Genomic DNA, 55,101 nt, shown 5'->3' with positions numbered 1-55,101 from the left:
GCCAGGCCGTGGCGATGGAAGGATCGGGCGGATTCGGAGGAACGGCGGACATGCGCGGCAAGGGGCTGGATGGGGCTGGATGGGGCTGGATGGGGCGGGATCGCGGTCGGCACACGCAGGATCCGGGTCGGAACCCGGGCCTGCGGCAGATGCCGCATTGTAGCCGCGCCGCGCCGCCGGGCATGCTCCCGGGCACGGCGCGGTCGCGCCAGCGGGGCGCGTGGCTTAGAATCGAGACTCGGCCATCACATCGCTAGCCCTTGGAACGCCAGACGACGCCAGATTTCCAGATCACGCGCGGGGACGGAACCGTCAGCGTACAGCTGCGTGGCGACTGGACCGCGCTCGCGCTGGCCGGCTGCCGCCAGGCGCGGCAGCTGCGCGCGCAGCTGCACGAACTGGCGCAGGCTCCCGACCACGCGCAATGGTCGCTGGCCGGCGTCGAGCGGCTCGACCATATCGGCGGACAGCTGCTGTGGCAGGCCTGGAACGGCGCGCTGCCGCAACGGCTGGAGGCCAGCGAGGGCCAGCGCCGCGTGTTCGAGCGCATTGCCGCGGTGCAGAACGAGGGCTGGAAAAAGCACATGGTAGACCGCTTCAACCCGGTCACGCTGTTCGGCGCCAACGTGCTGTCGTTCGGCGCGCAACTGGGCAACGGCGTCACCATGCTGGGCCAGCTGGCGTTCGACCTGCTGCGCTTCGCGCGCATGCCGCAGCGCGGCCCGTGGCGCGAGATCTCGGCCAACATCTACAACGTCGGCTACAAGGCGCTGGGGATCACGGCGCTGGTCGGCTTCCTGATCGGCATCGTGCTGTCGTACCTGTCGGCCAACCAGCTGCGCACCTTCGGCGCCAGCACCTTCATCGTCAATATCCTGGGCATGGCGGTGATCCGCGAACTGGGGCCGGTGCTCGCCGCGATCCTGATCGCGGGGCGCTCGGGCTCGGCCATCACCGCGCAGATCGGCGTGATGCGCGTGACCGAAGAGCTGGACGCGATGCGCGTGATGGGCATCTCGCACGGCTTCCGGCTGATCATGCCGCGCGTGATCGCGCTGGCCATCGCCATGCCGCTGCTGGTGGCGTGGACCGACGTGATGGCGCTGGCAGGCGGCATGCTGGCCGCGCGCATGCAGCTGGGCATCAGCGCCACCTTCTTCCTGCGCGAGCTGCCCGATGCGGTGCCGGTGGCCAACCTGTGGCTGGGGCTGGGCAAGGGCGTGGTGTTCGGCATCCTGATCGCGCTGACCGCCTGCCACTTCGGCCTGCGCATCAAGCCCAACACCCAGAGCCTGGGCGAAGGCACCACCGCCTCGGTGGTCACCGCGATCACCATCGTGATCCTGGCCGACGCGGTCTTCGCCATCCTGTTCAAGGACGTGGGCCTGTGAGCGCGGAACAAGCGAACGCGACCCAGCCAGGCGCGCCGCAGCCCGCGCCGGAGCGCATCCCGGTGATCGAGGTGCGCGACCTGGTCAAGCGCTTCGGCAAGGCGGTGGTGCACGACCATGTGGACCTCGACGTCTACCGCGGCGAGGTGCTGTCGATCGTCGGCGGCTCGGGCAGCGGCAAGACCGTGCTGCTGCGCCAGATCGTCGGGCTGGAGCGCCCCACCTCGGGCACCATCAAGGTGTTCGGCGAGGATCCGGCGCGACTGAGCCCGGCCCAGCTGCAGGCGCTGCGCAGCCGCTGGGGCCTGCAGTTCCAGCGCGGCGCGCTGTTCTCGGCGCTGTCGGTGATCGACAATATCGCGCTGCCGCTGCGCGAGCTGCGCGCGCTGCCCGACAACCTGATCTGCCAGGCGGCGCTGCTCAAGCTGCAGCTGGTGGGGCTGTCGGCGCGCGATGCCGACAAGATGCCGTCGGACCTGTCCGGCGGCATGATCAAGCGCGTGGCGCTGGCGCGCGCGCTGTCGCTGGAACCCGAGCTGCTGTTCCTGGACGAACCCACTGCCGGCCTGGACCCGATGGCGTCCGACGACTACGTCGCGCTGATCCGCGAGCTGCGCCGCGAGCTGGGCCTGACCGTGGTGATGATCACGCACGACCTCGACACGCTGGTGGCGCTGTCCGACCGCGTCGCGGTGCTGGCCGACCACAAGGTGATCGCGGCCGCGCCGATTGCGCAAGTGGTGGAGGTGGACCATCCCTTCATCCGCGAGTATTTCCTGGGCGAGCGCGCCCAGCGCGCCCTGCAGGCGCTGCCCCAGCCCGGGCAGCCCGCGGCGCCGCCCCCTGGAGAAGCATGATGGAAAACAAGTCCCACGCCTTCCTCGCCGGCGTGTTCACCATCGGCCTGGCCGTGCTGGTGCTGTTCGCGATCTTCTGGTTCAGCAGCGACCATGCGGTGCGCGTGCCCTATGACCTGATCACCCGCTCCACCGTCAACGGCCTCGGACCGCAGGCCGACGTCAAGTACCGCGGGCTGGCGGTGGGCAAGGTCGAGTCGATCAAGTTCGATCCGCAGGTGCCGGGCCAGATCATCGTGCGCGTCAACGTCAACCGCGAAACGCCGATCACGCGCACCACCTACGCCACCCTGGGCTTCCAGGGCGTGACCGGGATCGCCTACGTGCAGCTCGACGACTCCGCCGCGCACGACGGTACCGCCGCCTCGCCGCCGCTGCCGACCTCGCCGCGGGCGGTGGCGCGCATCGCCATGCGGCCCGGCTTCTTCGAGGAACTGGAAAAGCGCGGCGATTCGCTGCTGACCCAGGCCGAGACCCTGATGGGCTCGCTCAACGACATGTTCCGCGGCGCCAACCGCGACGAGCTGATGGCGGCGATCCGCTCGGTGCGCAAGACCGCCGAAGACTATTCGCGCCTGTCCGATTCGCTCGCGCCGGCGGCGCAGCGCCTGCCGAAAGTGGCCGAGAACCTGAACGCGACGCTGGAATCGACGCGGCGCCTGACGCAGGAACTGGCTAACCCCAACGGCACCGTGATGCGCACCGTCGACAGCGTCGGGCGCGACCTGCAGGGCGCGGCCGCGTCGGTGCAGTCGGCCGCGGGCACCTTCAGCGAAGAGACCCTGCCGCAGCTCAATGGCCTGGCCCGCGATGCGCGCCAGACCGCGCGCAGCTTCGAACGCGCCGCCGGCCAGTTCAACGAGAGCCCGAGCAGCGTGCTGTTCGGCGCGCCCGCGCCCACGCCAGGGCCGGGCGAGCCGGGCTTCAGCGCGGCCCCGTAGCGCGGCCGGCCTGCTGCACCGCCCGCGCCCGACCCTGTTCCCATCGATCACGCCAAACGCCAACCGCGAGAATCCGCCGTGAACCCTGCGACCGAGATGCCACGCTTGCTGCGCTCCGCGCCCGCCCGCCTGCGCGCGGCCCTGCTGATTTTCTCCGCCGGGCTGGCGCTGTCGGGCTGCGCGCTGACGCGCGGCGAACCGACCATCACCTATGACCTCGGCCCGGCCGTCGCCGGCAACACGGCCGCCGGCACCGGGAACCCTGCGCCCGCGGCGCTGCCCAAACTGCGCGTGGCGCAGACCGACGGGCCCAACTGGCTGGAAGGCAATGCGCTGTTCTACCGGCTCCAGTACGCCCAGGCGCAGCGCCTGCAGGCCTACGCCACGCAGCGCTGGGTGATGTCGCCCACGCGCCTGTTCGACGAGCGCCTGCGCGAGGCCGTGGCCGCGCGCGGCACGCTGGGCTGGTCCGGCGACAGCAGCGCGCCGGCGCTGAAGGTGGACCTGCTCGAGTTCGACCAGGTGTTCGACAGCGCCACCAGCAGCGAGGGCGTGGTGCGGCTGCGCGCCACGGTGTACCGGCACGGCATGCTCGGCCAGCAGACCTTCGAGGCGCGCCGGCCCGCGCCCAGCGCCGACGGCGCCGGCGGCGTCAAGGCGCTGGCCGAAGCCAGCGACGCCGTGATTGCCGCGCTGCTCGACTGGATCGGCACGCTGCAGCTAAAGTAAAGCAACAGGAGATTTGCCATGGAGCCGGCTCCCCCGCCGCTCTCCGCGCCGCCGCCGGCGGCTGTGCCAGCATCATCGGCCACCGCGCCGCAGCACTCGCCGCTGGCGCGCGTGGGGCTGCTCTGCTTCACGCTGCTGGTGATCTATGCCAGCCTGTACCCGTTCTCCGGCTGGATCGACAACGGCATCTCGCCCTTTGCCTTTGTCAGCGCGCCCAAGCCGCGCTACATCACCGACTTCGACCTGCTGACCAACGTGCTGGGGTATTTCCCGTTCGGCGCGCTGGTGGTGCTGTCGCTGCATCCGCGCGTGTCGGGCGGGCGCGCCACGCTGGTGGCGCTGGTGGCCGGCGCCCTGTTGTCGGCGTGCATGGAGGCCTTCCAGACCTGGCTGCCCAGCCGGATCTCGTCCAACATCGACCTGATCACCAATGCCCTGGGGGCGCTGCTCGGCGGCGCCGTGGTGGCGCCGTTCACGCGCGCGCTGATCGACGACGGCCGGCTGACGCGGCTGCGCCATGCGTGGTTCGAGCCGCACGCCAGCTTTGCCATCATCCTGCTGCTGCTGTGGCCGTTCGCGCAGGTGTTTCCGCAGGAGCACCTGTTCGGCATGGGCGGCATCGTGCGCGAATGGCTGACCGATCCGGAATCCTGGCCGATGCAGGTGCTGCAGATGGTGTTCCCGCAGCTGGAGGCGTGGCAGGACCATATCGGCCTGCGGCCCGAGGACATGCAGAGCCAGCAATTGCTCGAATCGCTGGTGACCGCCAGCAGCTGGGTCGGCACCGGCCTGTTCGCCTCGGTGGCGATGCGCCGCAGCGCGCCGATGCTGCGCATCCTGGCCGGGCTGCTGGCGGCGGCGCTGCTGCTCAAGGCGACCGCGGCCGAGCTTCAGTTCCCCACCGAAAGCGCCTTCGTCTGGCTGTCCGAAGGCGGGCGCTTCGCGCTGCTGACCAGCTCGCTGGTGCTGGCGCTGCTGCTGTACCTGCCACGCTGGCTGCGCGCGGTGCTGGCGATGGCGGCGCTGATCGTGCTGGTGGCGCTGACCAACGTGCTGCCGTCCAATCCCTACGCGTGGATCTCGGAGCAGGGCTGGCGCATGGGCCGCTTCATCCACTTCAACAGCCTGGCGCAGTGGCTCGGCTGGCTGTGGCCGTTCCTGGCGTTCTGCTATGTGATCTGGCGCTTCGAGCAGGTCAGCCTGCGCCGCCATGCGATGAAGAAGGCCGCGGCACGCCGCGAGGCGGCCGCGGCCAACCTGCACGAGTAAGCCGGCGCGGACATGCGCGCCGACCCTCAGTGCAGTTGCCCGCCCTGCTCGCGCACGTCGGCGCGGGTTGACAGCGCCGTCGCCACCGCGGTGCGCAGGCCCCTCACCAGCGTCTCGTGCGCCAGGCTGGGCTGGCCCGGATGGCGCGCGGCCTGCTCGGGCAAATACGGAATGTGGATAAAGCCGCCGCGCACCGCGCCGTCGGGCTGCCGCGCCAGCCGGTGCATCAGCCCGTAGAACACATGGTTGCAGACGAAGGTGCCGGCGGTCTGCGACACCGACGCCGGCACGCCGGCCGCGCGCATGTCGCGCACCATCGCCTTGATCGGCAGCGTGGCAAAGTAGGCGGCCGGGCCGTCGGCGACGATGGCGGTGTCGATCGGCTGGGCGCCGGCGTTGTCGGCGATGCGCGCATCGTCGACATTGATCGCCACCCGCTCGACCGACATCTCGGCGCGGCCGCCAGCCTGGCCGACGGCGATCACCAGGGTCGGTCGCATCGCGTCGAGCAATTCTCCGATCGCGGCGATCGCCGCGCCGAATACGCACGGCAGCTGGCGCGCAACGATCACCGCGTCGCCGACACGCTCGCCGTCGAGCGCGCGCACGGCTTCCCACGACGGGTTGACCGGTTCATCCTCGAACGGCTCGAAGCCGGTCAGCAGCACGGTAGTCATGGCGGGGCTCCTGTCGCTTACATCAGCCAGTACAGCAGCACGATATTGGCCGCCAGGATCGCCAGCGCGGTCGGCACCTGCGCGCGGATCACGGCGTTCTTGTCGTCGAGTTCCAGCAGCGCCGCCGGCACGATATTGAAGTTGGCCGCCATCGGCGTCATCAGCGTACCGCAATAGCCCGAGAACATGCCGATCGCCGCCATCACCGCGGGATTGCCGCCGAACATGCCGACCAGGATGGGCACGCCGACACCGCCGGTCATCACCGGGAAGGCGGCGAAGCCATTGCCCATGATCACCGTGAACAGCGCCATGCCAACGCAGTAGACCGCCACCGCCACCAGCTTGTAGTCGAGGTTGATATAGGCGGTGGTCAGGTGCGCCACGGCCTTGCCTACGCCCGCGTCGGCAAACACCAGCCCGAGCATCGCCAGCATCTGCGGCAGCACCAGCGCCCAGCCCAGCGACTCGGTCAGCCGGCGCGATTCGCGCAGGCCCTGCGCCACGGTGTCGCGCGTGAGCCAGCACACCACCGCCAGCGAGATCAGGCAGCCGATCCCCAGCGAGACGAAGGTCACGTTCTTGGGATCGAGCAGGGGCACGCCGGCGATCCGGACATCCTTGAACAGCATGGTGCCGATCACGGTGACCAGCGGGATCAGCAGCGCCGGGATGAACAGCTTGTTGCCGAGGCGGCTCGCACTGGCGCGGCGCTCGGTCTCGGGCAGGCTGTCGTGCTTGCCGTGGCCGACGCCGCCGAAGCCCGCGATCAGCGCCATCACCACCGCGCCGATGCCGACCGCTGCGGGCGGCAGCCGGTCGCCGGCCAGGAACACGATCGCGTACAGCAGCCAGAACAGGCCGGTGCTGAGGCGGCGCGGGTGCGCGCGGTCGGTGAAGGTCATCAGCGCGGTGATGGCCAGCACCAGGCCGGCGAGCCAGTAGAGGTATTCGATCGAGATGATCATGGCGCGCTCCTTACTCGGCGCTCGGCGCAGGCATGGCGGCGCGGGCAGCGTTACCGCCCAGCTCGCGCTCGAGCCAGCCGTCCAGGCGCTTGAGGCGCACGGCGTGGATCAGGAAGGCGCAGATCGCGGTGGGGATGCCCCACACGGCGATATGCAGCGGCTCGACCTCGATGTTCGACGACAGCAGGAAGGTATGCATCAGCGCGATTGCCCCGAACGCGACGAAGATGTCCTCGCCGAAGAACAGGCCGACGTTGTCGGTGGCGGCGCAGAAGGCCAGCACGCGCTGGCGCACCGGCTCCGGCAGGTGGCCGAAGCGGTTCTCGGCCGCGCCCTCGGCCATCGGCGCCAGCAGCGGGCGCACCATTTGCGGATGGCCGCCGAGGCTGGTCAGGCCGATCGCCGCGGTCAGCTCGCGCACGCCCAGGTAGACGATCAGCAGGCGCCCGACCGTGGCCGAGGCAATGCGCGCGATCCATGCCTGCGCGTGCTCGCGCAGCCCGTGGCGCTCCAGCAGGCCGATCACGGCCAGCGGCAGCAGGATGATCAGCGGCAGGTTGCGCGCCTTGACGAAGGCGGTGCCGATCGCGGAGAAGATCTGCATCAGCGGCATCGGCGCGGCCAGGCCGGTGGCCAGAGCGGCGAGCACCACCACCAGCATGGGATTGAAGCGCAGCACGAAGCCGACGATGATGACGCCGACCCCGACAAGGGGCCAGAGATTGACTGCCTGTTCCATGGAAACACCAAACGAAGCTAACGAAGGCGCGCGGACAGCAGCCGTCGTGACGCGTGACGGGGCAGGCCGCGTGGGGGGAAATGCCGGCGTGAAGGCGCAGGAACGCGCTCAGTCGCCGGCGCGGATCGCGATGCCTTCTGCGCCCAGCCGTTCCCGGATGCGGCGCGCGAAGGCCAGCGCGTGAGCGCCGTCGCCGTGCAGACACACGGTTTCGGCCTGAATCGGTACCCAGGTGCCGTCGATGGCGCGCACGCGCTGCTCGCGCACCATGGTCAGGGTCTGGTCCAGGGCGACTTCCTCGTCCTCATGCAGCGCGCCCGGCGTGCCGCGTTTGACCAGCGTGCCATCGGGGTTGTAGCCGCGGTCGGCAAAGACCTCCTGCTTGACGCGCAGGCCGGCCTCCTTCGCCACGTCGATCATCTGGCTGCCGGCCAGGCCGAAGAACACCAGGTCGGGGTCGAAGTCGCGCACCGCGCGCACGATCGCGCGCGCCAGCGCCGGGTCGCGCACGGCCTGGTTGTACAGCGCGCCATGCGGCTTGACGTGGTGCAGCACCCCGCCCTGCGCGCGCACGATCGCGTCGAGCGCGCCGATCTGGTACAGCACGTCGGCGTAGACGTGTTCCGGGTCGCGCTGCATCTCGGTGCGGCCGAAGTTCTCGCGGTCCGGGTAGCTCGGGTGCGCGCCGATCGCCACGCCATGCGCCAGCGCCCACTTCACCGTCTGCACCATGGTGGCGGCATCGCCCGCGTGCCAGCCGCAGGCGATATTGGCCGAGCTGATCAGCGCCAGCAGCGCCTCGTCATTGCCACAGCCTTCGCCAAGATCCGCGTTCAGATCGATCTGCATTGCCATTCTCCTGTGCGGCGCCCGGGCGCCTTCTCTTATGCTGCCGCTCGCGTGCGGGTACGCCGGCGCGCGGCAATGGGCATGCCATCGCCCTGCCATTGCAGCGCCTGCCCGATCTGCCGCAGGTAGCGTGCCAGCTCTTCCTGCGCCGCTTCGGCCTGCGCCAGCGTGACCTGCACGAAGCGCACCGGCGCGCCCAGCGGCACCTGCGCCAGCCGCCACAAATCCGCTTCGATCACCACGCCAATCTTGGGATAGCCACCGGTGGTCTGCGCATCGGCCATCAGCGCGATCGGCTGGCCCCCCGGCGGCACCTGCATCACGCCCGGCATCACGCCGTGCGAGAGCAGGTCGGCGCTGCGCTCGGGGCGCCGCGCCAGCGCGGGGCCGGCGAGGCGCAGGCCCATGCGGTTGCTGTTGGGCGTGACGGTCCAGTCGGCCTGCCACAGCGCGGCCTGCGCGGCCGCGTCGAAATCCTCGTATTCCGGCCCCGGCAGCATGCGGATCGCCGTGGCCTTGCCTTCGACCGCCGCGGGCAGCGCCCACGCCGGCGCCTGCACGCCGATCCAGTCGGTCTCGGCTTCCAGTCCCGGCCGCCCCGCGGGCAGGCGGTCACCTTCCTGCAGCGCGCGGCCGCCCAGCCCGCCGAATCCGGACTTCAGGTCGGTGCTGCGCGAACCCATCACCGGCTCGACCGCGATGCCGCCCGCCACGCACAGGTACACGCGCGTGCCGCCGCGCGTCGACGGCAGCGTCAGGGTCTCGCCCTTGTGCGCGTCGAACGCGTGCCATGACCACACCGGCATGCCGTCGAGATTGGCGCCGCATTCGGCGCCGGCGAGGGCCACGCGCATATCGGCATGGAAGCGCACCGCGGCACGTCCCAGCGTGAATTCAATGGCGGCGCAGCCGGGCGCATTGCCAAGCAGGCGGTTGCCGACTTCCACCGCCAGCATGTCCATGGCACCGCAGCGGCCCACGCCAAAACGGCGAAAGCCGGTACGGCCCAGGTCCTGCACCGAGGCGAGCGCGCCCGGACGAAGGATCTCGATCACGCGATGATTTCCTCGGCGACAAAGCGCACGGTATCGCCGGGCGCGAACAGGGACGGCGGATCGCGGTCCGCCACGAAGAGTTCGGCGTCGGTGCGCCCGATCAGCTGCCAGCCGCCCGGCAGCACCGCCGGATAAATGCCGGTCTGCTCGCCGCCGATGCCGACCGACCCGGCCGGCACCGCCACCCGCGGCTCGCGCCGGCGCGGCGTGGCCAGTTCCGGCGCGAGCCCGCCCATATAGGCAAAGCCGGGCTGGAAGCCGAGGAAGTACACCACGTACTCGCCCGCTGCATGACGGCGCACCACTTCCTGCGGCGTCAGGCCGGTATGCGCGGCGACGTCGCCCAGGTCCGGGCCATGCTCGCCGCCGTAGCGCACCGGGATCTCGACCAGCTTGCCGGTGGCATTGCGCGCCTCGCCCGAGGCCCACGCCAGCTTCAGGTTGCGCTCGAGCGCGTCGACGTCGGCACTGCCGTCGAAGATCACGGTCAGGTTGTTCATGCCCGGCACCACGTCGACCACGCCGCGCCAGTCCGCGGCACGCGCCGCCATGGCCCAGATGCGGCGCTGGACTGCCAGCGATGCGGGCGGCGCGACGCTGTACAGCAGCGCGTGCTCGGCAAGTCGGTGGACGGTGCAGTTCATGAGATTCCCGGTAGCGCACTTGCTACCCAGTTTAGGCAGACAAGCCGGAATGTGACGTCTTTGTATTTCATCGATAATTTATCGATGAATTCATCATATCGAAATGGACGGGGCGCGCACAGTCGGGGTTGACCCTAGGCTGGGGAGGGGCGCGCCCAAATGCAAAACGGCCGGGGAAAGCCCCGGCCGTTTCTTGTTCCATCCGCTGACGAGCCCGCTCAGGCAAATCCCGCCTGATGCGCCTGCTGGTCGGCGTGGTACGAACTGCGCACCATCGCCCCCACCGCAGCGTGGGTGAAGCCCATCTTGTAGGCCTCGTCCTCGAACATCTTGAAGGTGTCGGGGTGCACGTAGCGCAGTACCGGCAGGTGGTGGTTCGACGGCGCCAGGTACTGGCCGATGGTGAGCATGTCGATGTCGTGCGCGCGCATGTCGCGCATGACTTCCAGGATTTCCTCGTCGGTCTCGCCCAGGCCGACCATCAGGCCGGACTTGGTCGGGACGTTGGGATTGCGGCGCTTGAACTCCTGCAGCAGCTTGAGCGAGTGCGCGTAGTCGGCACCCGGCCGGGCCTGCTTGTACAGGCGCGGCACGGTTTCCATGTTGTGGTTCATCACGTCGGGCGGGCACGACTGCAGGATGTCCAGCGCCTTGTCCAGGCGGCCGCGGAAGTCAGGCACCAGCACTTCGATGCGGGTGTCGGGCGACAGCTCGCGCGTCTGCGAGATGCAGTCGACATAGTGCTGAGCGCCGCCGTCGCGCAGGTCGTCGCGGTCGACGCTGGTGATCACCACGTAGTTCAGCTTGAGCTGGGCGATGGTGCGGGCCAGGTTGCCGGGTTCGTTCACATCGAGCGGGTCCGGACGGCCGTGGCCGACGTCGCAGAACGGGCAGCGGCGGGTGCACTTGTCGCCCATGATCATGAAGGTGGCGGTGCCCTTGCCGAAGCACTCGCCGATATTCGGGCAGCTGGCTTCCTCGCACACCGTCACGAGGTTGTTGGCGCGCAGGATGTCCTTGATCTCATAGAAACGCGAATTGCCGGTGGCGGCCTTCACGCGGATCCAGTCCGGCTTCTTGAGCTTTTCGGCCGGCACGATCTTGATGGGGATGCGCGCGGTCTTGTCGGCCGACTTCTGCTTGCGGGTCGGGTCGTACTGCTCCGCGGGGGACTGCGGGGCTTCGCTGGAAGATGCGATCGGGGCGATCAGTGCGTCGCTCATACATTTCTCCGCACGCACTCGGCGTGCATTTCGCTTTTGACTAGGAGGCCAGGGCCGGGGCGGCAGGTTCTTCAGCCGCCAGCACGCGAGCCTCGTGCGCTGCCAGCACCTCGCACAATGCAGCCGCCAGGCGTTGTGCGATTTCGGGTTGTCTTGCCGCAGTCACGGGCACCGGCGCGCCATCGGCATCCGCCACCGGACAGGTGGCTCCCGCGGTGGCCATGTCGACCGTTTCCAGTCCGGCATAGCCGCAGGGATTGATGCGCAGGAACGGCGACAGGTCCATCTGCACGTTGAGGCTGACGCCGTGGTAGCTGCAGCCGTTGCGGATCTTGAGGCCGAGCGCCGCAATCTTGGCGCCCTGGTGCGGCCCGCCGGACAGGTAGATGCCGGGGGCGCCGGGCTTGCGTTCGGCTGCGAGATTATACGCCGCGAGCGTGTGCAGCACGGCCTGCTCGATGCCGTGGACCAGCTCCCGCACCATCAGATGGCGGCGGCGCAGGTCAAGCAGCAGGTAGGCGACGACCTGCCCCGGGCCGTGGTAAGTGATCTGTCCGCCACGATCGATCTGCACCACCGGAATCCGCTCGTCCGGGGCCAGCAGGTGCGCGGGGTCGCCCGCCTGGCCCAGCGTGTAGACCGGCGGGTGCTCGACCAGCCAGACCTGGTCGGGCGTCTCGGGAGTGCGTGCGGCGGTAAAGGCGCGCATCGCGTCGAAACACGGCTGATAGTCCTCGCGGCCGCGTTCGATGACTTGAATCGGATGCATGGCGAGAGTGTAACGAAAAGGGCCGGCTTGCGCCGGCCCTGCCTGCCCCCGTTCACGAGGTGGGAGGCGCGGAACCGTCCGCTGCGTCACGCGACCAGACCAGGCGCAGATGCGCCCGGTGCCGGGGCGACGCGGACGGTGCTCCGCCCTCCCCGGCTTCAGGAGGCGGTGACCCGGTCCTGGTTCGGCGTCCATTCGGTGCCTCGAACCAGCCGGCGCAGGCTGCGGTACACCAGGTGCGGCAGATCGGCCAGCGTCAGCGCCGGGCGGCGCGCCTCGGCAATCAGCGCCAGGCGCACCGGCTGCAAGGCGCGCGGGTCGATGCTGAGCACCACCTCGTCCCCGGCACGCAGCAGCAGGCTGCCGCCACAACGCAGCCAGTAGTCCTCCGAATCGTTCTCGCGGGTCAGCCATACATCGGTACCGCGGGCGTCCGCAATGTGCAGGCGCTGCGCCGCATGCACCGACAGCGTGGTGACTTCGCCAGGATTCAGGGTGAACTCGGTCGTTGTGAGCACGGTTTTCATGGTGGTTCTCCGTTCAGCCGGCCCTGGCGGGGATACGCCAGACGCAGTACGGATTCGCGGCGGGTCACAGGAACTGGCCCGGCAAGGGGACCAGGCCAGTTAAATCCTGCGAATATCGCCGTGAAGAAGTGTGCAACTGCGGGGGCCGGTGATCGAATATTAGTGATTGCCCGACCACTATCAAAACGATATATTTTCTTTGTTCTTGTTAGCCAATCTCACATAACCCCGATCATCTGGAGACGGCCATGGCCTGGAAAAGCGCCTGGGAGAAGGACATGCCGCGCGGCTGGCACCGCGAGTTGCCGCGCCTGCCGGCGCTGACCGCGTTGCGCGCGTTCGAAGCCGCCGCGCGGCACGAAAGCTTTTCGCGCGCGGCCACGGAGCTGTTTGTCACCCATGGAGCGGTCAGCCACCAGATCCGCGCGCTGGAAGAGGAACTGGGCATGCCGCTGTTCGAACGCCACGGCAAGCGCGTGGCACTGACGCCGGCGGGCCGCCTGTATGCCGAGCGCGTGCGCGATGCCCTGCTGCAGATCGCCGATGCCACGCGCGCGCTGCAGGCGGGCAATCGAGACAAGCGCCTGACCATCAGCACCATGCCGTCGTTTGCCGCACGCTGGCTGACGCCGCGCATCGGCAGCTTTATCGAGCGCCATCCGGAACTGGATGTCGAGCTGCTGTCGTCGAACACGCTGGTCAACTTTGCGCACGAAGAAGTCGATATCGCGCTGCGCATGGGCAGCGGCGACTATCCCGGCCTGTATGTGGAACGGCTGCTCGACGACGTCTTCTTCCCGGTCTGCAGCCCCGCCTTCAACGGCGGCCGGCTGCCGGCACGGCCGCAGGACATGGCAGGCATGCCGCTGCTGCGTGGCGAGGGCGATCCGTGGAAGCCGTGGTTCGACGCCGCCGGGCTGGACTGGCCGGAGCCGCGCAAGGGCCTGCTGCTGGAAGATTCTTCGCTGCTGCTGCAGGCCGCCTCGGAAGGCCAGGGCATCGCCCTGATCCGCTCGTCGCTGGCGTGCAATGACCTGCTGTCGGGGCGCGTGGTGCGGCTGTTCGATGTCAGCATCCCGTGCCCGTGGCTGCTGTACTTCGTGTGCGCGCCCGGCTCGCTGAACCTGCCCAAGGTGCAGGCGTTCCGCGGCTGGCTGCTGCCCGAGATCGAGCGCTTCCGCGAGGTGCTGGCGCAGTGGGAGTGAATCAGTCTTCCGGCGTTTCGCCGCTATTCGCCGCGCCGCCGGCGCTATCGGCCGCCGGCTTCGCGCGCGCGCGCCCGGCGCGCGGATGGGCCTTGTCGTAGACCTTCGCCAGGTGCTGGAAATCCAGCGCGGTGTACACCTGCGTGGTCGAGATGCTGGCATGGCCCAGCATCTCCTGCACCGCGCGCAGGTCGCCGGAAGACTGCAGCATGTGGGTGGCGAACGAATGCCGCAGCATATGCGGATGCACATCGGCCGGCACGCCGGCGCGCAGTGCCTGCTGCTTGAGCCGCAACTGCACCGTGCGCATCGACAGGCGCCGGCCGCGCGGACCGAGGAACAAGGCATTGGCGTCCTCGGCCGCGGCGCCCGGCCGCAGCAAGGCGTCGCGCACCGCCAGCCACGCCTGCAGCGCCGCGACGGCCTTGCTGCCGACCGGCACCGAGCGCCGGCGCGAGCCCTTGCCGGTCACGGTCACCTCGGCGCCGGCCAGGTCGAGCCAGCCGCTGGAGCGGTAGCCGTCGGCGTCGGCATAGCGCAGGTCCAGCTGCACCAGTTCGGACAGCCGCAGCCCGCTCGAGTAGAACAGTTCATAGACGGCCTGGTCGCGCAGCGCCTCGGCGTCGGTGCCGGCAGGATGCGCGACCAGCGCTACCGCGTGCTCGACCGACAGCGCCTTGGGCAGCGCGTGCCCGGAGCGCGGCGCGCGCACGCCGTCGACCGGATTCACGGTCACGCCATGGCCATGGCGCGCCGCCCAGAGATAGAAGCCGCGCCATGCCGACAGCGCGCGCCCGATGCTGGTGCCGACCAGCCCGGCGGCATGCAGCCGCGCGGCGAAATGACGGATATGGTGGGTCTGCAGCGCCAGCAGCGCGATCCCCGGCGCATGCTGCGCCGCGTGCGCCTGCAACACGCGCAGTTCGCGCGCATAGCCCGACAGCGTGTGCTCGGCCAGCTTGCGGCTGCCGCGCAGCCAGTCGAGGTAGCGCGTGACCAGCGGGTCCGGCGGCGGCGCTGCGCCGCCGGCGGGAGCAGCTGGCGCGACCGCGTCGCGCGGCGGCCGGCGTGCAGTCATGGCGTCACGGCGTCGGGCCCGGAGCGCGGCTTCAGTCGCGCAGCCGGTTCAGCGCGGCGCCGGCGACTTCACCGATCTGCGACAGGTAGGCGGTGCCCATGCCGTCGTGGAAGCGGCGCGGGTCGGGCGAGCCCATCACCAGCAGCCCAAAGGCCGCGCCACGCACGTCGGCGCCGGCTTCGGCCTCGCCGGCGCGCACCGGCACGCGCAGCGTCACCATCGCCAGCGAGGTGACATCGTCGCGCTCCAGCAGGCTGGCCGCCTCGAAGCCGCTGTTGCTGCCGCAGTACGGCGCGCGCAGGCCTTCGGCAAAGATGCGCAGGTCTTCGCTGGCGCCCTGTGCCACTTCCATGTGCGCGTACTGTTCGGCGACATCCCACAGCCGCAGCGCCACCGCCGGCACGTCGAACACCTGCTGCAGGCCGTCCTGCACCGCATACGGCAGCGCATGCGAATCGGCCTCGGCCAGCAGGCGCAGTTGCCAGTCATGCAGGCGCTGCTGGGTGCGGTCGTTCTCGTGGCCATGGCGGACCAGGTCGGCCAGGCGCAGCTCCAGGCCCTTGTTCTTCTCGCGCAGGATTTCCATCTGGCGCTCCTGCAGCGACACGGCACGATGGCTGTGCGGGCTGGTCAGCTGCACCGCGGCCAGCAACTCGGCATGCTCTTCGAAGAATTCAGGATGGCTCTGCAGGTAGGCGGCAACGTCTTGGGCGTTCATGGGGCGTGGACCGGTAGAGGTAAAGTGGGTGGCAGTTTAGCAAAGCGGCCATGACGGGCGCTGCGGAAGCGGTCAAACCCGCGCTGACAGACTCCCTCTCCCGCTTGCGGGAGAGGGGGCAACCCTCACTACGTCTGGATCAGCCGCTTCTGCCGCGAAATGCTCATCAGGATGCCGATGCCCGCGCCCAGCGTCACCAGCGCGGTGCCGCCGTAGCTCAGCAGCGGCAGCGGCACGCCCACCACCGGCAGGATGCCGCTGACCATGCCCATGTTGACGAAGGCATAGGTGAAGAAGATCAGCGTGATCGACCCCGCCAGCAGCCGCGAGAACAGCGTCGGCGCATTGGCCGCGATAAAGAGTCCGCGGAAGATCAGCAACAGGTACAGCAACAGCAGCACCGCGTTGCCGATCAGGCCGAACTCTTCCGAGTACACGGCGAAGATAAAGTCGGTGTGCTTTTCCGGGATGAATTCCAGGTGGGTCTGCGTCCCCTTGAGCCAGCCCTTGCCCTCGACTCCGCCCGAGCCGATCGCGATGATCGACTGGATCGTGTGGAAGCCCTTGCCCAGCGGATCGCTGGTCGGATCCAGCAGCGTGCAGACGCGGTGCTGCTGGTAGTCGTGCAGCACCGGCCAGTTCACGCCCGGCGCGCACATGTCGTTCTGGAACGTGAGCAGCAGCGTGATGGCGACCACCAGGATGCCCATCAGCGGCAGGATCAGCTTCCACGACAGCCCGGCGAAGTAGATCACGTACAGGCCCGCGGCCATCACCAGCAGCGCCGTGCCCAGGTCGGGCTGCTTGGCGATCAGGCCCACCGGGATCAGCAGCAGTCCCAGCGCGACGATGAAGTCGAACCAGCGGATCACGCCCTCGCGCTTCTGGAAGTACCACGCCAGCATCAGCGGCATCGAGATCTTCATGATCTCGGACGGCTGGATCACCATGCCGACATAGAGCCAGCGGCGCGCGCCCTTGCGGATCAGGCCGAACATGGCCACCGCGATCAGCAGCGCCACCCCCACCGTATAGATCGGCACCGCCACCCGCATCAGCGTCTGCGTCGGCAGGTAGGCGATCACGAACATCACCACGTACGACAGCAGGATATTGCGCAGCTGGTCCTCGACCCGGCCCGGCATGTCGATGGCGGCGGAGTACAGCGCCACGATCCCGGTGGCGAACAGCAGGAACACGATCAGCGAGAGCGGCTTGTCAAAACCGGTCAGCGCGCTCTTGACCAGGGACATGACGCGGCGTCGATCCATGCGCGTCTCCTTCAGCGAGTGGCGTCGGCACCGCTGGCTGCCTTGGCAGCCACGGGCCTGACGCGTGGTTTGGGCGCGGGCGCCTTGGCCGGCACGGCCGCCGCCGAGGCCGGCGCGGGAGTCTGCGGCTTGCTGTGGCCCAGCGCCTGCAGCATGCGCTGGTCCAGCGTCTGCACCGCCGAGGCCGGGGCGATGGCGTCGGGGTCGAGCATCGCGGCGATCGCCTCGGGCGTCGGCAACTGCGCGGCCGAGGCCGCCGCCACCGCGCTGGCGTCGGCGCCGCTGGACATCACGGTGGCGCTGGCAATGCTGGCGGTCTGGCCGGTGGTGAACACGCTCGGGGTATCCACCGGCGCGCGGCCGGCCACGCGCTCGCCGGCGGGCGGGGCAATCGCCTCCAGGTCGGCGGGCCACTTGCCGGTCAGGTAGTAGTCCATCACCTTGCGCGCGATCGGCGCCGCCACCGCGGCGCCGAAGCCGGCGTTCTCGACGATCAGCGCGATCGCGATCTTTGGCTGGTCCGCCGGCGCGAACGCGGTGTACAGCGAATGGTCGCGCTTGTGCTCGGCCAGCGCGTGGTGGTTGTACTTCTCGCCCTTGGCCAGGCTGTAGGTCTGCGCCGTGCCGGTCTTGCCCGCGGACTCGTAGGCCGCGCCGGCAAACACGCGCGCGGCCGTGCCCGAATGCGTCACCGCCACCATGGCACGCTTGATCACGTTGATGTCGGACTGCTTGAACGGGATGGTGTAGCTTTCCTTGGGCACGGTCAGCGTGCGCTTGCGCGTGACCGCGTCTTCGATGGCCTTGACCAGGTGCGGCTTCATCACCTTGCCGTCGTTGACGATGACCGAGGTCGCCTGCGCCAGCTGCAGGATGGTGAAGCTGTTGTAGCCCTGGCCGATGCCCAGCGAGATGGTCTCGCCCTCATACCACCTCTGCTGCTCGGGCTTGCGGTAGGCCTTGCGCTTCCAGTCGGTCGACGGCAGGATGCCGCGGCTTTCGCCCTCGATGTCGATGCCGGTGATCTGGCCGAATCCCAGCGGCTTCATGAAGTCATGGATGCCGTTGACGCCCATGTCGCGCGCCAGCGCGTAGTAATAGGTGTCGCACGAATGCACGATCGAGCTGTGCATGTCGACCCAGCCGTGGCCGCCCGGCTTGTCGTCGCGGAAGGTGTGGTTGCCCAGCGTGAAATAGCCCGGGTCAGACATGCCCCACGCCGCGGTGCGCTTGCCGGTGGTCAGCGCCGCCAGCGCCATGAACGGCTTGTAGGTCGAGCCCGGCGGATAGGTGCCCCGCAGCGGCCGGTTCAGCAGCGGCTTGTCGGGCGAGCCGTTGAGCTCGTTCCAGGTATTGGTGTCGATGCCCTCGACGAACAGGTTGGGGTCGAAGGTCGGCTTGGAGACGAAGGCCAGGATGTCGCCGGTGGACGGCTCGATCGCCACCAGCGCGCCACGGCGGTTGCCATAGAGCGCCTCGGCCAGCTGCTGCAGGCGGATGTCGAGCGACAGGATCAGGTTGTTGCCGGGGGTGGCGGGCGAGGTCGACAGCGTGCGGATCGGGCGCCCGCCCGCGCTGACTTCCACTTCCTCGAAGCCGGTCAGGCCGTGCAGCTCGCTCTCGTAGCTCTGCTCCAGGCCGATCTTGCCGATGTAGTTGGTGCCCTTGTAGTTGTCGGCATCCTTGCGCGGGTCATACTTGGCGCCGTCGGCATCGTTGGCCACGTCCATGGCCTCGATGCGCTCCTGGTCGCGCTGCGAGATCCGGCCCAGGTAGCCGATCACGTGCGAGGCCGACTCGCCCAGCGGGTACTGGCGGAACAGCCGCGCGCGCACGTCCACGCCGGGGAAGCGGAAGCGCTGCGCGGAGAAGCGCGCCACCTCCGCGTCGGTCAGCTGGCTGCGGATCGGCAGGCTTTCGAAGCTGCGCGACTCCTCCATCAGCCGCTTGAAGCGGCGCCGGTCGCGCGGCTGGATCTCGACCAGGCCGGACAGGCCCTCGATGGTGTTGTCGAGCGTATCGGTCAGCTTGGACGGGGTGATCTCCAGCGTGTACGCCGAATAGTTGCGCGCCAGCACGATGCCGTTGCGGTCCATGATGATGCCGCGGTTGGGCTCGATCGGCGCAACCGAAATGCGGTTGTCCTCGGCCTTGGCCGAGTACTGGTCATGCTTGTACCACTGCAGCCACAGGAAGCGCGAGAACAGCAGGCCGAAGCAGACCACCGTAAACAGCGCCGCGGCCGCCACGCGGATGCGGAAGCGGCCGATTTCCAGTTCGACGTTGCGGATTTCGGTCATGGTACTGCGTGGCCTGGAGAAATCGGTGGTGGACGGTGGCGGGCGATGGCGATGACGATGGCGGCGTCAGATCGGCCGGGTCTCGTCGACATCGGTCGAGCGGCGCTGCGGCGCCAGCAGCAGGCTGGTGGCGAGCGGCCACAGCAGCGCCTCGATCGCCGGTGCCAGCAGCAGCGGCCAGCCGGGCAGCGGCGCGCCCATCGCCAGCCGGATCAGCACCGGCACCGCGTGCGCGATGAACAGCAGCGGCAGCACGTGCAGCGCCTGGGTATAGACCGTGAACCACAGCACGCGGCGGTGGATGGTGATGGCGAAGTAGGCCAGCAGCGTGTACGCCAGCGCGTGCTCGCCCAGCAGCCGGGCATCGTGCACGTCCATCAGCAGGCCCAGCAGGAAGGCCACGCCCATGCCCACCTTGCGCGGCTGGTGGATGTTCCAGAACACCAGCACCAGCGCCACCATGTCCGGGATCCACAACGTGGTGCCCCACGGCAACAGGTTGAACAGGAACGCCAGCACGAAGCTGAAGGCGATGAAGGCCGGGTTGACCGGCCGCAGCAGGTATTGGGAGTTGGTCACCGTGGTGCCTCCTTGGCGGGCGCGGACTTGCCGGCCGCGGCGCTGTCGGCGGCGGCGCGCGCCGCGGCGGACTTGGCGCCCTTGACCGGCGCCTCCGGTCGCGCCTCGACCGCTTCGCGCGCCGGGATGGCGGCGTCGTAGCGCACCACCAGCAGCTGGCGGTGCGCGCGCACGCCGGCCACCGGCTCGCAATAGACACGCGAAAACGCGGTATCGGCCTTGCGCTCGATCTGCACGATCTTCGCCACCGGCAGGCCGGGCGGATAAGTGCCGTCGAGGCCCGAGGTCACCAGCAGGTCGCCCTGCTGCAGGTCGGCGGCGGCGGCCATGAAGCGCAGGTCGAGGTGGCCCGCGCGCGCGCCGCCGAAGGCCACGCTGCGCAGGCCGTTGCGCACCACCTGCACCGGGATCGCCTGGTCCTTGTCGGTCAGCAGCGTCACCTCGGACTGGAACGGGGACACGCGCGTGACCTGCCCCACCACGCCGCGCTCGTCGATCACCGGGTAGCCGGCGCGCAGGCCGTGCTGGCTGCCCTTGTCGATGACGATGCGCTGGCTGTACGGATCGCGCGCGTCATACAGGATCTCGGCCGCGGTCACCGGCGTGGCCGACTGCTGGGCAAGCCCGAGCAGCTTGCGCAGCTGGTTGTTCTCGGCCTCGAGCTGGGCCTGGCGCACCGAGGCCTGCGCCTGTTGCACCGCGTTCTGGCGCAACTCGCGGTTCTCGGTGGCGAGCGTCGCCGACGACTGCGCATAGTCGAACATGGTGCGCAGCGCGTCGCGCGGCGCCAGCACCAGGCGCTCGACCGGCATCAGCACGGTGGCGGCAACCTGCCGGCCCACGCGCAGCGCGTCGAAACGGGCGTCGACCACCAGCAGCGCCAGCGCGATGCCCACGTACAGGACCAGCCTGGCGACGGCCGAGGTGCCTTGCTTGAAGAGCGGCGGAGGGGAGTAATCCATTTACCCGAACAAAGGCCGGAGGCCACGCGGAAACGCCCCGCCGCCCGCCTTGCCGCGCCCCGGCCCCTGGCGGGGACGGGCGCGGCACGGTCGGGCGGCGGGAGCTGCCAGGGCCCGGCCCCGGCGGATGCGGCGCCGCGACGCCGCCATGATCGGTCGATCCGGCAGGCCGCGCATCGCCACGTGAGCGTCCTGCTTACTCGTAGGAGAAGATGCTGCCGAGCTTGTCCATGCGTTCCAGCGCCATGCCGGAGCCGCGCACCACGCAGGTCAGCGGGTCTTCGGCGACCAGCACCGGCAGGCCGGTTTCTTCCGCCAGCAGGCGGTCCAGGTCGCGCAGCAGCGCGCCGCCGCCGGTCAGCATCATGCCGCGTTCGGCGATGTCGGCGCCGAGTTCGGGCGGGGTCTGTTCCAGCGCGATCTTCACCGCCGACACGATCTGGTTGAGCGGATCGGTCAGGGCTTCAAGGATTTCGTTGGACGAGACCGTGAAGGCGCGCGGGATGCCCTCGGACAGGTTGCGGCCCTTGACTTCCATCTCGCGGACTTCGGAGCCCGGGAAGGCCGAGCCGATTTCCTTCTTGATGGCCTCGGCGGTCTGCTCGCCGATCAGCATGCCGTAGTTGCGGCGGATGTAGTTGACGATGGCCTCGTCGAACTTGTCGCCGCCAACGCGCACCGAGCCCTTGTAGACCATGCCGCCCAGCGAGATGATGCCCACCTCGGTGGTGCCGCCGCCGATATCGACCACCATCGAGCCCGACGGCTCCGACACCGGCAGGCCGGCGCCGATCGCGGCCGACATCGGCTCCTCGATCAGGTAGACCTGGCTGGCGCCGGCGCCCAGGGCGGATTCACGGATGGCGCGGCGCTCGACCTGGGTCGAGCCGCACGGCACGCAGATGATGATGCGCGGGCTCGGGCGCAGCAGCTTGCTGTCATGCACCATCTTGATGAATTGCTTGAGCATCTGCTCGGTGACGGTGAAGTCGGCGATCACGCCGTCCTTCATCGGGCGGATCGCCTCGATGTTGCCCGGCACCTTGCCCAGCATCTGCTTGGCTTCCTTGCCCACCGCCGTGATGGTCTTCTTGGCGTTGGGGCCGCCCTCCTGGCGGATCGCGACGACCGAGGGCTCGTCCAGCACGATGCCCTTGTCGCGCATGTAGATCAGCGTGTTGGCGGTGCCGAGGTCGATCGCCAGGTCGTTGGAGAAGTAGCTGCGGAGAAATCCGAACATCAGGAATCCTGTCTGTGATGGTGTTCGCGGGTAGGCGAAGCGGCCGGCGCCGCGAGCGGCCCGGCCACGAAATACGTTGTGTTGAATACGGAATGGTTCTCGGCTTCCCGCTCCGCCCGCCGCCCGGGCCGGAGGCTGTCCGGCCGGATGGGGATGGGATCGGCACCGCCGGCGCCACGCACGCGCCGGCCCTACGGGAACCTTTGATTAGACCCCGCCGAAAAGTTCGCGGAAATGTGCAGACACCGGCGCATCATGCTGGCTGTCGCGCAACATGCGGGGACCGGCGGCAAGGCCTAATCAGAGGACCCAGGTTTGCCCTTCGGGCGCCTTCGGACACCGGGCGCGCAGGCGCCGGCCGCAGGCCATGTGGCGTAGGCGTTGCCAAAGGTCGGTAACTCGCAATGATACCTTATAATTCTGGCTGCTTCGGGCGTTTACAGCCTGAAAATACCTGCAATTCTGACGACTCCGGGGCGCCCTCCGGCGCCCATGGTCAGGCCCCGGGCCGCGCGACGCAGCGGCCCCGTGAGCCAGCCGCCGGCGCAGCCCGCGCCACCCTTCGTATCTGAGTATCCGAGCATCGATCCACACGCCATGGCCCTCGACCTATCCGACGTCAAGCGCATTGCCCACCTCGCCCGCATCGAAACCAGCGATGACGAGGCCGCCCAGACGCTTGCGCAGCTGAACAACTTTTTCTCGCTGGTCGAGCAGATGCAGGCGGTCGACACCACCGGCATCGAGCCGCTGGCGCATCCGCTGTCGGCCGTGCGCGACATGGTCCAGCGCCTGCGCGAGGACGTGGTCACCGAGGCCGACCGCCGCGCCGACTACCAGCGCCCCGCGCCGGCCACCGAAAACGGCCTGTACCTGGTGCCCAAGGTCATCGAATGACCCTTGCCCGGCCCGTGCCGCCCCGCGCCGCCAGCCACGACACGGTCCGCCCGCCAGTACAACACCCCTGATGCCAACCGACTGTCATGCCCTTTTCCGCTGATTCCGTGACTTCCCTGCGCCAGCTCGCCGACGCCCTGGCCGCGCGCACCGTCTCCGCCGAGGAACTCGCGCGCGAGTACCTGGCCCGCATCGAGCAGGCCGCCGCGCTCAACGCCTTTATCCACGTCGATGCCGAACTGACCCTGGCCCAGGCCCGCGCCGCCGACCAACGCCGCGCGCGCGGCGAAGCCGCGCCGCTGACCGGCGTGCCGGTCGCGCACAAGGATGTGTTCGTCACGCGCGGCTGGCGCGCCACCGCCGGCTCGAAGATGCTGGGCAACTATGAAAGCCCGTTCGATGCCACCGTGGTCGAGCGCATGGCCGCCGCCGGCATGGTCACGCTGGGCAAGACCAACATGGACGAGTTCGCGATGGGCTCGTCCAACGAGAACTCGTACTTTGGCCCGGTGCAGAATCCGTGGGACACCAGCCGCGTGCCCGGCGGCTCGTCGGGCGGCTCGGCCGCGGCCGTCGCCGCCGGCCTGGCGCCCGCCGCGACCGGCACCGATACCGGCGGCTCGATCCGCCAGCCGGCATCGTTCTCCGGCATCACCGGCATCAAGCCGACCTACGGCCGCGTGTCGCGCTACGGCATGATCGCCTTTGCCTCGTCGCTGGACCAGGGCGGCCCGATGGCCCATACCGCCGAGGACTGCGCGCTGCTGCTCAACGCCATGGCCGGCTTCGACTCCCGTGACTCGACCAGCATCCCGCCCGAGCAAGGCGGCGTGGACGAGGACTACACCCGCCTGCTGGGCCAGCCGCGCGCCGGCGCCACGGCCGAACGCCCGCTGGCCGGCCTGCGCATCGGCCTGCCGAAGGAGTACTTCGGCAAGGGCCTCGCGGCCGACGTCGAGCAGGCCGTGCGCGCCGCGCTGGCCGAGTACGAGAAGCTGGGCGCGACGCTAGTCGAGGTGTCGCTGCCCAAGACCGAGCTGTCGATCCCGGTGTATTACGTGATCGCGCCGGCCGAGGCGTCGTCCAACCTGTCGCGCTTCGACGGCGTGCGCTACGGCCACCGCGCCGCCGACTACCGTGACCTGCTCGACATGTACAAGAAGACCCGCGCCGAAGGCTTCGGCGCCGAGGTCAAGCGCCGCATCATGGTCGGCACCTACGTGCTGTCGCACGGCTACTACGACGCCTACTACCTGCAGGCGCAGAAGATCCGCCGCATCATCGCCGACGACTTCCAGCGCGCCTTCGCCCAGTGCGACGTGATCATGGGCCCGGTGGCGCCGACGGTGGCGTGGAAGCTGGGCGAGAAGACCTCGGACCCGGTGCAGATGTACCTGGCCGACATCTTCACGCTGTCGACCAGCCTGGCCGGCCTGCCCGGCATGAGCGTGCCGTGCGGCTTCGGCGAGGGCAACATGCCCGTCGGCCTGCAGCTGATCGGCAACTACTTCGACGAGGCGCGCCTGCTGCAGGCCGCGCATGCGTTCCAGCAGGCGACCGACTGGCACCTGCGCCGCCCCGCCAAGGCCTGACCATGACCCGCACCCTGCTCCGCCTGCTTGCCGCCGCGGCGCTCGCCGCGCTCGTCGCCGGCTGCATCCAGCTGCCGATCATCGGCAAGCCCACGCCGATCGCCAGCCGCGACATCGACCTGGCCGGCGACTGCCGCCGCACCGAGGAAGACGGCTTCCGCGAAGACGCGCAGCTGCGCATCTCGGACAACAGCGTGCAGCAGTTGTCGTGGAAGCTGTGGGTCGGCAAGCGCGGCTCGTGCAGCTTCAACCTGGCCGACTTCCGCCAGACCCAGAAGAAGCCGCATATCGAGCTGCGCGCCAACGACGGCAGCGGCTGCAAGCTGATGGTGTGGCAGGATCCGCGCCGCGTCACGCTGGCGCACGCCAACTGCCAGCAGCGCTGCAGCCCCGGCATCTATGAGGAAGCCTGGCCGGTGATGTTCGAGCCGGGCACCGGCGCCTGCGCCCGCACGCGCTGAGGCCACCGTCGCCACTGCAACCACTGAAGCCGGCCATGGTCCACGCCCCCGCCACCCCGCAACACGCGCCGCGCGCCGCCCGTCCGGCGCGCGCGTGGCTGCGCGCCGCGGTGGCGCTGGGGTTTAGCGCATGGCTGGCCGGCGCCGCGGCGCATACGCCGGATCTGCCGGCACCCGCGCTGGACGCGCCGGCACCGCTGACACCGGCGGGCGTGCTGGCGCCCAACGCGGTGAGCCGCGCCGCGCCCGCCTCATCGGCAGCCGCCAGAACGGCAGTCGCGCCCATGCCCGCGCAGCGGGTCCAGCTGCGCGGCGATGCCGCCACGCCGGCGCTGACCGCCTACTGGTTCCTGCCGCGCGAAGGCGCCACGCCGCGCGCGCTGCCGGTGGTGGTGGCGCTGCACGGCTGCGGCGGCCTGCTGGCGCAGCGCGCCGCGCGCGACGGCACCGCCGCAGCGGGCACCGACACCGCCGACGTTGCCGCGCTGCTGCAGCAACGCTACCGCGAATACGCGCACTGGCTCACCGAACGCGGCTACGCGGTGCTGATGCCAGACAGCTTCAGCGCGCGCGGCAAGCCGCACGGCATCTGCGCCGAGCCCATCGACAACCGCGCCATCGACGACCGCACCCGCCGCGCCGACGCGCTCGCCGCGCTGCGCTGGGTGGCGCAGCAGCCCGCGGTCGACGCCGCGCGCATCGTGCTGCTGGGCTGGTCGAACGGCGCGCAGGCGGTGCTGGCCACCGTCGACGCCAGCCGCCCGTGGCCGGCCGGCACGCCGCAGGTCGAGCGCGCGGTGGCGTTCTACCCGGGCTGCAAGCGCGCGGTGCAGCAGCACAGCTTCCGCCTGCGCTCGCCCTTGCTGCTGATGATCGGCGGCGCCGACGACTGGACCCCGGCGACCCGCTGCGCCATGCTGCAGAGCGCGGTGCAGGCGCGCCAGCCGGGCGCGCGCTTCCGGCTGGAGATATTCCCGGGCGCCTATCACGGCTTTGACGGCACCAGCGAGCTGCATCGGCGCACCGACGTGCCCGCTGCCGCCATGCGCAAGAGCCAGAGCGTCACGGTGGGCGGGGACGCGGTGGCACGCGTGGCCGCGCTGGCCCAGCTCGACTCCTGGCTGGCCAGTCCCGACCCCTGACGGCACAGGAACACCAGACAGAACACCGGGGCGGCGCTGCCGCTCCCTTGCAACAGACAACACCGAAAGAACCGAACAGGAATACCGCCATGCAATGGGAAGTGGTGATCGGCCTCGAAACGCACGCGCAGCTGTCGACGGCCTCCAAGATTTTTTCCGGCACCTCCACCGCCTTCGGCGCCGAGGCCAACACGCAGGCATCGCCGGTGGACCTGGCGCTGCCGGGCGTGCTGCCGGTGCTGAACCAGGGCGCGGTCGAGCGCGCGATCCAGTTCGGCCTGGCGATCGGCGCCACCATCGCGCCGCGCAGCGTCTTTGCGCGCAAGAACTACTTCTACCCCGACCTGCCCAAGGGCTACCAGATCAGCCAGTATGAGATCCCGGTGGTACAGGGCGGCACCATCACCATCCAGGTCGAGGGCAAGCAGGGCGAGTCTTACGAGAAGACCGTCAACCTGACGCGCGCGCACCTGGAAGAAGACGCGGGCAAGTCGCTGCACGAAGACTTTGCCGGCATGACCGGCATCGACCTGAACCGAGCCGGCACGCCGCTGCTGGAAATCGTCACCGAGCCCGACATGCGCAGCGCCGCCGAAGCGGTGGCGTACGCCAAGGCGCTGCACTCGCTGGTGGTGTGGCTGGGCATCTGCGACGGCAACATGCAGGAAGGCAGCTTCCGCTGCGACGCCAACGTGTCGGTGCGCCCGGTCGGCCAGAAGGAATTCGGCACGCGCCGCGAGATCAAGAACCTGAACTCGTTCCGCTTCCTGCAGCAGGCCATCGACTACGAAGTGCAGTGGCAGATCGCCGAGATCGAAGACGGCCGCAAGATCCAGCAGGCCACCGTGCTGTTCGACCCGGACACCGGCGAAACCCGCGCCATGCGCACCAAGGAAGACGCGCACGACTACCGCTACTTCCCCGACCCGGACCTGATGCCGCTGGAGATCGACGCCGGCTGGATCGAGCGCGTGCGCGGCGAACTGCCGGAGCTGCCGGCGGCGATGCAGGCGCGTTTCGTCTCGCAATACGGTCTGTCGGCGTATGACGCCACCATGCTGACCGCGACCAAAGCCTACGCCGCCTACTACGAAGCCGTGGTCGCCGGCGCGGGCGCCGCCAACGCCAAGCCCGCCGCCAACTGGCTGATGGGCGACGTGGCCTCGCAGCTCAACCGCGAGGGCATCGCCATCGACGCCGCCCCGGTCACGCCGGCGCAACTGGCCAGCCTGCTCGCGCGCATCGCCGACGGCACGGTATCGAACAACACCGCCAAGAAGGACGTGTTCCCGGCAATGTGGGCGGGCGAGCACGGCGGCGACGCCGACGCCATCATCGCGGCCAAGGGGCTGAAGCAGATGTCCGACAGCGGCGAGCTGGAGAAGATCATCGACGACGTGCTGGCCGCCAATGCCAAGTCGGTCGAGGAATTCCGCTCGGGCAAGGAGAAGGCATTCAATGCGCTGGTCGGGCAGGCAATGAAGGCGACCAAGGGCAAGGCGAATCCGGCGCAGGTGAACGAGTTGCTGAGGAAAAAGCTGGGCTGAGGGGCAGTCCTTTCTAACCCGCTTGTTTGCTCCCCTCTCCCGCAAGCGGGAGAGGGAGCCAGCCCTCGGCCAATGAAAGGCTGGTGTACTCCGACACGCCTTACATCCCCGCCCTTCCCCTCGCCGTCTCCTCCAGCAGCGACCTCAGCTTCGCCAGCGCGCCCGGATCCCCGTGGGCCGCGGAGCGCGCGTACCAGATCTTCGCCTGCTCGATATCCTGGTCGACCACGCCAGGCTCGCCGCGCTCGTAGAAGCTACCGACGATGTACTGCGCGCCGCCATCCCCCGCGCTCGCCGCGCGCCGGTACCACGCAAACGCCTGCGCGTAGTCGCGCGGCACGCCGCGCCCGGTGAAATAGTTCGTCGCCAGTTCCATCTGCGCCTGCACATGGCCACCCTGCGCCGCGCGCTCATACCAGCGGTTCGCCTCTTCCAGCGATTTCGGCACCAGTTCGCCGCGCTCGTAGAGATCGCCCCAGGTGTATTGCGCGTGGGTCATGCCGTTGTCGGCCGCCTTGCGCAGCCACGCCAGCGCCTCTTGCGGCCGGGCGGCGGTGCCCTCGCCGCGCAGCAGCATCATTGCGTAGTTGAACTGCGCGAGGCGGTTGCCCTGGCGCGCGGCGGCGGCGAAACCGTGCAAGGCTTCATCGAAGCGGCCCGATTCGTAAGCCGCGACAGCGTCGCGGGTCTGCGCCTGCGCGGGAGCGGGCGGCTGCGGTGCGGCGGCGGCCGGAGGCAGGCACAGCCATGCGCTGAGGATGCCGGCCAGCACGGCGGCATGCGGGGAATGGGCTTTCGACATGGCGGACTCCGGGCGCTGGGCCTTCTCTGTTCCAGTTTAGGAGTCAGCCGGGGTGCCGGATAGCGGCCGGATTATCGGCGCGAATAATCAAGCAGCCAGCAATGACAAGCCGATCATTCGTCGCGCCAATAAATACCAAGTCCGACTCAGATCCAGCCCGCGCGGTGCAGCCGCCGCCACAGCGCGCCACACGCCACCGCGGTCACGCCAATCACCGCCGGATAGGCGTAGTGGACTTTCAGCTCGGGCATGAAATCGAAGTTCATGCCGTACAGGCTGAACACCACGGTGGGGATCGCCAGGATCGCGCCCCAGCCGGCCAGCCGCTTGACCACCTCGTTCTGGCCGACGGTCACCAGCGCCAGGTTGACCTGCACCGCCGTGGTCAGCATTTCGCGCACCACGTCGAGCGTGCGCACCAGCCGGCTGGCGTGGTCTTCGATATCGCGGAAATAGGCGCGCAATTCCTTGGGCACCAGCGTTTCGTGCAGCCGGATCAGCTGGCCGCACATGTCTTCGACCGGGCTGACCGCATTGCGCAGGCGCAGCACCTGGCGCTTGATCTGGTACAGGCGCTCGATTGCGGCGCGGTCGAATTCATCGCGGAAGATGCCTTGCTCCAGCGCCTCGAAGGTGTCCTCGAGGCGCGTGACGATGGGCAGGTAGTGGTCGACGACAAAGTCCATCAGCGCGTACAGCACGTAGCCGGGGCCGTTCGCCAGGCCGTGCGGGTCGTGCTCGCAGCGCTCGCGCACCGGCGCATAGGTGCTGCTGGCGCCGTGGCGTACCGAGACCACGTAGTTGGGGCCGACAAAGAGATGGGTCTCGCCGACCGCGACTTCGTCCTCCACCAGTTGCGCGGTGTTGAGCACCACGAACACCGAATCGCCATACGCCTCTAGCTTGGGCCGCTGGTGCGCGTTCGTCGCGTCCTCGACCGCGAGGTCGTGCAGGCCGAACGCCTGTTGCGCCTGGCGCAGCAGCGCCAGCTCAGGCTCGTGCAGGCCCAGCCAGATGAAGGTGCCGGGCACCGCCAGCACCGCAGGGATTTCCTCCATGCTCACCGTGCCGAGCCGCTTGCCCTGCCGGTAAGCCACGCAATTGACGATGGCGCCCATGGAAACTCCGCTGATCAGATGGCGCAATCGTAACAAGGCTTTGCACGATGCCCGCACTGCGCGGTTCCGCTGCTGCGCAAGCCGCGCCGGCCCCACTTGCGCCGCGCCACCGGCGCGCGCATGGAGCCCACGCGCCACCTGCGGTACATATCGATCCAATTGTTACAGTTCGCGACAGATACAACGTTAGAATGTGGCATTTCCACGGTCACCCGGCTATGTCCCAGAAGAAATCGCCACGCTTCGAGCTGCGCAGTGGCAACGTCGACGCCCTCCTTCTCGCCCTCCAGACCGCCGACATGGCTGCGCTGCGGGATGACCTCCTCACCCGCTTCGAAGCCACCCCCGACTTCTTCTCCAATGACGTGATCGCGCTGGACCTGCGCGCGCTGGAAGACGACAGCGAAGTCGCGCTCGGCACCGTGATCGACACACTGGCCACGCTCAAGGCCCGCGCCATCGGCGTGGTGGCCCGTGCGGGCCAGCGCGAGTGGGCCGAGCGCTTCGGCCTGCCGCTGCTCGACAGCCAGTCCCGCCGCAGCGGCGCCACCGAGCGTGCCGCCGAGGCCAAGGCCGCTGCCGCCGCGGAACAGGCCGCCGCCGAACAGGCGGCGCGCGAGGAAGCCACCCGCGCCGCGGCGCAGGCGGCCACCGACGCCGCCGTGGCCGCCGCCATGCGCCAGACCCAGACCCTGCTGATCGACAAGCCGCTGCGCTCCGGCCAGCAGGTCTACGCGCATGGCGACGTGGTCATCATGGACGTGGTCAGCTACGGTGCCGAGGTCATCGCCGAAGGCAACATCCATATCTATGCCCCGCTGCGCGGCCGCGCGCTGGCGGGCGTCAAGGGCAACACCGCCGCGCGCATCTTCAGCACGTGCATGGAGCCCGAACTGATTTCCATCGCCGGCATCTACCGGACCGCGGAGCAGACGCTTCCGGCCGATGTGCACGGCAAGACCGCCCAGGTGCGCCTGGCCGATGAAAAACTGATCCTCGAAGCGCTGCGGCTCAAGTAACCGCTCGCCCCTCGGGACCGAATCGCAGAGAGCGCAAGCTTCAACTTATTACTGGACCAAAGAGCCATGGCAAAAATCATCGTTGTGACCTCCGGCAAGGGAGGCGTCGGCAAGACCACCACCAGCGCCAGCTTTGCCGCCGGCCTGGCCCTGCGCGGCCACAAGACTGCCGTGATCGACTTCGACGTCGGCCTGCGCAACCTCGACCTGATCATGGGTTGCGAACGCCGCGTGGTGTATGACCTGATCAACGTGGTGCAGGGCGAAGCCAACCTGCGCCAGGCGCTGATCAAGGACAAGAAGTGCGAGAACCTGTTCATCCTGCCGGCCTCGCAGACGCGCGACAAGGACGCGCTGACGCGCGAGGGCGTCGAGAAGGTGATCAACGGCCTGATCGAGATGGACTTCGAATACATCGTCTGCGACTCGCCCGCCGGCATCGAATCGGGGGCGCTGATGGCCATGTACTTCGCCGACGAGGCGCTGATCGTGACCAACCCGGAAGTGTCGTCGGTGCGCGATTCGGACCGCATCCTCGGCATCCTGGCGTCCAAGACCAAGCGCGCCACCGAGGGTGGCGAGCCGATCAAGGAACACCTGCTGATCACCCGCTACAACCCCAAGCGCGTGCATGGCGGCGAGATGCTGTCGCTGACCGACATCCAGGAAATCCTGCGCATCAAGCTGATCGGCGTGGTGCCGGAATCGGAAGCGGTGCTGCACGCCTCCAACCAGGGCACGCCCGCCATCCACCTGGAAGGCAGCGACGTGGCAGACGCCTATGGCGACGTGGTGGACCGCTTCCTCGGCAAGGACAAGCCGATGCGTTTCACCGACTATCAGAAGCCGGGGCTGTTCTCGCGCATCTTCGGCAACAAGTAACGGTCAAGGAGGGCTCACCCCATGTCGATCCTTTCCTTCCTGCTGGGAGAGAAGAAGAAATCCGCGTCGGTCGCCAAGGAGCGGCTGCAGATCATTCTGGCGCATGAGCGCACCGGCCATTCCGCCCCCGCCGACTACCTGCCCGCGCTGCAGCGCGAGCTGGTGGCGGTGATCTCCAAGTACGTCAAGATCGGCGACCAGGACCTGCGCGTCAGCCTGGAACGCCAGGACAACCTCGAAGTGCTCGAGGTCAAGATCGAAATCCCGCAGCACTGAGCACGGGACCCGGCAACGCCGGGTCCCTGCGCCTTCGGGGCTCCGGCCCCCTCCCTGCTTCCGCCTTCGCACCCTCACGTGCGACCCCGCCACAGCGCCAGCGCGCGGCTTCCAGGCCGTGCTGTATCGCTGCCCCAGCCCCGGAATGCAGAATTCTGTAGCGGCCAGACAACGGAATTGCACCAATTTCCTGCTTGAAAGCGCGGCTCCAAGGAGTTTTGTGTCCTTGTTCCTTACGTTTTGTTAAATTTTCGCGGCGTTTACACGAAACGTAGACTTTATCCCCGCCGTGATCCGGCGAAGGGCACAGTACAAGACAGAAAAGGAGCACCATGAAGAAATCGGCCATCGTCCTCGCAGCCGGCAGCCTGTTGGCAGGTTCGGCTTTCGCACAAACCTCCGTCACCCTGTACGGTATCGTCGATCAGAGCATCCGCTTCCAGACGAACGCGAACGCCAACAATGACAACTCGTGGGAACTGACCAACGGCGCCATCACCAACAGCCGCTGGGGTCTGAAGGGCAGCGAAGCCCTGGGCAACAACCTGAAGGCGATCTTCCAGCTGGAAGGCGGCTTTGACCCGGATACCGGCCGCGCCAACCAGAACAACAGCCTGTTTGGCCGTCAGGCGTATGTCGGCCTGTCGGGCGACTTTGGCACGATCAAGCTGGGCCGCCAGTACACCGAAGGCTTTAACTTCTTCGGCGACTACGATCCGCTGACCATCGGCAACTACACCAACAACGCCTGGCCGTTCTTCCTGACCCAGTTCCGCAACAACAACGTGGTCAGCTACGCCGGCAAGTTCGGCGGCCTGGACGTCGGCGCCAGCTACGGCTTCGGCGAGCAGCCGGGCAGCATGAGCCAGAACCAGTACTGGGGCACCCGTGCCGCCTACTCGTTCGGTCCGTTCGGCATCGGCGGCGTGTACCAGGAAGTCCGCGATATCAACGGCAACAAGCAGCAAATGTGGGGCGCTGCCGGTAAGTACGCCTTTGGCCCGGCCAAGCTGTTCGTGGGTTACATCGGCGGCAAGGACCGCACCGGCGTCATCGACAACGGCTTCCTGAACAACTCGGCTGCCGCTCCGGCACCGGGCGTGGTCGCAGCCGGCGCCGCCAGCAACCCGCGCAAGGACACCATCGGCTACATCGGCCTGACCTACCAGGCCACCCCGGCCCTGGCGCTGACCGGCGTGTTCTACGGCGACTACGTCGAGAACAAGAACGGCGTGAACAACAACAACGGCCGCCGCTACACCGGCGTGCTGCTGGCCGAGTACTCGCTGTCCAAGCGCACCCAGGTTTACGGCACGGTTGACTTCAACAAGGTTTCGGGCGGCACCACCACCGAAATGCCGGGCCGCAACAACCAGACCGGCGCTGCGCTGGGTATCCGCCACATCTTCTGATCGGGACCTGATCAGCAGTTCCTGGCAAAAGGCACCTTCGGGTGCCTTTTTTCATGGGCGCGGCTGGCGCCGCAGCCACAGGTACCAGCCGGCCTGCGCGGCAGCGCCCTGCATCGGCTGCAGCGGCACCAGCAGCCCGCCATGGCGCGCCACCACGCGCTGCGCGCACAGCAGCGCGGGTCCGGGCCGGGCCAGTTGCGCGGCGCCCGCGTCATCGGCGGGCTGGAACACGATCGACAGCGCCACGCCACCGGCATGGCCGCGGCACGCGGTGCGCAAGGCCGTGCCATGCGCCGCCGCGCCGATGGCGCCGGCCAGCAGCCATTCCAGCGTGCTGGCGAGCATCGCCGCGTCGCCGCCGATGCGCGGCAGGCGTCCGGCCGGCCGTTCCAGCCGGATCCCGGCCTCGCCGGCTTCGGACCAGACGCGGTCCAGCGCTGCATCGAGCAGGGTTTCCATGGCGATCCGCCGCATCCGGTAGGCATGCCGGGTTTCGCGCAGCAGCCGGTTCAGGTCGTCGATATGGCGCAGCGAGCGGCGCGCATGGCCGCCCACCTGCTCAAGCAGCGCCGCATCGGCCTGCGAGCGGGTCTGGCGCAGCGCCAGCCACGCCAGCAGCGACGCGTTGGGCTGGCGCAGGTCGTGGCCCAGCACATGCAGCAGCATGTCCAGCACGGCGGCCGGGTCGCGCACGTTGCTGCCGCCAGCCGGCGCCGGCACCGCAGCGGCGCCGCAGCTTCGTCGCACCAGACGGCTGGCACCCAGGCACAACGCCGCGGCAACCAGCGCAAGGCGCAACTGACGCGCCGTCATGCCGCGGCCCGCTCGGCGTGTGCCACGCGCTCCAGCCGATAGCCATGCGTATAGACCGGGGTCAGCCGCATGCCGTGCTCGGCCTGCAGCCCCAGCTTGCTGCGCACGCGCGATACGTGGGTATCGATGGTGCGCGACATCGGCGAGATCTCGCGGCCCCAGACCGCGGCGGTGATGTGGTCGCGCGTGACGATGCGGCCTTCGTGGCGGAACAGCAGCACGGCGAGGTCGAACTCCTTGGGCGTCAGGCCGATCGGCTGCCCGTTGCAGGTGACCCGGCGCAAGGCGCAGTCGAAGGCGTACTCGCCCAAGCGCAGCGGCGCGTGCGGCGATGCCTGCGCGGGATACGCGCGCCGCAGCAGGCATTCGATGCGCGCGGCCAGCTCGGCCGGGCGGATCGGCTTGACCATGTAGTCATCGGCGCCCGCGGCGAGCGCGCTGACGATATCGTGCTCGGCATCGCGGCAGCTCAGGAACATGACCGGGATGCGCCGGTCCAGGTGAGTGCGCACCCAGGCCAGCACCTCGCGCCCGGACAGGTCCGGCATCTGCCAGTCCAGCAGCAGCAGGTCGAAGCCGGCGTCGCGCAGCGCCAGCAGCAGGCGCCGGCTTTCGCTGAAGCTGACGCATTCGAATCCCGCGCTGGCGACGACCTGGCGGATCAGCGCCGCATCCGCGGGCGCGTCCTCGAGCGATGCAATGCGCGATGCCGTTTTCTTTCCCATGTTGCCTCCGACGTAGCTGGCCATCAGCGGGACATTTAATCCGGTGTCGCGGCCCGCCCGAATAGGAAAGCGCTCAATCTCGCCTTTCAACAATCTTTTACTTCTCGCCTCAGCGGGCCGCTCCTACCATGGGCTTCGCTGCGGGCCGACCCGTGCCCACGCAATCTGTTTGTCGAGCTGTGTCCACCCCGGCGGCGCACTGCGGTGCGTCCGCGCACAGGAGCCACGTCCGTGAAGATCGCCGCGCTGCAGGCGGACCCCACCCTCGCCGTCAGCATCGAACAGACTCTGCGCCTGAACGGCCACCAATGCACGCGCTACCTCAGCGGGCGCGCACTGATCGGCGCGCTGCGCGGCAGGTCGTTCGACCTGCTGATGCTGGATTGCGATACGCCGGGCTTGCCGGCGCTGGAAGTGCTGGCGTGGGTGCGCCGCACCTTGGGCAACGAGATGCCGGTGATGCTGACCGGAGCCTCGAACGAAGAAGGCTTTGTCGCGGCCTGCCTGGCGCAGGGCGCGGACAGCTACGTACCCAAGCCGCTGCGCAGCGCGGAACTGGCCGCGCGCGTGCTGGCGCTGCTGCGCCGCGCGCGGCCGGCCAGCGCCGACTGCGACCTGGAACACGGGCCGTTCCGCTTTGCCACCGCCGAGCGGCAGGTGTGGGTGCAGGGCAAGCCGGTGCTGCTGGCCCCGAAGGAATTCGACCTGGCGGTGCTGCTGTTCCGCAACCTGGGTTCGCTGGTGCTGCGCCAGACCATGGTCGACCAGGTCTGGCGCTATCACATGGACGCGGCCTCGCGCACCGTGGACAGCCACTTGTCGCGCGTGCGCACCAAGCTGGCGCTGTGGCCGCACAACGGCGTGCGGCTGTCGTCGGTGTACGGGCTGGGGAGCCGGCTCGATGCGGCCTAGCGCGGCCGCGCTGCCGGCGCCCGGCTGGTGCTTCAGTCAGCCTTGATGCCGGCTTCCCTGACGATGCGGGCGTTCTCCGCGGACTCTTCGCGGATGGCCTTGGCAAACTGCGCCGGCGTACCGCCGGTCGGCACTTCGCCGCCCTTGAGCAGGCGCTCATGCACTTCCGGCTCGGCCAGCGCCTTGTTCAGCTCGGCGTTCAGGCGGTTGATGATGGCCGCGGGCGTCTTGCCCGGCGCGAACACGCCGAAGGTGGAGGTCAGGTTGGCCTTGGGGTAGCCCAGCTCGGCCAGCGTCGGCACGGCGGGCAGGCTTTCCAGGCGCTTCGGCGCGCCCACCGCCAGCGCGCGCAGGCGGCCGGCCTGCATATGCTGGCTCAGCACCGGGCTGGCGTTGGTGCTCATCACCTCGAACTGGCCGCCGAGCGCATCGTTCATCTGCTGGCCCGCGCCCTTGTACGGGATCAGCACGATGTCGGACTTCGACTTCTGCTTGATCTGTTCCAGCACCACATGGCCGACGGTGCCCAGGCCCGAGGTGGCCCAGCGTACCGAGCCAGGCTTGGCACTGGCCTGGCCGACCACGTCGGCAAAGCTCTTGCCGGTGAACGCGGAAGTCGCGACCACCAGCACCGGCGAATACATGACGCTCATCACCGGCGCCACATCCTTCTGCGGATCGTAGTTGACGCGTCCCACATGCGGATTCAGCGTCAGCGGACTGGTCGCGGCGAAGCCAAGGGTGTAGCCGTCCGGCGCGGCCTTGGCCACCGCATCGATGCCGATGCTGCCGCCCGCGCCGGCCTTGTTCTCGACCACCACCGAGGTACCCATCTGCGCCGACAGGCGCTCGCCGAGCGCACGCGCGACGGTATCGCTGATGCCGCCGGTGGGATAGGCGACGATCAGGCGGATCGGGCGGCTGGGATAGGCGTCGGCCGCGGCGACCGTGGCGGGGGCCAGAGCGGCGGCACTGAAGGCGCACGCTGCGGCCAGCAGCGACGAGCGGAAGGGAATGGCCATGATGGGAAAGCGGGAGAGATTCGACGGAAGCGGCCGCGCGGCGGCAATGGGCCGGCGCGGCGCGGAACAGCCGCTATCTTAGCCGATCATGCGGCGTGCTCAGCGCTCCAGCGGCCGCTCCGGCACCCACGAGACAAAGAGCTCGTTGGCGCGGTCGTAGAGCCGCCAGCCCGTGCCGCAGTCGCGGCAGCAGAACGACAGCATGCTGTACGGCACCCCGGCCGCGCTCTGGGTGACTACCGGGGCCGTGCCGCGCAGCGCCAGGCAGGCCGGCGGCTCGCGCCGGCGCGGGTCGTCGGCCAGCGCCAGGCAGCGCTCGCAGGGCGGCGTGGCGGGGACGGCGGAAGGGTCTGGGGCGGCTGGCATCGTCGGCGGGAACGGGCACGTCTGACTTGAGTGCCCGCCATGATGCCGCAAAATTCCGCCCGGCAGCAGCACCCTTCGCGGATGACATCAGGCCGCCTGCGCACGCGCCACCGTGGCGGGCGCGGCCGCGCGCTGGCCAAGCCACACGCTGCCCAGCACCAGCAGCGCGCCCGCCGCCTGCACCGCCGTCAGTGCCTGCCCCAGCACCAGGAAGCCGAGCACCGTGGCACTGACCGGACTGAGCAAGCCCAGCGCGGCCACCGCGGCCGACGGCATGCGCCCCACCCCGCGGAACCACAGCGCGTAGCTGAAGCCGGCGCCGACAATGCTGAGCCACGCGTAGCCGAGCCAGTTGGCCAGCGTGAAATGCCCAGGCAGCGGCTCCAGCACCAGCGCGAACGGCAGCAGGAACAGCCCGCCCGCGCACAACTGCCATGCCGTCAGCACCAGCGGCGAGACCGGCGGCTGCCAGTGGCGCGTCAGCACCGTGCCCACCGCCATCGACACCGCCCCCGCGGCCGCCGCCGCCACCCCGACGGCATCCAGCCGCGCGGCCGGTCCGAGCACCAGCAGCGCCACGCCCAGCAGCCCGCCCGCGCCGGCCATCCAGGCGGCCGGACGCGGTCGCGCGCCCAGCCAGGCCCATGCCAGCACCACCACGATCAGCGGCTGGATCGCGCCGACCGTGGCCGCCACGCCGCCCGGCAGGCGGTAGGCGGCGATAAACAGCATCGCCTGGAAGAAGCCGATATTGAGCACGCCCAGCACCGCCGCGCGCCACCACCAGCCGCCCCGCGGCAACTGCCTGCCGAAGGCAAGCATCGCCAGGCCGGCCGGCAGCGCCCGGATCACGCCGGAAAGCAAGGGCTGCCCGGGCGGAAGCCACTGGCTGGTGACGAGGTAGGTGGTGCCCCAGATCGCGGGGGCCAGGCCGGTCAGCAGGATGTCCTTCAGGCTCGGACCGACTGCGCCGGAAGTGGAAGTTCCATTCGCCTTCATGTCGATATTCTTGACGTCAAGATAATTCACTTTACGAAGGCGATTGATTGATGTCAAGATACTTCGATCCGCTTAGTTCTGCCCGCCCTGCCCTGATGACCGCCCGCCGCAAATCCGAAGACACCCCCGACCATGTCGACGGCATCCTCGCCCAATGGGCGCGCGAACGCCCCGATCTCGATGCCTCGCCGATGGGCATCCTTGGGCGGCTAGGCCGGCTCAACCGCCATACCGGCCGGGCCATCGAGGCCGCGCTGGGCGCAACCGGGCTGCAGCCATGGGAATTCGACGTGCTCGCGACGCTGCGGCGCGCCGGGCCGCCCTATGCGCTGTCGCCGGGCGCGCTGATCGGCTCGCTGATGATCACCTCGGGCACCATGACCAACCGGCTCGACCACCTGGAGCGGGCCGGGCTGGTGCGGCGCGAGCCCAACCCGGAGGACCGGCGCGGGCTGCTGGTGGCGCTGACCGACGCCGGCCGCGAGCGCGTCGACCACGCGGTGGAGCTGCACGTGGCCAACGAGCACCGCCTGCTGGAAGGCTTGACCGCGACCGAGCGCGCGCAGCTGGCCGCGTTGCTGCGCCGCTGGCTGCGCGCGTTCGAGCCGCCAGCGGGTGATGGCGGCGATGGCGGCGATGGCGGCGAAGGCAAGCCAGGCGACTGAGACGTGCTTCAGGCGCGCTGCGGGCCCTCGCGCAGATCCGGCAGGAACACCGTCAGCAAGCCCAGCAGCGGCAGGTAGGCGCAGTACTCGTACACCGCGCGGATGCCGTGCGTATCGGCCATGCCGCCCAGCACCGCGGCGCCGATGCCGCCCATGCCGAAGGCAAAGCCGAAGAACAGGCCCGAGACCATGCCGACCTTGCCGGGAATCAGTTCCTGCGCGAACACCAGGATCGCCGAGAACGCCGAGGCCAGGATAAAGCCGATGATGAAGGTCAGCACCGTGGTCCAGAACAGGCCCACGTGCGGCAGCAGCAGCGTAAACGGCGCCACGCCCAGGATCGAGGCCCAGATCACGCGCTTGCGGCCGATGCGGTCGCCGATCGGGCCGCCCAGGATGGTGCCGGCGGCGACCGCGAACAGGAACAGGAACAGGTGCAGCTGCGCGTCCTGGCGCGCCAGCGAAAAACGCTCCATCAGGTAGAAGGTGTAGTACGAGGTCAGGCTGGCCATGTAGAAGTACTTGGAGAACACCAGCACCATCAGCACCACCATGGCCCGCACCACCACGCGCGTGGCCACCGGCCTGGCCGTGGCGCCGGCCACCTTGCGCTTGCGCGCGCCCTGCGCCAGCTGGCGCGCGTACCAGCCGCCGATGCGCCACAGCACCACGATGCCCACCAGCGCCGCCAGCGAGAACCACGCCAGGCTTGCCTGCTGGTGCACGATCAGCGCGGCCAGCAGCGGGCCCATGGCGCTGCCGCCGTTGCCGCCCACCTGGAAGATCGACTGTGCCAGCCCGTGCTGGCCGCCCGACGCCATGCGCGCCACGCGCGACGACTCCGGGTGGAAGATCGACGAGCCGGTGCCGACCAGCGCCGCGGCCACCAGCAGCACGCCATAGGTAGGCGCGACCGACAGCAACAGCAGGCCGGCCAGCGTAAAGGCCATCGCAACCGCCAGCGAATGCGGCTTGGGATGCTTGTCGGTGTACAGGCCCACCACCGGCTGCAGCAGCGACGCGGTGATCTGGTAGGTCATGGTCAGCAGCCCGATCTGGGTGAAGCTCAGGTTGAAGCCGCCCTTCAGCATCGGATAGATCGCCAGGATCAGCGACTGGATCATGTCGTTGAGGAAGTGGGCGAAGCTGATGGCCGACAGCACGCGGAAACCGGTGCGTTCCGACTGCGGGGACGGGGCCAGGGATGGGGTCGCGGGGGCTGCGCCAGCCGGCGCGGAGTCGATGGTTGTGCTCATTGGCGGCTCTCGACAAACGGAAAGCGGCCAGCGGGGGCGCCGGCCGGGAAAGGATCTGAGCACCGATGCTAGCTGGCGCGCCCACGCCTGTCCTGCGAGAATAGGTCCGCAACCTTGGAGAAAAGGACATGGCGCGCGCCCCCCGCCCTCTTTCCGCCGCGGCGCCCGCCGGCCGTCGGACCGGTCAGGCACTGCCCGATCCCACGCCCGAGACGCTGGCGCTGGGCGATACCTACGGCGATCCGCCGCCCTATTTCCGCTTCGACCGCAGCCCGCTGCCGGTCACCGCGATGGCCGCCGACTACCTGCCGGGTCACGTCACCCAGCCGCACCAGCACCCCCATGCGCAACTGATCCACGCGGTGCACGGGGTGATGGTGGTGGCCACCGCCGATGGCCAGTGGATCGTGCCGCCCACGCGCGGCATGTGGATGCCGGGCGGAACCACGCACTGGATCCGCATGGTGGGCCGGGTGCAGATGCGCACCGCCTATATCCGCCCCGATGCCGCGCCGGATCTGCCGCAGCGCTGCACCGTGCTGGGCATCTCGGCGCTGCTGCGCGAGCTGATCCTGGCCGCGGTGGAGATCGCGCTGCCGTACGCGCCCGACACGCGCGACGCGCGGCTGATGCGGCTGCTGCTCGATGAAGTGATGCTGGTGCCGTCGCTGCCGCTGCACCTGCCGCGCCCGGCCGATGCCAGCCTGCGGCAGATCTGCGACGCCATCGCCGGCGCGCCCGACACCGCGCTGACGCTGGCGGACTGGGGCGCGCGGCTGGGGCTGGATCCCAAGACCATCCAGCGCCGCTTTGCGCGCGAAACCGGCATGACCTTCGGCCAATGGCGCCAGCAGGCGCGCCTGCTGGCCGCGCTGGAAAAACTGGCGGCCGGCAGCAAGGTGGTGGATGTGGCGCTGGACCTGGGCTATGACAGCCCGAGCGCGTTCGCCACCATGTTCCGGCGGCAGTTCGGCGTGCCGCCGAGCGCGTTCTTCCGCTAGGGCAATGCGGGCGCGAGGCGGCAGCCGTGCTCAGTTGCCCAGGTAGCGCTCCACCAGCCGCGTCCAGTAAGCGGCGCCCACGGTCAGGTTGTCGTCGTTGAAGTCATAGCCGGCGTTGTGCAGCAGCGGCTGGTTGGCGCCGTTGCCCAGGCGCACGAAGCAGCCGGGACGCTGCTGCAGGAAGTAGGCAAAGTCCTCGCTGCCGGCGATGCGCGCGGCTTGGTCCACCACCTTGCCGCCGCCGACCAGTTCCTCGGCCACCTGGCGCGCGAACTCGGTCTCGCGCTCGCTGTTGACCAGCACCGGGTAGCCGCGCACGTAATCGATCTCGGCCACCGCGCCATAGCCTTCGGCGTGCGCCGTGGCGAGCTGGCGGATGCGGTGTTCCAGCGCGGCGCGCACTTCGGGGCTGAACGAGCGCACGCTGAGCTCCATGCGCGCGTGGTCGGGGATCACATTGGGCGCGTGGCCGGCGTGCAGCGTGCCGATCGTGACCACCGCGGTTTCGTTCGGGTCGATATAGCGCGACACCACCGACTGCAGCGCCATCACCAGGCTGCCCGCCACCAGGATCGGGTCGACCGACTGGTGCGGCCGCGCGGCGTGGCCGCCCTTGCCGCGGATGGTGATGGTGACGGTGTCGCACGCGGCCATGAACGGGCCCGCGCGGAACAGGAATGTGCCCTGCTCCACGCCCGGATGGTTATGCAGGCCGAAGATGGCATCGCACGGAAAGCGCTCGAACAGCCCGTCGGCCAGCATGCGCTCGGCGCCGCCGCCGGCGCCGACTTCCTCGGCCGGCTGGAAGATCAGGTGCACGGTGCCGTTGAAATTGCGCGTGCGCGCCAGTTGCCGGGCCGCGCCGAGCAGGATCGCGGTATGGCCGTCATGGCCGCACGCGTGCATGCGGCCGGCATTGGCGCTGGCGTACGGCAGCGCGGTGCGCTCATGGATCGGCAAGGCGTCCATGTCGGCGCGGATGCCCACGCTATGGCCGCTCTCGCCACAGCGCAGCGTACCCACCACTCCGGTGCCGCCCACGCCGCGCGTGACCGTGTAGCCCCACCCTTCGAGCAAGGTGGCGACCAGGCCGGCGGTGCGGACCTCTTCAAAGGCAAGTTCGGGATGCTGGTGGATATTGCGCCGGATGGCTTCGAGTTCGGCGCGGCTGTCGAGGGTATCGGCCAGCGCGCAGTATCGGTGCTTCAGCGATGAGGCGGGGGACTGAAGAGTGGCGCCGAGGTAAGACTCGATTTCGGGGGCGTGCTCGGACATGACGTTTTGCTCTCTGGCGAAACCTGTATAACCAGTATTTCACGCAGAAAAGGCGAGCGAAACGTCAGGCCCCGGATTTCCTGTAAAACCATGTAATCGGGCCGCTTTGTGCGCCGGAACTGTTGCCCTAATCGTACGCTTTGTGTGAAAACCAAACGCTTTGTATGAAAGCGTATCGATGGGGAACCCTTCCGGCGGCCGCGTCACCGCTCGCCGTAGGCCACGACCCGCTGCGATTGCTCGCCCAGCCCGTCCACGCCCAGGCGCATGGTGTCGCCGGCCTTCAGGAAGCGCGGCGGCTTGCAGCCCATGCCGACGCCGGGCGGCGTGCCGGTCGCGATCAGGTCGCCCGGCAGCAGCGTCATGAAGCGGCTGACATAGCTCACCAGCGTCGCTACGTCGAACACCATGGTGGCGGTGGTGCCCTGCTGCACGCGCTCGCCGTTGACCTCCAGCCACAGCCCCAGCGCCTGCGGATCCGCCACTTCGTCGCGCGTTACCAGCCACGGGCCGGCCGGGCAGAAGGTGTCGCAGCCCTTGCCCTTGTCCCAGGTGCCGCCGCGCTCGATCTGGAACTCGCGCTCCGAGACATCGTTGACCACGCAGTAGCCGGCCACGTGCTCCAGCGCCAGTTCGCGCGAGACGTTGCGCGCGGTGGTGCCGATGACCACGCCAAGCTCCACTTCCCAGTCGGTCTTGTGCGAGCCGAACGGCAGCATCACCGCGTCGTTGGGGCCATTGAGCGAGCTGTTGGCCTTCAGGAACACGATCGGCTCGGCCGGCAGCGGCATGCCGGCTTCGGCGGCGTGGTCGGCATAGTTCAGGCCAATCGCGACGATCTTGCCGAGTCCGGTCCAGGGCACGCCAAAACGCGCGCCTTCGATGACAGGCAGGGTCTGCGGGTCGACCTGCGCCAGCGCATTCAGCGCGGCCGGCGCCAGCTGCGCCGCATCGACATCGGGGATCACGCCGGACAGGTCGCGCACGCGGCCTGCCTCATCGATCATGCCAGGGCGCTCCGCGCCGGGATTGCCTACTCGAACCAGTTTCATCGTCGTCGTGAGGTGGTGTGTTCTTGGAAGGGGGTTCAGGCGGATTGCTTGAGCGCGCCGTTGCGCGCGTGGCCCTCGGCCAGCGTTTGCGCCACCACGGTCAGCACTTCCCGGGCGGTGTTCTCGGAATGGCTGCGCAGCACCTGGGCCAGCCGCGGCCGGCCGGGTTCGCGCAGCGCGGCCATGATGGCCTCGTGTTCCTCGTGCGACTCCTGCCAGCGCAGGGTATCGGCATTGGCGGCGCCGCGGGCGCGGTGCACCTTGCTCATCAGCGAGGCGTAGACGCTGGCCAGCACCGGGTTGGCGGCACCGTCGATGATGAGCTGGTGGATCTCCTGGTTGATGCGGAAATAGTCGGTGCGCCGGCCAGCGGCATGGGCGTCGATCATGGCCTGGTGGCGCCGCTCCAGCTTGGCCATCGCCGCCGCGCCCAGACGCTGCGCCGCCAGTTCCCCCGCGAGCGCCTCCAGCCCGTGCAGGGTTTCGAAGGTGGCGCGCAGTTCCTCCAGGTCCAGCGGCGCCACGCGGTAGCCGATGTACTGCCGGTGCAGCACCAGCCCCTCGGACACCAGCACCTTCAACGCCTCCCGCAGCGGCGTCTTGGACACATCGAAGGTCTCGCAGAAGGCCCGTTCATCGATGCGCGCGCCGGGCGGCAGTTCGCCCTCTTCGATCATGGTGCGCAGCCGCGCGGCGATTTCGGCCGACATGCCAAGCGTGCGCAAGCGCGCGGAAGGGGAAAGCGTTTGTGTCACAGACGTCACCAAAATGGGGAAATGCACCACAGCAAGGCTACCACACCCCGAAACTGTGCATCCGCAACATCGTAAAATCAACAACTTACACGCGTTGTAATTACAGATTACGTATCCTATACTCCGGCCTGTTGCGCGACACCCCATCAGAACTGCCTCAACCAAAGGACGAAAACAGGAGACGCCGTCATGCAGACGACAACGCGGGCAACAGCGATGACCGAGGCCAAAACCTCGGTGCGCTGGAAGATTTTTTTGATGATGCTGTTTCTCATCGCGATCAACTACATCGATCGCGCCTCGCTGTCGGTGGCCATGCCGCTGATCGCGAAGGAGTTCGACCTCAGCCCCGCCATGCAGGGCCTGATCCTCAGCTCCTTCTTCTGGACCTACGCGCTGATGCAGGTGCCGGGCGGCATGCTGGCCGACAAGTACAAGCCGCGCATCGTGATTGCGTGCGCCACCGTGTTCTGGGGCATTGCCCAGGCCGTGGCGGCCTTCACCACCAACGCCACATCGCTGCTGCTGACCCGGCTGGGGCTGGGCGCGGCGGAGGCGCCGATCTACCCGGCCGGGGGCAAGCTCAATGCGATCTGGATGACGCAGAACGAGCGCGGCCGCGGCGCCACCCTGCTCGACGGCGGAGCGCCGCTGGGCGCGGCACTGGGCGCGATCATCATCACGTGGCTGATCGCCTCGCTCGGCTCGTGGCGCCTGGCCTTTATCGTCGCCGGCGTCGGCACGGTGCTGGCCGGCGTGCTGGCCTGGTACTACGTGCGCAACTCCCCGCGCGAGCACCGCGGCGTCAATGAACTGGAAGCCCGCTACATCGAGGAAGCCCTGGCCAACGAGCACCGCGCCGAGCCGGCCAACCTGTCGGGCCGCTCGCTCGACTTCTTCAAGTACCGCTCGGTGTGGTGCATGGCGATCGGCTGGATGTGCTTCAACACCGTGTTCTACGGCCTGCTGACCTGGATGCCCAACTACCTGAACAAGGTGCACGGCTTCGACATCAAGCAGATGGGCGGCGCCAGCTTCATCATCTTCTTCAGCGGCTTCGTCGGCGAACTGATCGGTGGCTGGATCGCCGACAAATGGAAGGAAGCCGGCGGCCGGCCCAACGTGGTGATGCGCACGCTGTTCGGCATCGCCGCGGTGGTGGCGACGGCGTCGATCTTCTCGGTGGCCTACGTCACCGACCCGGTGGTGGTGGTCGTGCTGCTGTCTTCCACGCTGTTCTTCCTGCGCTGGTGCGGCCTGTTCTGGTGCGTGCCGTCGATGCTGGGCACGCGCAACAAGGTCGGCTTCCTGGGCGGCGTGATGAACCTGGGCGGCAATATCGGCGGCATCTCGGTGCCGATCATCGTCGGCATGATCGTGCAGTTCACCGGCTCGTACTTCCTGGCGCTGATGTTCTTCGCCGCGGCCGGCGTGGGCCTGCTGCTGGCTTCCACCGCGATCGACTACGAGACTAAGATCCCGGTCTGAAGACCCGCCGGATCACCGAGCTCTGCAAGACCAACAAACCCGCGACAGGCGCCGGCAACGTCCCGGCGCCCGCACTCACTCCTGAGACAGAACCACAATGACCAAGCAAATCCGACTCGGCATGCTGACGCCGTCTTCCAACACCGCGCTCGAACCCATCACCAGCGCGATGGTGGCCGGCCTGCCCAATGTCAGCGCCCATTTCTCGCGCTTCACCGTTACCGAGATCTCGCTGCGCGACCAGGCCCTGGGCCAGTTCAACCTCGACAAGATCCTGGCCGCGGCCAGCCTGCTGGCCGACGCGCGCGTCGATGTCATCGCCTGGAACGGCACCTCTTCCGGCTGGCTCGGCTTCGACAAGGACGAAGCGCTGTGCAAACAGATCACCGAAGCCACCGGCATCCCGGCCACCACCTCGGTGCTGGCGCTCAACGAGATCCTGGAAAAGACCGGCGCGCGCAACTTCGGCCTGGCCACACCGTACCTGGACGACGTGCAGCAGCGCATCATCGCCAACTATGAGCGCAGCGGCTTTCATTGCGTGGCCGAGAGCCACCTGGACCTGCACGTGAACTACAGCTTCGCCGAAGTCGAGGAAGACACCATCCGCGAGATGGTGCGCGGCCTGGCGCAGCACCAGCCGCAGGCCATCACCACGTTCTGCACCAACCTGCGCGCCGCGCACCTGGCCGAAGAACTGGAAGCGGAAACCGGCATCCCGCTGTACGACACGATCTCCACGGTGGTGTGGAAGTCGCTGCGCCTGTGCGGCGTGGATACGCGCGAACTGCGGGGCTGGGGCCGCCTGTTCCGCGAAGTCGAGTAAGCCGGGACAGCCATCGTCCTGTGCAGATCTGCAATGCGCGTCCGCAAGGACGCGCATTGCTGCATAAGGGGCCCGATCCTAGACTGCCTGCACGGCCGCCGCATGGCGTGGCGGCCAGGCAACCACCACAGGATCGCGATGAAGCTCTACTACACTCCGGGCGTCTGCTCGATGGCCGTCCATATCGCCCTGCGCGAAGCCGGCCTGCCGGTCACGCTGGCCAGGGTCGACCTGCACACCCACAAGCTGGCCGTGCCCGAGAACGACAGCGACGACTACTACACCATCAACCCGCGTGGCTACGTGCCGCTGCTGCAGCTGGACGACGGCTCGCGCCACACCGAGGTGGCGTCGCTGCTGCAGTACATCGCCGACCTCGTTCCCGAACGCAAGCTGCTGCCCGCGGCCGGCACCCGCGAGCGCCTCGAAGCGACGGGCTGGATCACGCTGGTCTCGACCGAATTGCACAAGGTGTTCAGCCCCTGGCTGTGGCACAAGGAAACCGCGCAAAGCACCCAGGACGAGTGCAAGGCCAGGCTGCAGCGCCGCTTTGCCGAACTCGACCAGCACCTGCAAACCCGCCAGTACCTGACCGGCGACATCTTCACGGTGGCCGACGCGTACTGCTTCACCATCGTCGGCTGGGCGCGCATCCTCAAGCTGCCGCTGAACGACTACCCGGCGCTGCAGCAATACCTGTCGCGCGTGGGCGCGCGGCCCGCCGTGCAGGAAGCGATGCGAGCCGAAGGGCTGGTGCGCGACTAAGCCCGGCCCCACGACGGATCGCTGCTCAGCGCGGCGCGGCGAGCAGCGATTCGATCCTCGCCACCAGTTCCTTGTCGTCCGGCGCGGTGCGGCTGCCGTAGCTGGCCACCACCTTGCCGTCGCGGCCGATGAGGTATTTGTAGAAGTTCCATTTCGGCGCGGTGCCGGTCTGCTTGGCCAGCAGCGCGTACATCGGGTTGGCCTCGCTGCCGCGCACATGCGATTTGCCCAGCATCGGGAACTTGACGCCGTAGGTGTTGTAGCAGAAATCCGCGATCTCTTTCTGCGAGCCCGGCTCCTGCGAGAAGTCGTTGGACGGGAAGCCCAGCACCACCAGCCCCCGCGCGTTGTACTTCGCGTACAGCGCCTCGAGCCCTTCGTACTGCGGCGTGAAACCGCAATAGCTCGCGGTATTGACCACCAGCACCACCTTGCCCGCGTACTGGCAAAGGTTCTGCGGGGCATCGTCCTGCAGGCGCGGGAAGGTGAAATTGAGCGATGCCGGACAGGTGCCAGCGGCGACGGGCGTGGCAGGCTTGTCGGCTGCGCGCAGCGGTGCCGGCAGCAGGGCCGCGCTGGCGGCTGCCAGGGTGAGGGTGGCAGCCAGGGGAACGGACTGGCGGAAAGGCAGGGGGCGACGGCTCATGGCGACGGGGCTCCGGTGGTCGGCTCGCTGGTTCGGGTACGCGTAGTTTACGCCGATGGCGGCCGGCCGGATGCGGCCCGCTTTCCCTCCGGTCAGTCCATCGCCAGCGTGGCGGCGTGCTCGGTGACGCTGCTGCGCAGCTCCACGTCCGGCATGCGGCGCACGATCAGCAGCGCCAACACCGCCGCCGCGGCGCCCACCGCAAAGATCAGGTGGAAGCCGGACTCCACGCCGCCGGCCAGCACGGCGCGCACCGAAGGCGACAGCTGCGCGAAGGCCTCGCTGCCATGGCGCAGCGCGCCCAGGTCCAGCGCCTGCGTGACCCCCGAGGCCGTCAGCGCCTGGCGGAATTCCAGCGTCAGCAGCGTGCCGGCCAGGGCGCCGCCCAGCGCGCTGCCGAGCGAGCGCAGCACCAGCAGCGCGCCGGTGCCGGCACCGGTATCGCGGCGCTCCAGCGCGTTCTGCACGCTCATCAGCGTCGCCACCATGGTGATGCCCAGGCCCACGCCGGCCAGCGTCATCGCCGCCAGCACCACCGCCAGCGGCACGGCCGGGGTCACCAGCGCCAGCACGATCAGGCCCAGCGCGCCAGCGATATAGCCCGCGGTGAGGATGCCGCGCATGCGGCCCACGCGCGGCGCCAGCCACGCCACGATGAAGTTGCCCGCCACCGTCGCCAGCAGGAACGGCATCACCAGCAGGCCGGAGGTCGACGCATCGGCGCCGCGCACCAGCTGGAAGTGCAGGGGCAGGGCGAAGATGCACAGGAAGATGTCGAGCGCGGCCAGCGCCGACGCGGCCACGCCCAGCACATAGGACCGGTTGGCGAACAGGCGCGGCGGCAGCATCGGGTCGGCCGCGCGGCGTTCCTGCCAGGTCAGCAGCAGCACGGCCGCGACCGCGGCCAGCAGCAGGGCGCCCAGCTCGGGCGAGAGCCAGTCATAGATATCGCCGCCCCAGCTCATCGCCAGCAGGAAGGCGACGATGGCCACCGCGAGCAGCAGCGCGCCCAGCCAGTCCACGCGCGCGCGCTCGCCGCGCGCGGGCAGCATGGCCAGGCCGCGGTAGCACATGAACATCGCCAGCAGCCCCAGCGGCACGTTGACCCAGAACAGCCAGCGCCACGACATGTGGTCAGAGACCCAGCCGCCCACCAGCGGCCCGGCGACCGACGCCACCGCCCATACCGTGGCCAGGTAGCCCTGGTAGCGCCCGCGCTGGCGCGGCGCCACCACGTCGGCAATGGCGGCCTGCGCCAGCGACATCAGCCCGCCGCCGCCCACGCCCTGCAGCGCGCGGAACAGGATCAGCTGGCCCAGCGTCTGCGCCAGCGCGCACGCCACCGAGGCACCGATAAACAGCGTGATCGCCACCATCAGCAGGCGCCGCCGGCCGAAGCTGTCGGACAGCTTGCCGTACAACGGCGTCGTCACCGTCGACACGATCAGGTAGGCCGTGACGATCCACGACAGGTGGCCGAAGCCGTTCAGGTCATTGGCAATCGCCGGCACCGCCGGGATCACCACGGTCTGGTCGAGCGCGGCCAGCAGGATGCACAGCACGATGCCGCCAATCACGCGCATGACGGCGCGGTGATCATGGACGGGCAGGGCGTTGGTATTGGCGGAGCCAGGCGAAACTGCGGGTGCGGCGGAAGCGGGCGAAGACATGGGCAAGCACAAGCCGCAGCCATGTGCGGCGAAAGCAACGTCAAATGCGGGGAATCTCGGCCGGGAACCGCGCGAGGGAGGCGTGACGCCGGGGCGGATGGCCTAATTCAGCGAACGCATAATTATATGCGGCCAGCGGATATCGTGCTTGCGGTGGGGGTCGGCGGGCCTGTCAGGACGCGCGCGAAGCAGCTGCCTCGTCTCTCGGGAAGCCGAAGGAAGGCGGCAAGCCGTCCGCGCGCGAGACGGCCTGCTGCGGGCGACAAAGGGCTAGCGACCGCCGCCGGTGATGTAATGCTCCAGCTGCTCGATGATGAACTGCTGTTCCGAGATGATGTCCTTGACCAGGTCGCCGATCGACAGCATGCCGATCAGCTCGTCGCCCTGCATCACCGGCAGGTGGCGCAGCCGGTGCCGGGTCATCAGCGCCATGCATTCGTCGGTGGTCTGGTTGGCGCTGACGTAGATGACCGCATTGGTCATGATGTCGCGCACCAGCGTCTCGCGCGAGGTGCGCTGCATCAGGATCACCTTGCGCGCGTAGTCGCGCTCGCTGAGGATGCCCTTGATCTCGCCATGCTCGATGACCAGCAGCGCACCGATGCCTTTCTCGGCCATCAGCTGCAGCGCGGCGTAGACGGACGCCGTGGGGGGAATGCTGTAGATGGCCTGACTCGGCTTGGACTCCAGAACCTGGCGTGCGGTTTTCATCACCAACTCCTTTTCCGTCGAGAAAACATGCGGCTGGCGCTACCTGGCTTGCTGCCAATGGAACCAGAGTAGCAAAGGAATGCGCGGGCTTACAGGGTGACTTACGCTAATCTTTGTAAGCAAGGGTGTGACGCTCGCACTGCTGGCGACACCCCAACTACTCGGTCAGCATCCGCACCTTCACCTTCTTGCCCTTGACCTTGCCGGCGTTGAGCCGCTTCACCGCCTCGCGCCCGATGCTGCGTTCCACGGCGATATAGGTCGACATTTCCAGCACGTTGATCTTGCCGATCTGCTCCTTGGCAAAGCCCGCCTCGCCGGTCAGCGCGCCCAGGATGTCGCCGGGACGGATCTTCTCCTTGCGGCCGCCCAGCATCTGCAGCGTCACCATCGGCGGCAGCAGGCGCTCGGCGCTGGCGGGGGTCAGCTCGGCCAGCGGATGCCATTCGAATTCGCCGCCGTGGTGCTGCTCCAGGTTGCCCACGCGCCCCATCTCGTCCATGCTCACCAGGCTGAAGGCCCAGCCCTCCTGGTCGGCACGGCCGGTGCGGCCGATGCGGTGCACATGCACTTCCGGATCGGGCGTGATCTCGACATTGATCACCGCCTCGAGCTGGGCGATATCGAGCCCGCGCGCGGCCACGTCGGTGGCCACCAGCACCGAGCAGCTGCGGTTGGCAAACTGCACCAGCACCTGGTCGCGCTCGCGCTGCTCCAGTTCGCCATGCAGCGCCAGCGCCTGGTAGCCCTGCGCGCGCAGCAGCTCCACCAGTTCGCGGCAGCGCGCCTTGGTATTGCAGAAGGCCAGCGTGCTGGCCGGGCGGAAGTGGTCCAGCAGCCGCCCCACGGCGTTCAGGCGCTCGCTCTCTTCCACTTCGTAGAAGCGCTGGCGGATGGTGCTGTTGTCATGCGTGGCCTCCAGCTTGAGCGACTGCGGATTGCGCAGGAAGCGGTGGCTGAGCTTGTCGATGCCGGGCGGGTAGGTCGCGGAAAACAGCAGCGTCTGGCGCTCCTTCGGGCACCGGCTGACCACATAGGCGATATCGTCGAAGAAACCCATGTCGAGCATGCGGTCGGCCTCGTCCAGCACCAGCGTATTGATGGCGGACAGGTCCAGGCTGCCGCGGTCGAGGTGGTCCAGGATGCGGCCCGGCGTGCCGACCACGATATGCGCACCGTGGATCAGGCTGTCGACCTGCGGGCGCATCGGCGAGCCGCCGCACAGCGTCAGCACCTTGACGTTCTCTTCGGCGCGCGCCAGGCGGCGGATTTCCTGCGTGACCTGGTCGGCCAGCTCGCGCGTGGGACACAGCACCATGGCCTGCACGTCGAAGCGGCGCGGATCGAGCCGGTGCAGCAGCGCCAGCCCGAACGCCGCGGTCTTGCCGCTGCCGGTCTTGGCCTGCGCCACCAGGTCATGCCCCGCCAATGTGATCGGCAGGCTGGCCGCCTGGATCGGCGTCATTTCGTCATAGCCGAGCTGCGCCAGCGTGGCGAGCATGGCGGGCGACAAGGGCAGGGTGGAGAAAGCGGCGCCGGCTTGCGGCTGCGGGTGTGCTTGCACAGGGGTCGAGTTCATGCGGGATTATAGCGATCCGGCGTCAGGCATCCGCAGCGGCGGGCGGCGTCCAGCCCAGCCGCTCCAGCAACGCCTGCGCGGCGGCCGGCGCGCGTTCCTTGGCACCGTTGATGAAAAAGAGAAAGACCTCGCGCTTGCGTGCCGCCGGCTGGCGGTCTTCGAGCATCGGCAGGTCTTCCGGCTGCGCGCCCTGCGCCCACGACCGCGCGCGTGCGGCCCATTGGTCGAGCGCCTTCGGACCATAGCCGGTCTTCAGCTTCTCGCTGCTTTCCATCAGCCGCGCGTAGACAAAATCGGCGGTCAGGTCCGCCATCGACGGAAACCTGGGCGAATCCGTAAAGACCGTGGCGGCCTTGTATTTCCGGGCGAGCTTCAGGTAATCGGGCGAGCGGAAGCTGTCGTGGCGCACCTCCAGCACGTGGCGCAGCGTCACGCCTTCCACGGATGCCGGCAGCAATTGCAGGAAGGCCTCGAAGTCGTCCGCATCGAACTGCTTGGTGGGCGCGAACTGCCACACCACCGGCCCCAGCTTGCGGCCCAGCTCGGCAATGCCGCTGTCGATAAAGCGCGCGATCGACTCGCCGGACTCCGCCAGCACGCGGCGATTGGTGGCAAAACGCGAGGCCTTTACCGCAAAGACAAAGTCATCGGGGGTCTCGTCGCGCCATTTGGCAAACGACGTGCGCTTCTGCGTGCCGTGATACGTGCTGTTGATTTCGATCGCGCTGAGGTGCCGGCTGGCGTAGGCCAGTTCGCGCGCCTGCGGCAGTTTGGCGGGATAGAAGTTGTCGCGCCACGGCGCGTAATTCCAGCCGCCGATACCGACGCGCACCAGCCCGGCCGCCGTGGCGGCCTTGCGCGATGGCGTGCCCGATTTGGTCCTGGATGCGGCCGCAGCGGGTGCGGCAGGCGTGGATGCGGCCTTCGCCGCGGGGCGTGCTGGCATGGCGCGGTCTCCCGAATCGCGAGACTGGCAGTCTAGCGGGAATCCGAGCCAGGCGGGTGAGGGCGTCGCTAAACCGAGCGCCCATGAAAAAACCGGAAGAGGGCAATGCCCCCTTCCGGCCCGCTCCCCGATCCCCCGGGTTCAGAACGAGAAATTGAGCAGCACGTCCGCGATGTTGACGTCCGCGGGCTGCGTCTGCACGGCACCGGTGATGCTGGTGGCCTGGATGCTGTACTTGCCTGCCGCGGCGCCATCCGGCGACAGCGGGATCGGCAGCGCGGCCTGGTAGGTGCCGATCACCGGCGCGGCCACCGGCAGCGCGGGCTCGGTCGCAAACAGGCTGTAGGCGCCGGTATCGCTGGCCGCCGCGGTCGCGGCGATTTCAAAGGTGCCGCCGTTGACCAGCTGCAGCGCGCGCAGCGTGGCTTCGGCCGAAGCCGGCGCCACCACGCCCGAGACGCGGCGATAGGTCGATGCCGGCAGCGTCATCGGCGCCGCGGCGGTCGAGATCGCCGTGGGCGTACCCACCACCACCGGCACGCCGCGCACGATGCCCGCCGCCTTGGCGTTGGCCGCACCCGGCACCACCACCACGTCGACCGGACCGGCCGTGCTGCTTTGCTCGATCGGCGACAGGCGGAAGCTGCCGTTGGCGTCCGCCACGGTCGACTTCACCACCACGCCGTTGCGCTCGGCATAGACGCGCGCACCCGGGGCCGCGGCCACCACGCCGTTGACTTCGCCGCTGACGGTCATCGGGATCGCGGTCACCACCGGCTTCAGGCCATAGGTGCCATTGCCGCGCGTCACCACCGACTTGCACGCGTCGAAGTCCAGCACCAGGTCGGTCAGCGTGTCGCGCGCCACCGTGAACGGACGATTGATCTTGATGCCCGACTGCACCGCGCTGGGCGTGTCGAGCGGCTGCTCGGCGCCACCCACGGGCACCACCGAATTGGCCAGGGCCGAGGCACCGCTGCCGCGGTTGGCATCCAGCACCAGGCGCACCTGCTGGTAATCGCCGGCCGGCAGCGCGGTCTGGCCCAGCACCGTCATCACGCCGTTGGTCAGCGACAGCAGGTCGATCCTGCGCGCGGGCACGACGTCGATATCGACCCAGCCCCCGGCGCTGGCCTCGGCGCTGGCGCTGCTGTGCACGCGCACCTTGTTGACGGTCACGAAGACATTGTTGAAACCGCAGGCCGGCGCATCGGTCATCGATACCTGCAGCGTGCCGCGCCCGGGGCCGTCGTCGCCGCCGCCACCGCCGCAAGCGGCCAGCGCAAGCACGCCGCTCAGGGCCAGCAGGCGCAACGGCGCAGAAGTATTAGAAAGGACTGACACGGTAGTTTCTCCGTATTGTTGTTTGTGGGGTGATCGGAGCTTATGTTGCGGTTCGCATAACCGTTGTAAATCTTTGTAATACGTTGTGAAAAAGTCCGCGCCTTGTCTGCATGAGCGGTCATGGTTGCTACCGGAGGGTACAAGGGCGATGACCAGCCGGTTTCCATGCAATGCGGCATCGGGTCTGCTGCGGCCGGCCCGTTGCAGGGACGCAGGGACCCGGCGCTGCCATTGCGCCGCAACGTGACGCTTATTGCGTTGCACTGCCAGCGCCGGAGAGGCTGCGTCCGGACGCCCGGGTTTCGTCCCGTGTATCGGTGAGCATCGCCGCGTCCAGCCCGCCCAGGCGCCGGCTCGCGCACGAATTCACTGCATTGTTTCGTCAACGTCTGCGTACTGCGGGCGATATGCATCACATCGCTCAAGTCGTCAGGCCGCGCACCGTATACAGCGGGGTGGAAATCCCACGCTGCAGCTTGCTGCAAACACCCCCAACGATTCCTTACGAAGGATTCCCCTTGATGTTCACTACCATCCGCGCGCGGATCGTGGCCCTGTGCGTCGCCATCGTGGTCGCCGCGCTCGCCATCAACACGGCACTGAACCAGTTCGTTGCCAATCGCTATAACGAAGACGCCATCGACGGCAGCCTCGCCGCCGTGCAGAGCGGACACGCCAGCGCCATCGTCGACTGGGTGGCCTCGCACAGCCGGATGATCGAGTCGCTGCAGGACGCCGTGCTGCAGCCCGAACCCGATGCTGCGCTCAGGCAGATCGCCCAGGCCGGCGGCTTCACCAATGTGTACGTCGGCTACGCCGACAAGACCGCGAAGTTTTCCAACCCGCAGGGCATCCCGCCCGGCTACGACCCCACCGGCCGCCCGTGGTACCGGCAAGCCACCGCGGCCGGCAAACCCGTGGTCACGCCGCCTTATGTCGATGCCGGCACCGGCAAGCTGGTGGTGGCGTTTGCCGCGCCGGTGGTGCGCGACGGTGCGGTGCAGGCCGTGGTGTCCGGGGATGTGGCGATGGATACCGTGATCGCCAACGTCAAGGCGATCCACCCATCGCCGGCCAGCTTCGGCATGCTGGTGGCCAGGAACGGCGACATCGTCGCCCACACCGACGACAAGCTCACGCTCAAGC

Annotated in this window: 56 protein-coding genes (2 of these 56 only partly in view); 22 read left to right on the top strand and 34 right to left on the bottom strand. The window is 68.7% G+C overall.

Going from position 1 to position 55,101, the window contains the following annotated elements:
- Positions 1 to 52 carry the 5' end (the start) of a biotin--[acetyl-CoA-carboxylase] ligase gene (locus FHX60_RS24735; protein WP_183284934.1) on the bottom strand. Its footprint begins 824 nt before the window's first position, so the window shows 52 of its 876 coding nt (coding positions 1-52); the start codon lies at positions 50 to 52; the stop codon falls past the left edge of the window.
- Positions 53 to 260: 208 nt separating this feature from the next.
- On the opposite strand from FHX60_RS24735, the gene FHX60_RS24730 reads away from it, so the two are divergent.
- The 5 genes from FHX60_RS24730 to FHX60_RS24710 all read left to right on the top strand — a co-directional run bounded on the left by FHX60_RS24730 (position 261) and on the right by FHX60_RS24710 (position 5,187).
- Positions 261 to 1,391: an MlaE family ABC transporter permease gene (locus FHX60_RS24730; protein ID WP_092315199.1), complete on the top strand. Its 1,131-nt coding sequence runs from the start codon at positions 261 to 263 to the stop codon at positions 1,389 to 1,391.
- Positions 1,388 to 2,248 carry an ABC transporter ATP-binding protein gene (locus FHX60_RS24725; protein ID WP_112776104.1) on the top strand — a complete coding sequence of 287 codons (861 nt, stop codon included), beginning with the start codon at positions 1,388 to 1,390 and terminating at the stop codon, positions 2,246 to 2,248. The genes FHX60_RS24730 and FHX60_RS24725 overlap by 4 nt, the downstream gene beginning before the upstream one ends.
- Positions 2,245 to 3,189: an MlaD family protein gene (locus FHX60_RS24720; protein WP_092315203.1), complete on the top strand. Its 945-nt coding sequence runs from the start codon at positions 2,245 to 2,247 to the stop codon at positions 3,187 to 3,189. The genes FHX60_RS24725 and FHX60_RS24720 overlap by 4 nt, the downstream gene beginning before the upstream one ends.
- A gap of 96 nt (positions 3,190 to 3,285) precedes the next feature.
- Positions 3,286 to 3,918: an ABC-type transport auxiliary lipoprotein family protein gene (locus tag FHX60_RS24715; RefSeq protein WP_183284959.1), complete on the top strand. Its 633-nt coding sequence runs from the start codon at positions 3,286 to 3,288 to the stop codon at positions 3,916 to 3,918.
- Positions 3,919 to 3,936: 18 nt separating this feature from the next.
- Positions 3,937 to 5,187 (top strand): VanZ family protein, encoded by a 1,251-nt coding sequence (locus FHX60_RS24710; RefSeq protein WP_183284933.1) that lies wholly within the window; start codon positions 3,937 to 3,939, stop codon positions 5,185 to 5,187.
- A 26-nt stretch (positions 5,188 to 5,213) separates the two neighbouring features.
- Here FHX60_RS24710 and pcp read toward each other — a convergent pair whose 3' ends face one another.
- The 9 genes from pcp to FHX60_RS24665 all read right to left on the bottom strand — a co-directional run bounded on the left by pcp (position 5,214) and on the right by FHX60_RS24665 (position 12,638).
- Positions 5,214 to 5,864, bottom strand: coding sequence for a pyroglutamyl-peptidase I (gene pcp, locus FHX60_RS24705; protein WP_183284932.1), 651 nt, complete (start codon positions 5,862 to 5,864; stop codon positions 5,214 to 5,216).
- A 17-nt stretch (positions 5,865 to 5,881) separates the two neighbouring features.
- Positions 5,882 to 6,832 (bottom strand): DUF979 domain-containing protein, encoded by a 951-nt coding sequence (locus FHX60_RS24700; RefSeq protein WP_112776100.1) that lies wholly within the window; start codon positions 6,830 to 6,832, stop codon positions 5,882 to 5,884.
- 10 nt (positions 6,833 to 6,842) lie between these two features.
- Positions 6,843 to 7,571 (bottom strand): DUF969 domain-containing protein, encoded by a 729-nt coding sequence (locus tag FHX60_RS24695; protein WP_112776099.1) that lies wholly within the window; start codon positions 7,569 to 7,571, stop codon positions 6,843 to 6,845.
- 108 nt (positions 7,572 to 7,679) lie between these two features.
- Positions 7,680 to 8,420 (bottom strand): 5-oxoprolinase subunit PxpA, encoded by a 741-nt coding sequence (gene pxpA, locus FHX60_RS24690; RefSeq protein WP_092315214.1) that lies wholly within the window; start codon positions 8,418 to 8,420, stop codon positions 7,680 to 7,682.
- A 35-nt stretch (positions 8,421 to 8,455) separates the two neighbouring features.
- A complete protein-coding gene (locus tag FHX60_RS24685; protein ID WP_092315216.1) occupies positions 8,456 to 9,475 on the bottom strand; it encodes a 5-oxoprolinase subunit C family protein in 1,020 nt (339 codons plus the stop codon).
- The gene (gene pxpB, locus FHX60_RS24680) at positions 9,472 to 10,119 is read right to left on the bottom strand and encodes a 5-oxoprolinase subunit PxpB (RefSeq protein ID WP_092315218.1); all 648 of its coding nucleotides are present in this window, start codon (positions 10,117 to 10,119) and stop codon (positions 9,472 to 9,474) included. Before pxpB ends, FHX60_RS24685 begins: the two co-directional genes overlap by 4 nt.
- Before the next feature lie 218 nt (positions 10,120 to 10,337).
- The gene (gene lipA / locus FHX60_RS24675; RefSeq protein ID WP_183284931.1) at positions 10,338 to 11,342 is read right to left on the bottom strand and encodes a lipoyl synthase; all 1,005 of its coding nucleotides are present in this window, start codon (positions 11,340 to 11,342) and stop codon (positions 10,338 to 10,340) included.
- 40 nt (positions 11,343 to 11,382) lie between these two features.
- On the bottom strand, positions 11,383 to 12,111 hold the full coding sequence (gene lipB, locus FHX60_RS24670) for a lipoyl(octanoyl) transferase LipB (RefSeq protein WP_183284930.1): 729 nt from the start codon (positions 12,109 to 12,111) through the stop codon (positions 11,383 to 11,385).
- A gap of 158 nt (positions 12,112 to 12,269) precedes the next feature.
- Positions 12,270 to 12,638 (bottom strand): DUF2917 domain-containing protein, encoded by a 369-nt coding sequence (locus FHX60_RS24665; protein ID WP_112776095.1) that lies wholly within the window; start codon positions 12,636 to 12,638, stop codon positions 12,270 to 12,272.
- Positions 12,639 to 12,886: 248 nt separating this feature from the next.
- Between FHX60_RS24665 and FHX60_RS24660 the strand changes: the two genes are divergently transcribed.
- Entirely contained in the window at positions 12,887 to 13,843 is a 957-nt protein-coding gene (locus FHX60_RS24660; RefSeq protein ID WP_112776094.1) for a transcriptional regulator GcvA, read from the top strand.
- Between the two features lies 1 nt (position 13,844).
- On the opposite strand, the gene FHX60_RS24655 is transcribed toward FHX60_RS24660, so the two are convergent.
- The 7 genes from FHX60_RS24655 to FHX60_RS24625 all read right to left on the bottom strand — a co-directional run bounded on the left by FHX60_RS24655 (position 13,845) and on the right by FHX60_RS24625 (position 21,991).
- Positions 13,845 to 14,921 carry a tyrosine recombinase XerC gene (locus FHX60_RS24655; protein WP_183284929.1) on the bottom strand — a complete coding sequence of 359 codons (1,077 nt, stop codon included), beginning with the start codon at positions 14,919 to 14,921 and terminating at the stop codon, positions 13,845 to 13,847.
- Between the two features lie 31 nt (positions 14,922 to 14,952).
- Positions 14,953 to 15,639, bottom strand: a complete 687-nt coding sequence (locus FHX60_RS24650; protein ID WP_183284928.1) for a DUF484 family protein — start codon at positions 15,637 to 15,639, stop codon at positions 14,953 to 14,955.
- A gap of 128 nt (positions 15,640 to 15,767) precedes the next feature.
- Positions 15,768 to 16,910: a rod shape-determining protein RodA gene (rodA, locus tag FHX60_RS24645; RefSeq protein ID WP_112776091.1), complete on the bottom strand. Its 1,143-nt coding sequence runs from the start codon at positions 16,908 to 16,910 to the stop codon at positions 15,768 to 15,770.
- An 11-nt stretch (positions 16,911 to 16,921) separates the two neighbouring features.
- Positions 16,922 to 19,210, bottom strand: coding sequence for a penicillin-binding protein 2 (gene mrdA, locus FHX60_RS24640; protein ID WP_183284927.1), 2,289 nt, complete (start codon positions 19,208 to 19,210; stop codon positions 16,922 to 16,924).
- 66 nt (positions 19,211 to 19,276) lie between these two features.
- Entirely contained in the window at positions 19,277 to 19,789 is a 513-nt protein-coding gene (mreD, locus tag FHX60_RS24635) for a rod shape-determining protein MreD (RefSeq protein WP_112776089.1), read from the bottom strand.
- The gene (mreC, locus tag FHX60_RS24630) at positions 19,786 to 20,751 is read right to left on the bottom strand and encodes a rod shape-determining protein MreC (RefSeq protein WP_183284926.1); all 966 of its coding nucleotides are present in this window, start codon (positions 20,749 to 20,751) and stop codon (positions 19,786 to 19,788) included. Before mreC ends, mreD begins: the two co-directional genes overlap by 4 nt.
- 196 nt (positions 20,752 to 20,947) lie before the next feature.
- Complete coding sequence (locus tag FHX60_RS24625) at positions 20,948 to 21,991, bottom strand: rod shape-determining protein (protein ID WP_008648066.1); 1,044 nt, start codon at positions 21,989 to 21,991, stop codon at positions 20,948 to 20,950.
- 597 nt (positions 21,992 to 22,588) lie between these two features.
- On the opposite strand from FHX60_RS24625, the gene gatC reads away from it, so the two are divergent.
- The 5 genes from gatC to gatB all read left to right on the top strand — a co-directional run bounded on the left by gatC (position 22,589) and on the right by gatB (position 27,630).
- Complete coding sequence (gene gatC / locus FHX60_RS24620) at positions 22,589 to 22,888, top strand: Asp-tRNA(Asn)/Glu-tRNA(Gln) amidotransferase subunit GatC (RefSeq protein ID WP_018006687.1); 300 nt, start codon at positions 22,589 to 22,591, stop codon at positions 22,886 to 22,888.
- A gap of 86 nt (positions 22,889 to 22,974) precedes the next feature.
- Positions 22,975 to 24,480, top strand: coding sequence for an Asp-tRNA(Asn)/Glu-tRNA(Gln) amidotransferase subunit GatA (gatA, locus tag FHX60_RS24615; RefSeq protein WP_183284925.1), 1,506 nt, complete (start codon positions 22,975 to 22,977; stop codon positions 24,478 to 24,480).
- Positions 24,481 to 24,482: 2 nt separating this feature from the next.
- A complete protein-coding gene (locus FHX60_RS24610; RefSeq protein WP_092315240.1) occupies positions 24,483 to 24,941 on the top strand; it encodes a hypothetical protein in 459 nt (152 codons plus the stop codon).
- Positions 24,942 to 24,976: 35 nt separating this feature from the next.
- Positions 24,977 to 26,083, top strand: a complete 1,107-nt coding sequence (locus tag FHX60_RS24605) for a dienelactone hydrolase family protein (protein WP_183284924.1) — start codon at positions 24,977 to 24,979, stop codon at positions 26,081 to 26,083.
- Positions 26,084 to 26,172: 89 nt separating this feature from the next.
- Entirely contained in the window at positions 26,173 to 27,630 is a 1,458-nt protein-coding gene (gatB, locus tag FHX60_RS24600; protein ID WP_183284923.1) for an Asp-tRNA(Asn)/Glu-tRNA(Gln) amidotransferase subunit GatB, read from the top strand.
- A gap of 100 nt (positions 27,631 to 27,730) precedes the next feature.
- On the opposite strand, the gene FHX60_RS24595 is transcribed toward gatB, so the two are convergent.
- On the bottom strand, positions 27,731 to 28,432 hold the full coding sequence (locus FHX60_RS24595; RefSeq protein ID WP_183284922.1) for a tetratricopeptide repeat protein: 702 nt from the start codon (positions 28,430 to 28,432) through the stop codon (positions 27,731 to 27,733).
- 146 nt (positions 28,433 to 28,578) lie between these two features.
- A complete protein-coding gene (locus FHX60_RS24590) occupies positions 28,579 to 29,550 on the bottom strand; it encodes a magnesium and cobalt transport protein CorA (RefSeq protein WP_112776083.1) in 972 nt (323 codons plus the stop codon).
- A gap of 218 nt (positions 29,551 to 29,768) precedes the next feature.
- Here FHX60_RS24590 and minC point away from each other — a divergent pair, with 218 nt between their 5' ends.
- From minC to FHX60_RS24570, 4 genes are all read left to right on the top strand, one after another.
- Positions 29,769 to 30,569 carry a septum site-determining protein MinC gene (gene minC / locus FHX60_RS24585; protein WP_112776082.1) on the top strand — a complete coding sequence of 267 codons (801 nt, stop codon included), beginning with the start codon at positions 29,769 to 29,771 and terminating at the stop codon, positions 30,567 to 30,569.
- 66 nt (positions 30,570 to 30,635) lie between these two features.
- Positions 30,636 to 31,451: a septum site-determining protein MinD gene (gene minD, locus FHX60_RS24580; RefSeq protein ID WP_112776081.1), complete on the top strand. Its 816-nt coding sequence runs from the start codon at positions 30,636 to 30,638 to the stop codon at positions 31,449 to 31,451.
- 21 nt (positions 31,452 to 31,472) lie between these two features.
- A complete protein-coding gene (gene minE / locus FHX60_RS24575) occupies positions 31,473 to 31,727 on the top strand; it encodes a cell division topological specificity factor MinE (protein WP_012351386.1) in 255 nt (84 codons plus the stop codon).
- A 332-nt stretch (positions 31,728 to 32,059) separates the two neighbouring features.
- A complete protein-coding gene (locus FHX60_RS24570) occupies positions 32,060 to 33,139 on the top strand; it encodes a porin (RefSeq protein WP_112776080.1) in 1,080 nt (359 codons plus the stop codon).
- 51 nt (positions 33,140 to 33,190) lie between these two features.
- On the opposite strand, the gene FHX60_RS24565 is transcribed toward FHX60_RS24570, so the two are convergent.
- Both FHX60_RS24565 and FHX60_RS24560 read right to left on the bottom strand, forming a co-directional pair.
- Positions 33,191 to 33,952: an ATP-binding protein gene (locus FHX60_RS24565; RefSeq protein ID WP_183284921.1), complete on the bottom strand. Its 762-nt coding sequence runs from the start codon at positions 33,950 to 33,952 to the stop codon at positions 33,191 to 33,193.
- The gene (locus FHX60_RS24560) at positions 33,949 to 34,677 is read right to left on the bottom strand and encodes a response regulator transcription factor (RefSeq protein ID WP_183284920.1); all 729 of its coding nucleotides are present in this window, start codon (positions 34,675 to 34,677) and stop codon (positions 33,949 to 33,951) included. Before FHX60_RS24560 ends, FHX60_RS24565 begins: the two co-directional genes overlap by 4 nt.
- Before the next feature lie 231 nt (positions 34,678 to 34,908).
- Here FHX60_RS24560 and FHX60_RS24555 point away from each other — a divergent pair, with 231 nt between their 5' ends.
- On the top strand, positions 34,909 to 35,589 hold the full coding sequence (locus tag FHX60_RS24555) for a response regulator transcription factor (protein WP_092315256.1): 681 nt from the start codon (positions 34,909 to 34,911) through the stop codon (positions 35,587 to 35,589).
- A 32-nt stretch (positions 35,590 to 35,621) separates the two neighbouring features.
- Here FHX60_RS24555 and FHX60_RS24550 read toward each other — a convergent pair whose 3' ends face one another.
- The 3 genes from FHX60_RS24550 to FHX60_RS24540 form a co-directional block, all read right to left on the bottom strand.
- Positions 35,622 to 36,611, bottom strand: coding sequence for a Bug family tripartite tricarboxylate transporter substrate binding protein (locus FHX60_RS24550; RefSeq protein ID WP_183284919.1), 990 nt, complete (start codon positions 36,609 to 36,611; stop codon positions 35,622 to 35,624).
- Between the two features lie 99 nt (positions 36,612 to 36,710).
- Positions 36,711 to 36,977, bottom strand: a complete 267-nt coding sequence (locus tag FHX60_RS24545; protein ID WP_112776077.1) for a hypothetical protein — start codon at positions 36,975 to 36,977, stop codon at positions 36,711 to 36,713.
- Between the two features lie 87 nt (positions 36,978 to 37,064).
- Entirely contained in the window at positions 37,065 to 37,976 is a 912-nt protein-coding gene (locus FHX60_RS24540; protein WP_183284918.1) for an EamA family transporter, read from the bottom strand.
- Positions 37,977 to 38,071: 95 nt separating this feature from the next.
- Between FHX60_RS24540 and FHX60_RS24535 the strand changes: the two genes are divergently transcribed.
- On the top strand, positions 38,072 to 38,641 hold the full coding sequence (locus tag FHX60_RS24535; RefSeq protein WP_183284958.1) for a MarR family winged helix-turn-helix transcriptional regulator: 570 nt from the start codon (positions 38,072 to 38,074) through the stop codon (positions 38,639 to 38,641).
- Between the two features lie 8 nt (positions 38,642 to 38,649).
- On the opposite strand, the gene FHX60_RS24530 is transcribed toward FHX60_RS24535, so the two are convergent.
- Entirely contained in the window at positions 38,650 to 39,897 is a 1,248-nt protein-coding gene (locus FHX60_RS24530) for an MFS transporter (protein ID WP_260164635.1), read from the bottom strand.
- Positions 39,898 to 40,025: 128 nt separating this feature from the next.
- On the opposite strand from FHX60_RS24530, the gene FHX60_RS24525 reads away from it, so the two are divergent.
- Complete coding sequence (locus FHX60_RS24525; protein ID WP_183284917.1) at positions 40,026 to 40,898, top strand: AraC family transcriptional regulator; 873 nt, start codon at positions 40,026 to 40,028, stop codon at positions 40,896 to 40,898.
- A 30-nt stretch (positions 40,899 to 40,928) separates the two neighbouring features.
- Here FHX60_RS24525 and FHX60_RS24520 read toward each other — a convergent pair whose 3' ends face one another.
- From FHX60_RS24520 to FHX60_RS24510, 3 genes are all read right to left on the bottom strand, one after another.
- Entirely contained in the window at positions 40,929 to 42,173 is a 1,245-nt protein-coding gene (locus FHX60_RS24520; RefSeq protein WP_183284916.1) for a M20 aminoacylase family protein, read from the bottom strand.
- 203 nt (positions 42,174 to 42,376) lie between these two features.
- Positions 42,377 to 43,225 (bottom strand): fumarylacetoacetate hydrolase family protein, encoded by an 849-nt coding sequence (locus FHX60_RS24515; protein ID WP_183284915.1) that lies wholly within the window; start codon positions 43,223 to 43,225, stop codon positions 42,377 to 42,379.
- 35 nt (positions 43,226 to 43,260) lie between these two features.
- Complete coding sequence (locus tag FHX60_RS24510; protein ID WP_244981403.1) at positions 43,261 to 44,127, bottom strand: GntR family transcriptional regulator; 867 nt, start codon at positions 44,125 to 44,127, stop codon at positions 43,261 to 43,263.
- A 42-nt stretch (positions 44,128 to 44,169) separates the two neighbouring features.
- Here FHX60_RS24510 and FHX60_RS24505 point away from each other — a divergent pair, with 42 nt between their 5' ends.
- The 3 genes from FHX60_RS24505 (at position 44,170) to gstA (ending at position 47,059) form a co-directional block, all read left to right on the top strand.
- On the top strand, positions 44,170 to 45,468 hold the full coding sequence (locus tag FHX60_RS24505; RefSeq protein ID WP_116330226.1) for an MFS transporter: 1,299 nt from the start codon (positions 44,170 to 44,172) through the stop codon (positions 45,466 to 45,468).
- Positions 45,469 to 45,565: 97 nt separating this feature from the next.
- A complete protein-coding gene (locus FHX60_RS24500; RefSeq protein ID WP_018314317.1) occupies positions 45,566 to 46,294 on the top strand; it encodes a maleate cis-trans isomerase family protein in 729 nt (242 codons plus the stop codon).
- A 138-nt stretch (positions 46,295 to 46,432) separates the two neighbouring features.
- A complete protein-coding gene (gstA, locus tag FHX60_RS24495) occupies positions 46,433 to 47,059 on the top strand; it encodes a glutathione transferase GstA (protein WP_183284914.1) in 627 nt (208 codons plus the stop codon).
- Between the two features lie 25 nt (positions 47,060 to 47,084).
- Here gstA and FHX60_RS24490 read toward each other — a convergent pair whose 3' ends face one another.
- From FHX60_RS24490 to FHX60_RS24465, 6 genes are all read right to left on the bottom strand, one after another.
- Positions 47,085 to 47,705: a glutathione peroxidase gene (locus FHX60_RS24490; RefSeq protein ID WP_183284913.1), complete on the bottom strand. Its 621-nt coding sequence runs from the start codon at positions 47,703 to 47,705 to the stop codon at positions 47,085 to 47,087.
- Between the two features lie 92 nt (positions 47,706 to 47,797).
- Complete coding sequence (locus FHX60_RS24485; RefSeq protein ID WP_183284912.1) at positions 47,798 to 49,288, bottom strand: MDR family MFS transporter; 1,491 nt, start codon at positions 49,286 to 49,288, stop codon at positions 47,798 to 47,800.
- 357 nt (positions 49,289 to 49,645) lie between these two features.
- Complete coding sequence (locus tag FHX60_RS24480; protein WP_112776069.1) at positions 49,646 to 50,086, bottom strand: CBS domain-containing protein; 441 nt, start codon at positions 50,084 to 50,086, stop codon at positions 49,646 to 49,648.
- A 157-nt stretch (positions 50,087 to 50,243) separates the two neighbouring features.
- Positions 50,244 to 51,665 (bottom strand): ATP-dependent RNA helicase DbpA, encoded by a 1,422-nt coding sequence (dbpA, locus tag FHX60_RS24475; protein ID WP_112776068.1) that lies wholly within the window; start codon positions 51,663 to 51,665, stop codon positions 50,244 to 50,246.
- A gap of 22 nt (positions 51,666 to 51,687) precedes the next feature.
- On the bottom strand, positions 51,688 to 52,611 hold the full coding sequence (locus FHX60_RS24470; RefSeq protein ID WP_112776067.1) for a DUF72 domain-containing protein: 924 nt from the start codon (positions 52,609 to 52,611) through the stop codon (positions 51,688 to 51,690).
- 141 nt (positions 52,612 to 52,752) lie between these two features.
- Complete coding sequence (locus FHX60_RS24465; protein ID WP_092315284.1) at positions 52,753 to 53,955, bottom strand: DUF4382 domain-containing protein; 1,203 nt, start codon at positions 53,953 to 53,955, stop codon at positions 52,753 to 52,755.
- 521 nt (positions 53,956 to 54,476) lie between these two features.
- On the opposite strand from FHX60_RS24465, the gene FHX60_RS24460 reads away from it, so the two are divergent.
- Positions 54,477 to 55,101 carry the beginning of a methyl-accepting chemotaxis protein gene (locus FHX60_RS24460; protein ID WP_183284911.1) on the top strand. 1,175 nt of this gene lie beyond the right edge of the window, so only the first 625 of its 1,800 coding nucleotides appear in the window; the start codon lies at positions 54,477 to 54,479; its stop codon lies off the right edge, out of view.

It is taken from the genome of Cupriavidus alkaliphilus (assembly GCF_014191175.1).
GTDB lineage: Bacteria > Pseudomonadota > Gammaproteobacteria > Burkholderiales > Burkholderiaceae > Cupriavidus > Cupriavidus alkaliphilus.
Note: the sequence above shows the minus strand (reverse complement) of the source record. Positions and strands in the feature narration are given on the sequence as shown.

Coding starts and splice junctions, on each gene's coding strand:
- FHX60_RS24720 (WP_092315203.1), top strand. CDS start 2,245: ATGATGGAAAACAAGTCCCACGCCTTCCTCGCCGGCGTGTTCACCATC.
- FHX60_RS24715 (WP_183284959.1), top strand. CDS start 3,286: ATGCCACGCTTGCTGCGCTCCGCGCCCGCCCGCCTGCGCGCGGCCCTG.
- FHX60_RS24710 (WP_183284933.1), top strand. CDS start 3,937: ATGGAGCCGGCTCCCCCGCCGCTCTCCGCGCCGCCGCCGGCGGCTGTG.
- pcp (WP_183284932.1), bottom strand. CDS start 5,864: ATGACTACCGTGCTGCTGACCGGCTTCGAGCCGTTCGAGGATGAACCG.
- FHX60_RS24700 (WP_112776100.1), bottom strand. CDS start 6,832: ATGATCATCTCGATCGAATACCTCTACTGGCTCGCCGGCCTGGTGCTG.
- FHX60_RS24695 (WP_112776099.1), bottom strand. CDS start 7,571: ATGGAACAGGCAGTCAATCTCTGGCCCCTTGTCGGGGTCGGCGTCATC.
- pxpA (WP_092315214.1), bottom strand. CDS start 8,420: ATGCAGATCGATCTGAACGCGGATCTTGGCGAAGGCTGTGGCAATGAC.
- pxpB (WP_092315218.1), bottom strand. CDS start 10,119: ATGAACTGCACCGTCCACCGACTTGCCGAGCACGCGCTGCTGTACAGC.
- lipA (WP_183284931.1), bottom strand. CDS start 11,342: ATGAGCGACGCACTGATCGCCCCGATCGCATCTTCCAGCGAAGCCCCG.
- lipB (WP_183284930.1), bottom strand. CDS start 12,111: ATGCATCCGATTCAAGTCATCGAACGCGGCCGCGAGGACTATCAGCCG.
- FHX60_RS24665 (WP_112776095.1), bottom strand. CDS start 12,638: ATGAAAACCGTGCTCACAACGACCGAGTTCACCCTGAATCCTGGCGAA.
- FHX60_RS24660 (WP_112776094.1), top strand. CDS start 12,887: ATGGCCTGGAAAAGCGCCTGGGAGAAGGACATGCCGCGCGGCTGGCAC.
- FHX60_RS24655 (WP_183284929.1), bottom strand. CDS start 14,921: ATGACTGCACGCCGGCCGCCGCGCGACGCGGTCGCGCCAGCTGCTCCC.
- FHX60_RS24650 (WP_183284928.1), bottom strand. CDS start 15,639: ATGAACGCCCAAGACGTTGCCGCCTACCTGCAGAGCCATCCTGAATTC.
- rodA (WP_112776091.1), bottom strand. CDS start 16,910: ATGGATCGACGCCGCGTCATGTCCCTGGTCAAGAGCGCGCTGACCGGT.
- mrdA (WP_183284927.1), bottom strand. CDS start 19,210: ATGACCGAAATCCGCAACGTCGAACTGGAAATCGGCCGCTTCCGCATC.
- mreC (WP_183284926.1), bottom strand. CDS start 20,751: ATGGATTACTCCCCTCCGCCGCTCTTCAAGCAAGGCACCTCGGCCGTC.
- FHX60_RS24625 (WP_008648066.1), bottom strand. CDS start 21,991: ATGTTCGGATTTCTCCGCAGCTACTTCTCCAACGACCTGGCGATCGAC.
- gatC (WP_018006687.1), top strand. CDS start 22,589: ATGGCCCTCGACCTATCCGACGTCAAGCGCATTGCCCACCTCGCCCGC.
- gatA (WP_183284925.1), top strand. CDS start 22,975: ATGCCCTTTTCCGCTGATTCCGTGACTTCCCTGCGCCAGCTCGCCGAC.
- FHX60_RS24610 (WP_092315240.1), top strand. CDS start 24,483: ATGACCCGCACCCTGCTCCGCCTGCTTGCCGCCGCGGCGCTCGCCGCG.
- FHX60_RS24605 (WP_183284924.1), top strand. CDS start 24,977: ATGGTCCACGCCCCCGCCACCCCGCAACACGCGCCGCGCGCCGCCCGT.
- gatB (WP_183284923.1), top strand. CDS start 26,173: ATGCAATGGGAAGTGGTGATCGGCCTCGAAACGCACGCGCAGCTGTCG.
- FHX60_RS24595 (WP_183284922.1), bottom strand. CDS start 28,432: ATGTCGAAAGCCCATTCCCCGCATGCCGCCGTGCTGGCCGGCATCCTC.
- FHX60_RS24590 (WP_112776083.1), bottom strand. CDS start 29,550: ATGGGCGCCATCGTCAATTGCGTGGCTTACCGGCAGGGCAAGCGGCTC.
- minC (WP_112776082.1), top strand. CDS start 29,769: ATGTCCCAGAAGAAATCGCCACGCTTCGAGCTGCGCAGTGGCAACGTC.
- minD (WP_112776081.1), top strand. CDS start 30,636: ATGGCAAAAATCATCGTTGTGACCTCCGGCAAGGGAGGCGTCGGCAAG.
- minE (WP_012351386.1), top strand. CDS start 31,473: ATGTCGATCCTTTCCTTCCTGCTGGGAGAGAAGAAGAAATCCGCGTCG.
- FHX60_RS24570 (WP_112776080.1), top strand. CDS start 32,060: ATGAAGAAATCGGCCATCGTCCTCGCAGCCGGCAGCCTGTTGGCAGGT.
- FHX60_RS24565 (WP_183284921.1), bottom strand. CDS start 33,952: ATGACGGCGCGTCAGTTGCGCCTTGCGCTGGTTGCCGCGGCGTTGTGC.
- FHX60_RS24560 (WP_183284920.1), bottom strand. CDS start 34,677: ATGGGAAAGAAAACGGCATCGCGCATTGCATCGCTCGAGGACGCGCCC.
- FHX60_RS24550 (WP_183284919.1), bottom strand. CDS start 36,611: ATGGCCATTCCCTTCCGCTCGTCGCTGCTGGCCGCAGCGTGCGCCTTC.
- FHX60_RS24545 (WP_112776077.1), bottom strand. CDS start 36,977: ATGCCAGCCGCCCCAGACCCTTCCGCCGTCCCCGCCACGCCGCCCTGC.
- FHX60_RS24540 (WP_183284918.1), bottom strand. CDS start 37,976: ATGAAGGCGAATGGAACTTCCACTTCCGGCGCAGTCGGTCCGAGCCTG.
- FHX60_RS24535 (WP_183284958.1), top strand. CDS start 38,072: ATGACCGCCCGCCGCAAATCCGAAGACACCCCCGACCATGTCGACGGC.
- FHX60_RS24530 (WP_260164635.1), bottom strand. CDS start 39,897: ATGAGCACAACCATCGACTCCGCGCCGGCTGGCGCAGCCCCCGCGACC.
- FHX60_RS24525 (WP_183284917.1), top strand. CDS start 40,026: ATGGCGCGCGCCCCCCGCCCTCTTTCCGCCGCGGCGCCCGCCGGCCGT.
- FHX60_RS24520 (WP_183284916.1), bottom strand. CDS start 42,173: ATGTCCGAGCACGCCCCCGAAATCGAGTCTTACCTCGGCGCCACTCTT.
- FHX60_RS24515 (WP_183284915.1), bottom strand. CDS start 43,225: ATGAAACTGGTTCGAGTAGGCAATCCCGGCGCGGAGCGCCCTGGCATG.
- FHX60_RS24510 (WP_244981403.1), bottom strand. CDS start 44,127: ATGGGGTGTCGCGCAACAGGCCGGAGTATAGGATACGTAATCTGTAAT.
- FHX60_RS24505 (WP_116330226.1), top strand. CDS start 44,170: ATGCAGACGACAACGCGGGCAACAGCGATGACCGAGGCCAAAACCTCG.
- FHX60_RS24500 (WP_018314317.1), top strand. CDS start 45,566: ATGACCAAGCAAATCCGACTCGGCATGCTGACGCCGTCTTCCAACACC.
- gstA (WP_183284914.1), top strand. CDS start 46,433: ATGAAGCTCTACTACACTCCGGGCGTCTGCTCGATGGCCGTCCATATC.
- FHX60_RS24490 (WP_183284913.1), bottom strand. CDS start 47,705: ATGAGCCGTCGCCCCCTGCCTTTCCGCCAGTCCGTTCCCCTGGCTGCC.
- FHX60_RS24485 (WP_183284912.1), bottom strand. CDS start 49,288: ATGCGCGTGATTGGCGGCATCGTGCTGTGCATCCTGCTGGCCGCGCTC.
- FHX60_RS24480 (WP_112776069.1), bottom strand. CDS start 50,086: ATGAAAACCGCACGCCAGGTTCTGGAGTCCAAGCCGAGTCAGGCCATC.
- dbpA (WP_112776068.1), bottom strand. CDS start 51,665: ATGAACTCGACCCCTGTGCAAGCACACCCGCAGCCGCAAGCCGGCGCC.
- FHX60_RS24470 (WP_112776067.1), bottom strand. CDS start 52,611: ATGCCAGCACGCCCCGCGGCGAAGGCCGCATCCACGCCTGCCGCACCC.